The 54,851-nt window shown below is 73.7% G+C and carries 54 protein-coding genes, 2 tRNA genes and 2 rRNA genes (1 of these 58 running past the window's edge); 32 read left to right on the top strand and 26 right to left on the bottom strand.

Annotated elements, in window-relative coordinates:
• Both ACVUH9_RS14705 and rrf read left to right on the top strand, forming a co-directional pair.
• Positions 1-80: ribosomal RNA gene (locus tag ACVUH9_RS14705) — 23S ribosomal RNA — on the top strand; the annotation flags it as partial.
• A 61-nt stretch (positions 81-141) separates the two neighbouring features.
• Positions 142-258: ribosomal RNA gene (rrf, locus tag ACVUH9_RS14710) — 5S ribosomal RNA — on the top strand.
• 1,475 nt (positions 259-1,733) lie between these two features.
• Here the strand turns inward: rrf and ACVUH9_RS14715 are convergent.
• Both ACVUH9_RS14715 and ACVUH9_RS14720 read right to left on the bottom strand, forming a co-directional pair.
• Positions 1,734-2,540, bottom strand: coding sequence for a TVP38/TMEM64 family protein (locus tag ACVUH9_RS14715; RefSeq protein WP_475758176.1), 807 nt, complete (start codon positions 2,538-2,540; stop codon positions 1,734-1,736).
• A gap of 188 nt (positions 2,541-2,728) precedes the next feature.
• Positions 2,729-2,802: transfer RNA gene (locus tag ACVUH9_RS14720), tRNA-Val, on the bottom strand.
• A gap of 50 nt (positions 2,803-2,852) precedes the next feature.
• Between ACVUH9_RS14720 and ACVUH9_RS14725 the strand changes: the two genes are divergently transcribed.
• Positions 2,853-3,191: a hypothetical protein gene (locus ACVUH9_RS14725; RefSeq protein ID WP_475758178.1), complete on the top strand. Its 339-nt coding sequence runs from the start codon at positions 2,853-2,855 to the stop codon at positions 3,189-3,191.
• A gap of 180 nt (positions 3,192-3,371) precedes the next feature.
• Here the strand turns inward: ACVUH9_RS14725 and ACVUH9_RS14730 are convergent, their stop codons facing one another.
• The gene (locus tag ACVUH9_RS14730; RefSeq protein WP_475758180.1) at positions 3,372-4,748 is read right to left on the bottom strand and encodes a hypothetical protein; all 1,377 of its coding nucleotides are present in this window, start codon (positions 4,746-4,748) and stop codon (positions 3,372-3,374) included.
• A 90-nt stretch (positions 4,749-4,838) separates the two neighbouring features.
• Between ACVUH9_RS14730 and ACVUH9_RS14735 the strand changes: the two genes are divergently transcribed.
• From ACVUH9_RS14735 to ACVUH9_RS14755, 5 genes are all read left to right on the top strand, one after another.
• Positions 4,839-5,753 carry a glycosyltransferase family 2 protein gene (locus ACVUH9_RS14735; protein WP_475758182.1) on the top strand — a complete coding sequence of 305 codons (915 nt, stop codon included), beginning with the start codon at positions 4,839-4,841 and terminating at the stop codon, positions 5,751-5,753.
• 252 nt (positions 5,754-6,005) lie between these two features.
• Positions 6,006-6,079 (top strand) — tRNA-Asp (locus ACVUH9_RS14740).
• 110 nt (positions 6,080-6,189) lie between these two features.
• A complete protein-coding gene (locus ACVUH9_RS14745; protein ID WP_475758183.1) occupies positions 6,190-6,330 on the top strand; it encodes a hypothetical protein in 141 nt (46 codons plus the stop codon).
• 59 nt (positions 6,331-6,389) lie between these two features.
• Positions 6,390-7,547 carry a tetratricopeptide repeat-containing glycosyltransferase gene (locus tag ACVUH9_RS14750; RefSeq protein ID WP_475758185.1) on the top strand — a complete coding sequence of 386 codons (1,158 nt, stop codon included), beginning with the start codon at positions 6,390-6,392 and terminating at the stop codon, positions 7,545-7,547.
• A 30-nt stretch (positions 7,548-7,577) separates the two neighbouring features.
• Positions 7,578-8,615: a BclA C-terminal domain-containing protein gene (locus ACVUH9_RS14755; protein ID WP_475758187.1), complete on the top strand. Its 1,038-nt coding sequence runs from the start codon at positions 7,578-7,580 to the stop codon at positions 8,613-8,615.
• Between the two features lie 110 nt (positions 8,616-8,725).
• Here the strand turns inward: ACVUH9_RS14755 and thiM are convergent, their stop codons facing one another.
• On the bottom strand, positions 8,726-9,529 hold the full coding sequence (gene thiM, locus ACVUH9_RS14760; protein ID WP_475758189.1) for a hydroxyethylthiazole kinase: 804 nt from the start codon (positions 9,527-9,529) through the stop codon (positions 8,726-8,728).
• A 190-nt stretch (positions 9,530-9,719) separates the two neighbouring features.
• Between thiM and ACVUH9_RS14765 the strand changes: the two genes are divergently transcribed.
• A complete protein-coding gene (locus ACVUH9_RS14765; RefSeq protein ID WP_475758191.1) occupies positions 9,720-10,688 on the top strand; it encodes a hypothetical protein in 969 nt (322 codons plus the stop codon).
• Between the two features lie 26 nt (positions 10,689-10,714).
• Here ACVUH9_RS14765 and egtD read toward each other — a convergent pair whose 3' ends face one another.
• The 3 genes from egtD to ACVUH9_RS14780 all read right to left on the bottom strand — a co-directional run bounded on the left by egtD (position 10,715) and on the right by ACVUH9_RS14780 (position 14,073).
• Positions 10,715-11,749: an L-histidine N(alpha)-methyltransferase gene (gene egtD, locus ACVUH9_RS14770; protein ID WP_475758193.1), complete on the bottom strand. Its 1,035-nt coding sequence runs from the start codon at positions 11,747-11,749 to the stop codon at positions 10,715-10,717.
• Positions 11,746-13,059 (bottom strand): SUMF1/EgtB/PvdO family nonheme iron enzyme, encoded by a 1,314-nt coding sequence (locus ACVUH9_RS14775; RefSeq protein WP_475758195.1) that lies wholly within the window; start codon positions 13,057-13,059, stop codon positions 11,746-11,748. Before ACVUH9_RS14775 ends, egtD begins: the two co-directional genes overlap by 4 nt.
• 312 nt (positions 13,060-13,371) lie before the next feature.
• Positions 13,372-14,073: a TetR/AcrR family transcriptional regulator gene (locus ACVUH9_RS14780; protein ID WP_475758197.1), complete on the bottom strand. Its 702-nt coding sequence runs from the start codon at positions 14,071-14,073 to the stop codon at positions 13,372-13,374.
• 65 nt (positions 14,074-14,138) lie between these two features.
• Here ACVUH9_RS14780 and ACVUH9_RS14785 point away from each other — a divergent pair, with 65 nt between their 5' ends.
• From ACVUH9_RS14785 to ACVUH9_RS14825, 9 genes are all read left to right on the top strand, one after another.
• Positions 14,139-15,401: an acyl-CoA dehydrogenase family protein gene (locus tag ACVUH9_RS14785; protein WP_475758199.1), complete on the top strand. Its 1,263-nt coding sequence runs from the start codon at positions 14,139-14,141 to the stop codon at positions 15,399-15,401.
• Entirely contained in the window at positions 15,398-16,288 is an 891-nt protein-coding gene (locus ACVUH9_RS14790; RefSeq protein WP_475758200.1) for an SDR family oxidoreductase, read from the top strand. Before ACVUH9_RS14785 ends, ACVUH9_RS14790 begins: the two co-directional genes overlap by 4 nt.
• Positions 16,285-17,376, top strand: coding sequence for a phosphotransferase family protein (locus ACVUH9_RS14795; protein WP_475758202.1), 1,092 nt, complete (start codon positions 16,285-16,287; stop codon positions 17,374-17,376). The genes ACVUH9_RS14790 and ACVUH9_RS14795 overlap by 4 nt, the downstream gene beginning before the upstream one ends.
• Positions 17,376-18,050 (top strand): histidine phosphatase family protein, encoded by a 675-nt coding sequence (locus ACVUH9_RS14800; protein ID WP_475758203.1) that lies wholly within the window; start codon positions 17,376-17,378, stop codon positions 18,048-18,050. Before ACVUH9_RS14795 ends, ACVUH9_RS14800 begins: the two co-directional genes overlap by 1 nt.
• 141 nt (positions 18,051-18,191) lie before the next feature.
• On the top strand, positions 18,192-18,941 hold the full coding sequence (locus tag ACVUH9_RS14805; protein ID WP_475758205.1) for an MBL fold metallo-hydrolase: 750 nt from the start codon (positions 18,192-18,194) through the stop codon (positions 18,939-18,941).
• Positions 18,942-19,160: 219 nt separating this feature from the next.
• The gene (locus ACVUH9_RS14810) at positions 19,161-20,111 is read left to right on the top strand and encodes a cation diffusion facilitator family transporter (protein WP_475758207.1); all 951 of its coding nucleotides are present in this window, start codon (positions 19,161-19,163) and stop codon (positions 20,109-20,111) included.
• A gap of 100 nt (positions 20,112-20,211) precedes the next feature.
• Positions 20,212-20,532 (top strand): hypothetical protein, encoded by a 321-nt coding sequence (locus tag ACVUH9_RS14815; RefSeq protein WP_475758209.1) that lies wholly within the window; start codon positions 20,212-20,214, stop codon positions 20,530-20,532.
• 196 nt (positions 20,533-20,728) lie between these two features.
• The gene (locus ACVUH9_RS14820) at positions 20,729-21,139 is read left to right on the top strand and encodes a YciI family protein (protein ID WP_475758211.1); all 411 of its coding nucleotides are present in this window, start codon (positions 20,729-20,731) and stop codon (positions 21,137-21,139) included.
• 99 nt (positions 21,140-21,238) lie between these two features.
• On the top strand, positions 21,239-22,486 hold the full coding sequence (locus ACVUH9_RS14825; RefSeq protein WP_475758421.1) for an RNA polymerase sigma factor: 1,248 nt from the start codon (positions 21,239-21,241) through the stop codon (positions 22,484-22,486).
• Positions 22,487-22,491: 5 nt separating this feature from the next.
• Here ACVUH9_RS14825 and ACVUH9_RS14830 read toward each other — a convergent pair whose 3' ends face one another.
• Complete coding sequence (locus ACVUH9_RS14830) at positions 22,492-23,232, bottom strand: glycerophosphoryl diester phosphodiesterase membrane domain-containing protein (RefSeq protein WP_475758212.1); 741 nt, start codon at positions 23,230-23,232, stop codon at positions 22,492-22,494.
• An 85-nt stretch (positions 23,233-23,317) separates the two neighbouring features.
• On the opposite strand from ACVUH9_RS14830, the gene ACVUH9_RS14835 reads away from it, so the two are divergent.
• A complete protein-coding gene (locus ACVUH9_RS14835; protein ID WP_475758214.1) occupies positions 23,318-24,469 on the top strand; it encodes a winged helix DNA-binding domain-containing protein in 1,152 nt (383 codons plus the stop codon).
• 9 nt (positions 24,470-24,478) lie between these two features.
• On the opposite strand, the gene ACVUH9_RS14840 is transcribed toward ACVUH9_RS14835, so the two are convergent.
• Complete coding sequence (locus ACVUH9_RS14840; RefSeq protein WP_475758216.1) at positions 24,479-25,156, bottom strand: TetR/AcrR family transcriptional regulator; 678 nt, start codon at positions 25,154-25,156, stop codon at positions 24,479-24,481.
• Between the two features lie 141 nt (positions 25,157-25,297).
• On the opposite strand from ACVUH9_RS14840, the gene ACVUH9_RS14845 reads away from it, so the two are divergent.
• Together ACVUH9_RS14845 and ACVUH9_RS14850 are read left to right on the top strand one after the other, a co-directional pair.
• A complete protein-coding gene (locus ACVUH9_RS14845) occupies positions 25,298-26,785 on the top strand; it encodes an MFS transporter (protein ID WP_475758218.1) in 1,488 nt (495 codons plus the stop codon).
• Between the two features lie 377 nt (positions 26,786-27,162).
• Complete coding sequence (locus tag ACVUH9_RS14850; protein ID WP_475758220.1) at positions 27,163-27,921, top strand: lysophospholipid acyltransferase family protein; 759 nt, start codon at positions 27,163-27,165, stop codon at positions 27,919-27,921.
• A gap of 100 nt (positions 27,922-28,021) precedes the next feature.
• On the opposite strand, the gene ACVUH9_RS14855 is transcribed toward ACVUH9_RS14850, so the two are convergent.
• From ACVUH9_RS14855 to ACVUH9_RS14885, 7 genes are all read right to left on the bottom strand, one after another.
• Entirely contained in the window at positions 28,022-31,051 is a 3,030-nt protein-coding gene (locus ACVUH9_RS14855; protein ID WP_475758222.1) for an amidase family protein, read from the bottom strand.
• A 352-nt stretch (positions 31,052-31,403) separates the two neighbouring features.
• A complete protein-coding gene (locus ACVUH9_RS14860) occupies positions 31,404-32,423 on the bottom strand; it encodes an NADP-dependent oxidoreductase (RefSeq protein WP_475758224.1) in 1,020 nt (339 codons plus the stop codon).
• Positions 32,424-32,526: 103 nt separating this feature from the next.
• Positions 32,527-33,018: a MaoC family dehydratase gene (locus ACVUH9_RS14865; RefSeq protein ID WP_475758226.1), complete on the bottom strand. Its 492-nt coding sequence runs from the start codon at positions 33,016-33,018 to the stop codon at positions 32,527-32,529.
• A 3-nt stretch (positions 33,019-33,021) separates the two neighbouring features.
• Positions 33,022-33,702, bottom strand: coding sequence for a DsbA family oxidoreductase (locus ACVUH9_RS14870; protein ID WP_475758228.1), 681 nt, complete (start codon positions 33,700-33,702; stop codon positions 33,022-33,024).
• A gap of 146 nt (positions 33,703-33,848) precedes the next feature.
• Positions 33,849-34,565, bottom strand: a complete 717-nt coding sequence (locus ACVUH9_RS14875) for an acyl-ACP thioesterase domain-containing protein (protein ID WP_475758230.1) — start codon at positions 34,563-34,565, stop codon at positions 33,849-33,851.
• Positions 34,566-34,610: 45 nt separating this feature from the next.
• A complete protein-coding gene (locus ACVUH9_RS14880) occupies positions 34,611-36,491 on the bottom strand; it encodes a hypothetical protein (RefSeq protein ID WP_475758231.1) in 1,881 nt (626 codons plus the stop codon).
• A 193-nt stretch (positions 36,492-36,684) separates the two neighbouring features.
• Positions 36,685-37,995 carry an HtaA domain-containing protein gene (locus ACVUH9_RS14885; protein WP_475758233.1) on the bottom strand — a complete coding sequence of 437 codons (1,311 nt, stop codon included), beginning with the start codon at positions 37,993-37,995 and terminating at the stop codon, positions 36,685-36,687.
• 228 nt (positions 37,996-38,223) lie between these two features.
• On the opposite strand from ACVUH9_RS14885, the gene ACVUH9_RS14890 reads away from it, so the two are divergent.
• Positions 38,224-39,192, top strand: coding sequence for a helix-turn-helix transcriptional regulator (locus ACVUH9_RS14890; RefSeq protein WP_475758235.1), 969 nt, complete (start codon positions 38,224-38,226; stop codon positions 39,190-39,192).
• A gap of 16 nt (positions 39,193-39,208) precedes the next feature.
• Here ACVUH9_RS14890 and ACVUH9_RS14895 read toward each other — a convergent pair whose 3' ends face one another.
• The 3 genes from ACVUH9_RS14895 to ACVUH9_RS14905 all read right to left on the bottom strand — a co-directional run bounded on the left by ACVUH9_RS14895 (position 39,209) and on the right by ACVUH9_RS14905 (position 40,564).
• A complete protein-coding gene (locus tag ACVUH9_RS14895; RefSeq protein ID WP_475758237.1) occupies positions 39,209-39,760 on the bottom strand; it encodes an MOSC domain-containing protein in 552 nt (183 codons plus the stop codon).
• A gap of 15 nt (positions 39,761-39,775) precedes the next feature.
• A complete protein-coding gene (locus ACVUH9_RS14900) occupies positions 39,776-40,102 on the bottom strand; it encodes a hypothetical protein (RefSeq protein WP_475758239.1) in 327 nt (108 codons plus the stop codon).
• Between the two features lie 108 nt (positions 40,103-40,210).
• Positions 40,211-40,564: a hypothetical protein gene (locus tag ACVUH9_RS14905; RefSeq protein ID WP_475758240.1), complete on the bottom strand. Its 354-nt coding sequence runs from the start codon at positions 40,562-40,564 to the stop codon at positions 40,211-40,213.
• A 147-nt stretch (positions 40,565-40,711) separates the two neighbouring features.
• Here ACVUH9_RS14905 and ACVUH9_RS14910 point away from each other — a divergent pair, with 147 nt between their 5' ends.
• The 4 genes from ACVUH9_RS14910 (at position 40,712) to ACVUH9_RS14925 (ending at position 41,832) form a co-directional block, all read left to right on the top strand.
• On the top strand, positions 40,712-41,002 hold the full coding sequence (locus tag ACVUH9_RS14910; RefSeq protein ID WP_475758242.1) for a hypothetical protein: 291 nt from the start codon (positions 40,712-40,714) through the stop codon (positions 41,000-41,002).
• Positions 41,003-41,111: 109 nt separating this feature from the next.
• Positions 41,112-41,345 (top strand): hypothetical protein, encoded by a 234-nt coding sequence (locus tag ACVUH9_RS14915; RefSeq protein WP_475758244.1) that lies wholly within the window; start codon positions 41,112-41,114, stop codon positions 41,343-41,345.
• A 143-nt stretch (positions 41,346-41,488) separates the two neighbouring features.
• Entirely contained in the window at positions 41,489-41,710 is a 222-nt protein-coding gene (locus ACVUH9_RS14920) for a hypothetical protein (RefSeq protein ID WP_475758246.1), read from the top strand.
• The gene (locus ACVUH9_RS14925; RefSeq protein ID WP_475758248.1) at positions 41,707-41,832 is read left to right on the top strand and encodes a hypothetical protein; all 126 of its coding nucleotides are present in this window, start codon (positions 41,707-41,709) and stop codon (positions 41,830-41,832) included. The genes ACVUH9_RS14920 and ACVUH9_RS14925 overlap by 4 nt, the downstream gene beginning before the upstream one ends.
• Positions 41,833-42,009: 177 nt before the next feature.
• Here the strand turns inward: ACVUH9_RS14925 and ACVUH9_RS14930 are convergent, their stop codons facing one another.
• Positions 42,010-42,246 (bottom strand): hypothetical protein, encoded by a 237-nt coding sequence (locus ACVUH9_RS14930; protein ID WP_475758250.1) that lies wholly within the window; start codon positions 42,244-42,246, stop codon positions 42,010-42,012.
• A gap of 179 nt (positions 42,247-42,425) precedes the next feature.
• Between ACVUH9_RS14930 and ACVUH9_RS14935 the strand changes: the two genes are divergently transcribed.
• The 3 genes from ACVUH9_RS14935 to ACVUH9_RS14945 are packed head-to-tail and all read left to right on the top strand — an operon-like array spanning position 42,426 to position 44,591.
• Complete coding sequence (locus tag ACVUH9_RS14935; RefSeq protein ID WP_475758252.1) at positions 42,426-43,340, top strand: SDR family NAD(P)-dependent oxidoreductase; 915 nt, start codon at positions 42,426-42,428, stop codon at positions 43,338-43,340.
• Entirely contained in the window at positions 43,337-43,942 is a 606-nt protein-coding gene (locus tag ACVUH9_RS14940; protein WP_475758254.1) for a carboxymuconolactone decarboxylase family protein, read from the top strand. Before ACVUH9_RS14935 ends, ACVUH9_RS14940 begins: the two co-directional genes overlap by 4 nt.
• Positions 43,935-44,591, top strand: a complete 657-nt coding sequence (locus ACVUH9_RS14945; RefSeq protein ID WP_475758255.1) for a TetR/AcrR family transcriptional regulator — start codon at positions 43,935-43,937, stop codon at positions 44,589-44,591. Before ACVUH9_RS14940 ends, ACVUH9_RS14945 begins: the two co-directional genes overlap by 8 nt.
• A gap of 43 nt (positions 44,592-44,634) precedes the next feature.
• Here the strand turns inward: ACVUH9_RS14945 and ACVUH9_RS14950 are convergent, their stop codons facing one another.
• Positions 44,635-45,039, bottom strand: a complete 405-nt coding sequence (locus ACVUH9_RS14950; protein ID WP_475758422.1) for a YccF domain-containing protein — start codon at positions 45,037-45,039, stop codon at positions 44,635-44,637.
• 61 nt (positions 45,040-45,100) lie between these two features.
• Positions 45,101-45,970, bottom strand: a complete 870-nt coding sequence (locus tag ACVUH9_RS14955; RefSeq protein ID WP_475758257.1) for a DUF5718 family protein — start codon at positions 45,968-45,970, stop codon at positions 45,101-45,103.
• A gap of 147 nt (positions 45,971-46,117) precedes the next feature.
• Between ACVUH9_RS14955 and ACVUH9_RS14960 the strand changes: the two genes are divergently transcribed.
• Positions 46,118-49,360 (top strand): DEAD/DEAH box helicase, encoded by a 3,243-nt coding sequence (locus tag ACVUH9_RS14960; protein WP_475758259.1) that lies wholly within the window; start codon positions 46,118-46,120, stop codon positions 49,358-49,360.
• A gap of 76 nt (positions 49,361-49,436) precedes the next feature.
• Here ACVUH9_RS14960 and ACVUH9_RS14965 read toward each other — a convergent pair whose 3' ends face one another.
• Positions 49,437-49,979, bottom strand: coding sequence for a methylated-DNA--[protein]-cysteine S-methyltransferase (locus tag ACVUH9_RS14965; protein WP_475758261.1), 543 nt, complete (start codon positions 49,977-49,979; stop codon positions 49,437-49,439).
• Between the two features lie 425 nt (positions 49,980-50,404).
• A complete protein-coding gene (locus ACVUH9_RS14970; protein WP_475758263.1) occupies positions 50,405-51,367 on the bottom strand; it encodes a DUF389 domain-containing protein in 963 nt (320 codons plus the stop codon).
• A gap of 157 nt (positions 51,368-51,524) precedes the next feature.
• On the opposite strand from ACVUH9_RS14970, the gene ACVUH9_RS14975 reads away from it, so the two are divergent.
• Together ACVUH9_RS14975 and ACVUH9_RS14980 are read left to right on the top strand one after the other, a co-directional pair.
• Entirely contained in the window at positions 51,525-52,085 is a 561-nt protein-coding gene (locus ACVUH9_RS14975) for an RNA polymerase sigma factor (protein ID WP_475758265.1), read from the top strand.
• Entirely contained in the window at positions 52,082-53,110 is a 1,029-nt protein-coding gene (locus ACVUH9_RS14980; RefSeq protein ID WP_475758267.1) for a hypothetical protein, read from the top strand. Before ACVUH9_RS14975 ends, ACVUH9_RS14980 begins: the two co-directional genes overlap by 4 nt.
• 42 nt (positions 53,111-53,152) lie before the next feature.
• Here the strand turns inward: ACVUH9_RS14980 and ACVUH9_RS14985 are convergent, their stop codons facing one another.
• Together ACVUH9_RS14985 and ACVUH9_RS14990 are read right to left on the bottom strand one after the other, a co-directional pair.
• The gene (locus tag ACVUH9_RS14985) at positions 53,153-53,518 is read right to left on the bottom strand and encodes an MmcQ/YjbR family DNA-binding protein (RefSeq protein WP_475758269.1); all 366 of its coding nucleotides are present in this window, start codon (positions 53,516-53,518) and stop codon (positions 53,153-53,155) included.
• 294 nt (positions 53,519-53,812) lie between these two features.
• Positions 53,813-54,851, bottom strand: the end of a protein-coding gene (locus tag ACVUH9_RS14990) for a vitamin B12-dependent ribonucleotide reductase (RefSeq protein WP_475758271.1). Its footprint extends 1,823 nt past the window's final position; 1,039 of the gene's 2,862 nt are visible here — the last part of the coding sequence; the start codon falls outside the window, past its right edge; it ends in the stop codon at positions 53,813-53,815.

Genomic DNA, 54,851 nt, shown 5'->3' on the forward strand with positions numbered 1-54,851 from the left:
CCACCAGGTTGATAGGCCGGATCTGGAAGGACAGTGATGTCTGTAGGAGACCGGTACTAATGGTCCGAGGGCTTGACGGTAATTGTGATACCCGCTGTGTAGTTTTCAGAGACCCCCGGGTGGGCTGGTTTCTCGTGATTTTCCGGTGGTTATGGCGAGGGGGATACACCTCTTCCCTTTCCGAACAGAGCAGTTAAGCCCCTCAGCGCCGATGGTACTTGGCCCGCAAGGGCCTGGGAGAGTAGGTCGCCGCCGGATTTAGTTTGCGCCCCGCCAGTTTGGCGGGGCGCTTTTTTGTGGTTTGATGGTTGGCTGGTGCGTGCAAGTGGCTGGGGTGTCGCTTGGGCCGGTCGGGTTCCGGGGCGGGTTGGGGTCGGGTCGGGTCGGGGCTGGGTCGGGCGCGTTTGGGACGTTCTGCGCGAAACTGGTGCTCTGGCTCCTGGTGGTCCTGGGCGACTTTTGTGGCGTTGCGCGCGCCGCGGGGCCCGCGGCCGCTCGGCGGCTTGGTGGCTGGGGCCGGCCTGGCTCGGGACCGGTCGGGTCGACTTGGTGGCCGGCCGGCCGGCACGGCCCGGTGATGGCTCCCGGCCGGTGGCGGAGGACTGCCGGCGTCTGGTCGCCGGTCAGTGGCGGAGGACTGCCGGCAGCCGGCCGCCGCCGAGGCTCTTGGTGCGTGTGCCTGGGCGTCGGTGCTGGCCGGCGGTGGTCTGGTCGCCGTGGGCGGGTCGTGGGTTCGTGGCTGGTGAGGGAGGGGCTGCCCTGGGGTCGGCGGCGCCTGGTCGGATGCCGGGCCGCTGGCCGAAGGGCTGGCCCGGTCGGCAGAGCGCGCGATGGGGATGAGACGCGTGGGTGCAGGGCGTCGTCGTGGTCGACTCCTGCCGCCGGCGTAAGGGTGCTGAGAACGGGGTCGCGTGTCGGCGGGCCGCTCTTGCCGACCGGCTTCGTAGCGGACGGCGGTAGGGGGGCTAGCGGCGGCGGCCGGCGTGGCCGGGCGTGGGGGCGCTCGCGGGGCGGCGCGCGGGCGCGGGGGCTCAGGAGTGCGGAAGTACGGCTGGCGGGCCGGGCTTGGAAGCGGCTCGCCGCGACAAGGCCTCTCTGGCCCCCGTCGATCGATCGCATGACCTGACGATCGGGGCCATCGACGAGGCCTGATGGGCGATCCCGCCGTGAACTGATGCGGATTGTCGGTCACCAAGACGGTAGATCCGCATCAGTCCGCTGGCGGAGACCCGGGCGGCCACCTCGCCGCGCGTCACGGCGTCGCCGGGGGCGGCGGGCTACCGCGGGCCGCTGCGGGCGGCGGGGCTCCCGCGACGGTGAGGCGGCTCCCGGGACCGGGTCGCTTGGGGCAGGCCTGGCGGACCAGTGCCCGCGAGGGCGTGGGCTCTGTGGGCGGTGCCGATGTGGGGCCGGCGGGATGCTTGTGCCGGCCTGGACGCTGCGCGCGGAGGCCATCGTGATCGTTCAGACGTCTGCTTCTGGGTGTCCAGCGGCTGCCGAATCGTTCATCAAACGTCCAGATCTGGGGGCGCGGACGGCAAAAATGAGCGGCAACGCGCCAACTTTGGCTGATTTTGAGATTTCGCGTCGGTTTCGTGTCTGCCGAGCGTCTACGTTGGGGAGCGTCCGCTTCGGCGGGCGCGAGCCAGTGCTTTGCGCTGGACGGGACGAGGCTTCGAGGGTGTAGTCGGCGATGGGGGATCTCGACTACACCCTCGATCCTTGCTTTGCGGCTAGGGGGCCGCTGCCTCGGCCGTAGATCGTTCGTGTAGCTGATCGGACGGCGCCCTGGAGTTCGGCTGAGCGTCTGCGATCGCACGTGGATCGGAGCCTGTGGCGATCTGGCTGCTCGGCTCCGGGCACGAGACTGCGTCGCGCAGGGCTTGCGCCCGCGTCCGCTCCTTGCGGAAGACGACCCACGCGAGAGCGAGTCCGAGCGCGCCGGTCCCGATGTTGAGCAGCAGGCCGGCGATCGCGTTCGGGCCGGTGAGGTTGCCGGCGCTCGAGCCGAGCAGGGCGTAGGCAAGCGCCCGAGGGCCGGAGGCGATCAAGGTGCCCAGGGCGATCTCGCGGGTCCGTACCCCGGCCAGCCCGAAGGCGTGGGAGAGCGGGCCGTCGGGGACCGCCGGCAGCAGCCGTTGGATGATCACGGCGCGGACGCCGTGGCGGCAGGCGAACGAGGAGAGGGCCACGAGGCGCGGCCCGGAGAGCTGGTTGAACGCCGTCCCGCCGGCTCGCCGCGAGAAGCGCTGTGCGAGGACCGCCGAGATGACGGCCGCCGGGAGCGAGATGAGGGCGCCCGCGATCGGGCCGAACAGCAGGCCCGCGGCAGCGGCGAGGGCGGCGCCGGGGACGAGCAGGGCGCCGAGGACGCCCGAGATGAGCAGGTAGAGCAGCGGGGCGGCGACCCCAGCCGGTTCGATCCAGTCTCGGATGGTGCCGGCGCCGACCGCGCCTCCGACGGCGAAGACCGCCAGAAACGCAGCGAGCGTGATGCCGAGTCCCGCGAGTCTCACGATCGCGCCGTGGCGGGTCGACATCGATCAAGTCTAGGACGCAGAGAGCCTGTGGAGCCCAGCGGGCGTCGATCGTGATCGGCCAGTCGGTGGCGGGCCCGGTATCGCGCGTCGGGCAGGGCGCAGATGGGCGGCCGTACCGGGCTCCAGCGGCGATGCGGTCGCCGTCGGATCCGCGAGTGGGGCGGCGGATCCGGCGGCGTCAGGCGTAGTGGGCGCGGCCCGATTCGAACGGGCGACCTTCCGGGTGTAAACCGGATGCTCTAACCAACTGAGCTACGCGCCCCGGGGAGAAGTCGAGGGTACCGCGTCGGCGCGCTAGCCTATAGGCAAGTCATGTCGGACCATTCGAAGATCGCAAAGAACCTCCAGGCGTTCCAGATGGCCGTCAACGCGCACGACCGCGAGAACCCGACCCACAACGCCTACGGGATCGGTCTGTCGGCGTTCGACATGGACCGCCTCGGTCTCGACGAGGGCGAGACGATCCTCCCCGGCATCACGATCCACTGCGACGCAGGGACCTCGGGCAACTTCCGGGTCCTCTGCGACGGGGATCACGACGAGGAGCTCGAGGAGGCCGAGGAAGAGGTCGTCGAGGCCGTCGGGGTGCGCTCCGGTGCCGGCGATCTCGACGAGGGGCTGCGGAACGTTCCGCCCCCCTCCGAGTGGTGAGCCCCGCGGCCTGACCGGCGGGGCCCGCCGGGCCCCGGCTGACCGGCCTCAACGGTCCCGGCGGCCTCCGTGGCCGCCAAGGGCCGGAGCTGCCGCCCGGGGATCCCGGGTGCGGAGAGCGGCGGTCGTTGCCCGCTCGGGCGGCCGGCGCTCGGAGCGCCGGCCGGTGGTCCCGCCCGATCAGTCGGTGGCGGGGGTGTCCGGCGTGTCGGACTCGGGTGCTGCGGATTCCGGCGCGTCGGACTCGGGCGCGGCAGGCGGCTCGTCCGGCGTGGAGCCCTCGGCGGCAGCCAGTGCGGCACGCAGCTTGGCGCCGAGCTCTCCGCCGATTCCGGACTCGCCGACCGAGAAGACGCCGCCCGGAATGCCGGGATCGCGACGCTGACGGCCACGACGGTCGTCGTCGCCGGGGCGGCCACTCGGGGCGCTGCGCGGCCGCGGCGGAGCCGCAGCCGTCCGGACGTCCTGCGGGCGAGCGAGCGAGAGCAGCGCCCAGGCAGCCTTCTGCTCCTCGCCGCCCTCGCCGGTCAGATCGACGCGCTGGGCCCGCTCGGCGAAGACCTGCTGCGCCGGACGCTCGCCCTGGAGCGCCGGGTTGATCCGGGCGATGCCCAGCCGCTCGATCGCCGTCTTGACCTGCTCGCGCTGATCGCTGGTGCCGCTGACGGCCTCGCGGGCGAGCGGGATGATGTCGCGGGCGCGGACCGCCGAGAGGATGATCCAGGCCGCCTGATCGTCGGTCTCGGGCGTCGCCGCGTAGGCGCGGCGGCCGAACTCGCGACCGGACGAGCCCTCGCCGGCGAGGATGTCGGCGACGTCGAAGCGTCCGCCGTTCTCGACCGCCCAGGCGATCGCGACCGGATCGGGATCCATCGCGCGCAGCAGCTCGAGCCGCTGACGCAGGAAGACCTCATCCCACTGGAAGCGCCGGGGGCCGCCGCGCTGGCCTCCGCCACGACCGTGGCGACGGCCACGCGGGCGCCGCTTGCGCTTCGGGCCGTCGCCGCCCTCGCTCTCGCCTTCAGACTTGCCTTCGCCCTCGGACTTGCTCTCGCCCTCGGACTTGCCCTCGGCGGAGGCGTCGTCGGAGTGCTGCTCGGCGGGAGCAGCCTCGCCCTCGGTCGTCGCCGCGGCGTCCTCGGAGCCCTGCTCCGAGGAGCTGCTCTCGGCGGCGTCCGGCGTCCCCTGCTCGGCAGAGGTCTGCTCCTGGGCGACGTCGCCCTGCGGGGCGCTGGGCTGGTCGCCCGCGGCCTCAGCGGGGGGCTGCTCGTCGGCGGGCGGCTGCGGTGCGCTGCCGGACGGCGCGCCGGAGGGGCTCTCGGGCTGGGCCTCGGGGGTCACGTCGGTGCCCTCGGGGGGCTGCGGCGCGCTGCCGGTCGATGCCTCCGGAGTGCTGTCGGCCGGGGCCGTAGCGGCCCCCTCGGAGGGCGTCGGCGGCGGGCTCGGATCGCCCGCGTCCGGCGGTGCGGCGGCCTCCGTGGTCAACGGCGTCTCCGGGGAGTCGCCGACCGGCGACTCCGCGTTGACCTGCGGCTCAAATTCATCGGCAGAACCCACGGGGATCGAACGCTACCCGATCCGCCGGGTGGAGCGGGTTGGTGCTGGCCGGGTTCGGCTGCTCGGCGGGCTCGGCTAGGCTGGCCCGCGGTGCGCCTCGGCGTCGTCATCCCCGTCCACGGTTTCAGCCCGTACCTCGTGCAGACGCTCGATGCGGTGCTCTCGCAGAGCGAGCCGGCGGTCGACGTGGTGGTGGTGGACGACGGATCCCCGCGTCCGCTGCAGCTCGCACCCGAGCACGCCGGCCGCGCGCGAATCGTTCGCCTCGAGCACTCGGGTGGCCCGGGCGGGGCCCGCAACGCCGGCGTCGCCGCGCTGGCCCAGGAGGTCGATCACGTCGCCTTCTGCGATCACGACGACGTCTGGGCGCCGGAGCACCTCGCCGCGCACCGGCGCGCGATCGGTCGCAACCCCTCGGCCTCGATCTTCACCGGCGACACCCGCTTCGTCGGTCCCGACGACCTGCCGGTCGACGAGGGCTGGGCCGGACTCCACCACGGGGCCCACCGCTGGTTCCTGGTCCTGCCGACCGTCTACGAGCGGCACCCGCTGTGCACGTCGGCAACGGTGGTGCGGCGGGCGGCCTTCGACGCGGTCGGGGGCTTCAACGCCGATCTGCGGTACGCCGAGGACCTCGACCTGTGGCTGCGGCTGCTGGAGCGCGAGGGCGAGCTCGTCGCGGTGCTCGGGGCCGAGATCCGCTGTCGGCGCCACCCGGGTGGGCTGACGCACGATCTCGTCCAGCAGGCCGTCGGGCTGCTGCGCGTGCACCGCGCGCACGCCCCGCACGTGCGGGGCCCGGTCTCCCGGCGGGCGGAGGCGGCCGACCTGCGGGCACTTGGGGCCGGCCTCGCGCGGCGCGGGGCCTACGAGGCGGCCAGGGTCGCCTACGCGCAGGCCGACGCGTTGATCCGGCCGCGGCCGGTCGAGCGCCTGCGGCAGGCGGCGGTCCGCGTGCCGGGCCTGCGTGCGTGCGTCGGTCGGCGCACCGCCTTCGGGCACTGACGGGCGGTCGATCGCGCTCGCGGTCGCTCGGGTCAACGGGGCGGCGCGGGCGACGCCGATGGCGACCGGCTTCGAACGGTGGATTGGTGGGCCGGGCGCCCGGTCTCGTCGCAACGGGATCGACGCCGTTCGGCGAGATCCGCGTACGGTGGTTCGGTGGGGCCGCGGTCGCGGGGTCTTCCGGGGTCCCCCGAATCGGGTCGCGAACGTCGCCGCATCATCGAGGACAATCGTGCATACTTGCCTGCCTCAGGGGGCGTAGCTCAGTTGGTTAGAGCGCCGGCCTGTCACGCCGGAGGTCGCGGGTTCGAGTCCCGTCGCTCCCGTTCCTTGAGGACACCGAAACCCCCGCTTTGCGGGGGTTTCGTCGTTCTGGGGTGGAGTGACGCCCGAAGCCGCTGGTGGCACGCGGCGGCGGGGCTACGCTGCTCGCACGATGTACGACACGAGCGCCGAAGAGTTGCTCCGCCGGTTCGCCCGGTGGTTCTTCGTGGTCTGTGGTGGCACGCTCTTGCTGATCCTGGGGGTGGTGGTGCTCGTCTTCGTCGAGATGAGCATCGTCGAATCGGCTGCGTGACCCTCGCAGGGTGAGCGCGGGACACCAGCCGTGCCGGTTGCCGTTGCTACGGTTCCCGCGTGAACGAGCGCAAGCCCCGTCCGACGGTCGGCCTCGGACTGATCGCGCGCGACGAGGAGCAGACGCTGCCCCGGCTGCTGGCTTCCTGCGACGGGGCGTTCGACGAGGTCGTGCTCGTCGACACGGGCTCGCAGGACGCGACGATCGCCCGCTTCGAGGAGTGGGCCGCCACCCAGCCCGGGACCACCTGCCGGGTCGAGCACTTCACCTGGATCGACGACTTCGCGGCTGCCCGCCAGGTCGCGTTCGACGCGCTGGACAGCGACTGGTGCGTGTGGGCGGACTGCGACGACGAGCTCCACGGCGCGCAGGAACTGCGTGGGGCGGTGGCCGCGGCCGCGCCCGAGACCGCGGCGCTGACCGCGCGCTACGACTACGCCCTGACCGAGCACGCCCACCACGTCCGGCTCGTCCGTCGCGGTTGCGGTCGCTGGCGCGGGGTCGTTCACGAGGTGCTGGGCGTCGACGGCCGGATCGCTCCGCTGCCGGGGGACACGGTCCGGTGGGTCCACCTGCCGGTCACGCGCGAGGGGGCCAAGCCGCGCTGGGAGCGCGACCTGAAGCTGCTCGAGCGACAGGTCGAGGCGGACCCGGAGGACGCGCGAGCGACCTTCTACCTCGCCCAGACCCACCGCGACCTCGGCCATCGCCTGCAGGCGATCGAGTGGTACGAGCGTCGGGCGGCGATGGGCGGCTGGGAGGAGGAGGTCTTCTTCTCCCGCTACCAGGCCGGATCGCTGCTGGTCGAGATCGACTGGCCGCGGGCGATGGCGACGCTGATCTCCGCCTGGGAGATGCGGCCCCAGCGACTCGAGCCACTGCAGGTGCTCTCGGCGCAGCTCCGGACCCGGGGGCACTACGAGTCCGCCCACCTGTTCGCGCTCCGGGGCGTCGATCGTCCCCAGCCGTCCGACATGCTCTTCGTCGCCACCTGGGTCGGGGCGTGGGGGATGCTCTTCGAGCTGTCGATCACCGCGTACTGGGTCGGGGCACTGGAGACGTCGCTGGCGGCCTGCCAGCGGCTGCTCGAACGTGACGACCTGCCGGAGCTGCACCGCTCCCAGACGATCAACAACCAGCGTGAGTGCCTCGACGCGATCGCGCGGCGGGCGGTGGACGGCCTCGGGAGCCGGACCGAGGGGTCGAGCGCCACCTGATTGACTCCGCGGATGCGCAACCAGCAACCAGTGGTTCATCACAGGTCGTCCCGTCGGAAGCTCGGCCTGACGGTGGTCCTCGCGGTCTCGCTGGCTTCGGCGCTCGCGGGCGAAGCGCAGGCGGTGGAGGGGAACGGCATCAAGTGCCCGTTCCCGAAGCCCGAGGCGAAGCGACTCGGCGCGGAGCGGGCCAAGGCCCGCCCGATCCGCTGCGGGCCGCGCGGCCCGCAGGGCGTGCGTGGCGCGCGCGGTGAGCAGGGCGCCCGGGGAGCGAAGGGGGCTACCGGTACGACCGGCCTCCAGGGGCTGGCCGGCACGGCCGGCAGTGCCGGCGCCCAGGGGCTCCAGGGCGTCGCCGGCGTCACGGGGGCGGCCGGGGCCGACGGCCTGAACGGGGTCACCGGCGTGACCGGCGCCGCCGGGACGATCGGTGCCACCGGTGCGGATGGTGCGGCTGGTACCACCGGGATCGCTGGTCTGCCCGGCGTCGACGGTGCCACCGGTGCCGCCGGGGCGACCGGTGCCGCCGGCGTGGCCGGGGCGACGGGCGACACCGGTCCCCAGGGGATCCAGGGCTCCCCGGGCTGGAACGGCGCCGACGGTGCGACCGGGCCGGCCGGTCCTCAAGGGGCGCCGGGGGCCGACAGCGAGCGGGGGCTCGTGGCCTACGGCTACCTCTTCAACACCACCAATCAGGTCGTGGCGATCGAGGCCGACGTGCAGTTCTCGGACAACGGCACGCTGACGTCGGGCCTGCACCACGCGCCGGGGACGTCCACGCTGGTCGTGGACGCCAGCGGCGACTACAAGATCGAGTTCGCCGTCAGTGGCGTCGAGCCGAACCAGTTCGCCGTCTTCGTCAACGGGGCACCCGTCCCGGGCGGCGTCTACGGGTCGGGTGCGGGCACGCAGCAGAACAAGGGGCAGATGATCGTGAGCCTCTTCGCCGGCGACGTCATCACCCTCCGCAACCACCAGTCGGCCGCGGCCGTGACCCTCCAGACGCTGGCCGGGGGCACCCAGACGAGCGTGAACGCATCGCTTCTGGTCGAGCGACTCGACGGCTAGCGGGCCGCCGTCCTCTGCGTCTCGGCCGAGAGTCGCGACGGCGTCGGCGCCTTCGCTGACGCGGCGTTGGCCGCGGGCGGGTCCCCGGCCAACGACCCGGTGGGCCCGCCCTAGACGGTGTGGGCGTCGATCCGGGACAGCTCGTCGAGGAGGCCGACCGCGAACGAGCCGGGACCGCGGGCGGCGCTCGACGCGCGCTCCGCGGCAACCGCGATCAGGGCCGAGGCGGAGACCGCCGCCCGCCGCGGGTCCGGGGTCACGGCGAGCATCGCCGCCATCAGCGCGCCGAGCGCGCAGCCGGCGCCGGTGACCTTGGTCAGGAGCACGTCGCCCCCGGGAACGGTGATCAGCTGGTCGCCGCTGACGATGTGATCGGTCGGGCCGCTGACCGCGACGACCGCCCCGGTCTGGCGGGCCAGCGCACGGGCCGCATCGAGCGCCGCCTCGGGGCCCTGGGTGGCGTCGACGCCGCGGGCGGCGGGCACGCCGCGCACCCCCGCGAGGGCCAGGGTCTCCGACGGGTTGGCGCGGATCACGGCCGGTCCGTGGTCGAGCAGCTCGCGCGCGAGCGCCGTCCGCATGCTGAGCGGGCCGACGGCGACGGGGTCGAGGACCCACGGCGTCCCGTGCTCCTGTGCGACGCGGACGGCGATCCGGGCGGCGTCGCCCTGGTCGGCGGTCACCGTCCCGAGATTGACGAGCAGGCCGCCGGCGACCGGGACCAGGTCGGCGACCTCCTCCGGGGCGTGGACCATCGCCGGCGACGCGCCGACGGCCAGCAGCAGGTTGGCGGTGAACCCGGCGACCACGACGTTGGTGATGCAGTGGGTCAGCGGGGTGGCCTCGCGGAGGGCGGCGAGGTCGGCGACCAGCTCGGCGTGGGGCCAGCTGCGGGTGGTCTCGATATCGGTCATGCGGAACGCTCCACGCTAACGGGTCGTGGTCCGGCGGCCCTCGTTCGAGAGCGCTCGCCGGTCGCCGAAACGGCTGCTTCCGCCTCCGTGAGGTGGGGCACTCGTCGCCTTCGGGTGTCGCGCGGGGGCGGCCGGGTGCGCTACAACCGAAGGGTGGGCGTTCGGCTTCCGGACGCTCCGTTCCTCTTCTATGGCCGCTCCCGACGAACGAACCGCGCACGTCCCCACGACCGCATCCCCCGCGCCGCGCTCCGGTGGCGACGGGCTCGACCTCCGCACGCTGATCATCACCGCGATCGCCTCGGCGGCGTCGGCGTTCATCTGCTCGAAGGTCTGGGCGCCGGGCACCCTCGCCTCGGCGGCGTTCACCCCGGTCGCGGTCGCGCTCTTCCGCGAGGGCCTGCGGCGGCCGACGGCGGTCGTCTCGCAGGCGTTGCCGTCGGTCGCGCAGGCCCTGCCGGTCGGGCGCCGGAGCGCCAGCACGGCGGCGGGCGCACCCGCCGACGGGACCCTGCGCTCGGTGGGGGCGGGCGGGCCCGCTGTGCCGACCGCGGTACGGCCGCGCCGATCCGGTCCGCGGAGCGGCCCCGGTGCGGGGTACGACCCGGGGGAGCCGCCGTACGATCCCGGCGTTCCGCCGTACGAGCTCGACGGCCCGAGCGGTGCGTCGGTCGACCCCGCGCCGATGACGATCTACTCGGCGAAGCGGCCGTTCCGTCATCGCTGGCGGCTGGCCCTGATCACCGGGTTGCTCGGGTTTGCGATTGCCGCGACCGCCGTCACCGTCCCCGAGCTGATCGCGGGCGGCTCGGCGTCCGGGGGTGGGAACACGACCTTCTTCTCGGGGAGCAAGGCCGCCCGGACGTCGTCGGACAAGGACAAGGACAAGTCGAAGGACAAGGACAAGCCGAAGACGACCACGACGACCAAGACCGAGACGAAGACGAAGACCGCGCCGACGACGACGACCGCGCCGAGCACCACCGAGACCACGCCGTCGACGACGCCCGATCCGGCCACCGCGACCCCCGGGGCCGCCGGTCAGCAGCAGACCCCGACGACCACCGAGCCGACCGCTCCGCCGGCCTCGGAGACCGCGCCGAGCGGTGGGGCGGCGAGCGGCGGCGCGACGCCGCCGGCCGGGGCCGTCACGCCCTAGCTGTCGTTCCTCGTGCGGGGCGGGCCTCAGGCTGCGTCCGCCCGCCGGCAGAGCGCCAGTCCGAAGCGCCCGTCGTCGTCGCTCAGCAGCTGGTCGAGGGCGAGTCCCGACGCGTCGAGGTCAGCGGCGATCCGCTCGGCGGTGAACTTGCTCGAGATCTCCGTCCGCAGGTCCTCGCCGGCCGCGAACGGGACGTCGAGCCCGAGCGCCCCGATCCGGACCGTGTGGTCGCGGGCCGCCCGCAGGCGGATGTCGATCCACTCGTGGTCGGGGTCGAAGAAGGCGACGTGCTCGTACTCGTCGACGGGGAAGTCGGCGTCGAGCTCGCGGTTGAGGACCGTCAGCACGTTGCGGTTGAAGGCGCTGGTGACGCCCGCCGCGTCGTTGTAGGCGAGCTCGATGATCGCCGGGTCCTTGACCAGGTCGATCCCGAGCAGCAGCCAGCCGTCGTCGTCGAGCAGACCGCTGAGCCGGGTGAGGAAGTGCCGGCGGCTGCCCGGCGGCAGGTTGCCGAGCGTGCCGCCGAGGATCGCCACGATCCGCGGGCCGATCGTGCCCGGGACCAGGTCGAGGTCGCGCTCGAAGTCGCCGACGATCCCGTGGACCGGGATCCCGTAGGTGGCGGCGACCTCGGTGCTGCAGTGGTGGACGGTCGGGGCGCTGACGTCGAGCGGGACGAACCGGCGCAGGCGGCCGGCGGCGTCGAGCGCGTCGAGCAGGACCCGGGTCTTGGTCGCGAACCCCGAGCCGAGCTCGACCAGCTCGACGGCTCCGGTCCGCTCGGCGATCTCGGACGCCCGCTCGACCAGGATCGCCCGCTCGGTGCGGGTCGGGTAGTACTCGGGCAGCTCGCAGATCGCGGCGAAGAGATCGGAGCCGTGATCGTCGTAGAGGTGCTTGGGCGGCAGCTGCTTGAACGGCTGGGTGAGGCCGTCGTGGACGTCGTGGGCGAGCGTGCGCGGAGCCGGGTCGGCGTCGGCGATCGTCACCTGGACGAGTGCGCTGGCGGGCAGGATCGCCTCGCCGGCGGGCGCCCCGAGGGCGTCGTCGAGCGGGCTCATGCGGCGTCCCCCGCGAGCCGGACACCGGCGAAGATCTGGTGGCGGTCGGGCAGGTCCCAGTTGCGGAAGGTGGTGGTCGCGACCCGCGGATGGGCGGCGAACGACCCGCCGCGGAGGACCCGGTAGCCGCGATCGAAGAAGACCTCCGAGTACTCGCGGTACGGGTGCGGACGGAAGCCCGGATAGCCGCGGAACTCGCTGGCGGTCCACTCCCAGACGGTCCCGATGCCTCCCAGCAGCCCGTGGCCGGCGGCGTGCTCCCACTCGGCCTCGGTCGGGAGTCGCAGGCCGCACCAGGTAGCGACGGCCTCGGCCTCGAACCAGTTGAGGTGGCAGGCGGTGGCGTGCTCGCGGCCCGCGGTGACCCCGGACCGGCTGGTCGGGCCGCCCTTGGTCGCGTCGCCGAGGTCGGTGTTGGCGCCGCCGGCCCGCCAGGCCCAGCCGGCGTCGCTCCACCAGCGCGCGTCGCGGACGCCTCCGTCGGCGACGAACGCATCCCAGGTCGCGACGCTCAACGGGTGGCGGGCGATCCGGTACGGCGCCAGCGTGACGGGATGTCGGGGCCGCTCGTTGTCGTAGGCGAAGACGTCGTCGCCGGCCCCGATCGTGGTCGTGCCACCCGCGACCTCGACGAGCTCGGGGGCGGTTGGGGCGCGTCCGGCCCCGGGCGACGTCGTGGCTGGCGTCCGGCCGTTGCCGGCCTGGGCCGCGACGTCGGCGGGCTCTCGCGGCGCGACCGGCGTGGGCAGCGGCCGCAACCACGGGGCCAGGTCACCGAGCCGGATCGTCTGGAGCATCGTCTCGGTGTGCTGCATCTCGTGCTGCAGCACCATCTCGTGCAGCTCGGGGTCGACGCCGCGCTCGGCGACGACCTCGTCGACCCGCGCGCGGACCACCGCGAGGTAGTCCCAGGCGGCGGGCAGATCGAGCAGCTCGACGTCCCCGCGGACGGTCCGCGGGGTCTCGAAGGCGTCGTAGAGATCGGCGAGGTCGGGGCGCAACAACGGCCGGTCGCCGTGTCGGTGGACGAGCCAGAGGTCCTCGTAGGCGGCGATGTGGGCGAGATCCCAGACCAGCGGGCTCATCAGCGGATCGATCTGGCGCTCGAGCTGCCCGCGGGTCAGGCCGGACACGAGGATCCGGGTCCGTTCGCGAACCGCCGTCAGCGCGGCGTGCGGATCGGCCGGCAGCGGGCGGCGGAGCGCGGCGACCGGGGGAGCGGCGGGCGTCCCGCCGACGGCCCACGGCGCAGGCCGATCACCCCCGGCGGGTTCGGCGTGGTTCTCGGGCAGGGCCTGAGCAGGGCGCACGGGGTGGGCTCCGGAGTCGCTGGTGACCGCTTGGGCCGACGCCCGCTGGGGCGCTTGACCGGTCGCAGTCGGGGCGCCCAGAGTCTTACGTGTCATCCGGTCGAGTGCAACCACTTTCCGGTTCGCGAAAGCGATGGCGTGCACAATGTACGCCGATGGTGGCGTGGAATCGGCCTCGTCGGGGAGTGCGTCGTAGCCCCCGCATGGTCGTGGCGTGGGGCCGCGGAGGCGCTCGCGGGCTGGTGTCGCCCGGGCCTCCGTGCTGGCCGGCGATCTCCCGTCGTTGCCGGGTGTCGCTCGGTCCGCGGTCGCCTATCCGGCTGCCGTGGGCGCCCCGCCTGCGGGGGCCTGGCGGATCGTGTGGCCGAACCCGTCGACGAGGTAGGCCAACAGCTGCTCGCGGGAGCTGGTGGGGTTGGCGATCCAGTCGAGGATCAGGCTCTCGGCGAAGCTCAGCCAGGCGCGGGCGGCCTGGCGGGCGAAGCCGGCGTCGGCGGGCGCCTCGAGCGTCCGCAGGAGGCGGTCGGCGATCGTCGCGTGGGCGTCGTCCATCAGTGCCGCGAGCTGGGGGTCGCCGGTCGCCGACCCGCGGACCAGCTCGGCGACCCGCCCGTGGCGGCGCTCGACGAAGGCGACGTAGCGGTCGAGCGCGTCCGGGAGCTGGAGCGCGGGCGGCAGTGACGGATCGGGGGCGACGGCCCGCATCAGGCGGCGCACGCCGGCGCCCGCGACGGCGGCGTGGAAGGCCCGCTTGGACGGGAAGTAATGGAAGAGCAGCCCGCGGGAGATCCCGGCCCGGCGGGCGACCTCGTCGACGGTGATCGTGTCGAGCGGCTGCTCGGTCAGCAGCTGCAGTCCGATGCCGACCAGCTGGCGGCGGCGGTCGTCGGGCGAGAGGCGGGTCCGCGGGGGGGCCGGGCGCTCGTCGGCGGGCGCGGGCATGGGCGCGTCGGGAGCCGGCTCCGGGGGCTCGGCGGTCGGTGGATCGTCCGGGGTCGGGGACGGACTGCTCACGCTATTGAGCATACGCTCAATAGCGTGTAGGCTGCGCCCGGTCCACCGCCAGGAAGGCGTCCGTCATGGATTTCGCCCCGTCTGACCGCGCCCAGCAGCTGCTGGAGCAGGTCGATACGTTCATCCGCCAGGAGATCGAGCCCCGCGAGGAAGCGCACCTGCGCACCACGCTCGCCCAGCGCGAGGGGGAGTTCGCCGTCCCGCCGCTGATCGACGAGCTCAAGGCCAAGGCCCAGGCGCAGGGGCTCTGGAACCTGTTCCTGCCCGAGCCGGCCGCCGCCCCCGGGCTCGCACCCTCGCTGGCCGGGCCGGGCCTGCGCAACGCCGAGTACGCGGTCCTCGCCGAGCGGATGGGGCGGTCGCAGATCGCCTCCGAGGTCTTCAACTGCAACGCGCCGGACACCGGCAACATGGAGGTCCTGCTGCACTTCGGCAGCGAGGCCCAGCAGGAGCGCTGGCTGACGCCGCTGCTGGAGGGGAGGATCCGCTCCGCCTTCTGCATGACCGAGCCGGACGTCGCCTCCTCCGACGCGACCAACATGCAGGCGACGGCGATCGTCGACGGCGACGAGATCGTCCTCAACGGCCGCAAGTGGTGGAGCACCGGGATCGGGCATCCGGACTGCGAGGTCCTGATCTTCATGGGCCTGACCGACCCGACCGCGCACCGCTACGCGCAGCACTCGATGGTGCTCGTCCCGCGCGACGCGCCCGGCGTCACCGTCGAGCGGATGCTGCCGGTCATGGGCTTCCTCGACGCGCCGGCCGGGCACGGCGAGGTCTCCTTCCGCGACGTCCGGCTGCCGCTCGACGCGGTGATGGGCACCCCCGGCGGGGCCTTCGGGATCGCCCAGGCGCGGCTCGGCCCGGGCCGTGTCCACCACTGCATGCGCCTGATCGGGCTGGCCGAGCTGGCGCTCGAGCACGCCTGCCGCCGGGCGATGACGCGGACCGCGTTCCGCAAGCCGCTCGCCAACCTCGGCGGCAACCGCGAGCGGATCGCCAACGCCAGGATGGCGATCGACCAGGCTCGGCTGCTCGTCCTGCACGCCGCCTGGCTGCTCGACACCCAGGGGTTGCAGGGCGCGCTCGGCGCGGTCTCGCAGATCAAGGTCGTGGTCCCGAACATGGCCCAGGAGGTCATCGACATGGCGATCCAGCTGCACGGCGGCGGTGGCCTCAGCGACGACTTCCCGCTCGCGGGGGCGTGGGCGATCGCCCGCGCCCTGCGGCTGGCCGACGGCCCCGACGAGGTCCACCGCGGGGTGATCGCCCGGCTCGAGCTGGCGGGCTACAAGGAGCTCGCCGCGGACACGGGTGCGGCATGAGCCCGGCCACCGGTGCGGGCCGGCGGATCCTGATCACCGGCGCGGCGTCCGGCCTCGGGCTGGCGCTCGCTCGCCGCTACGCCGCCGACGGCTGGCGGGTGCTGCTGACCGACATCAGCGGCGACGCGCTCCAGGCCGCGGTCACCGAGCTGGCGGGCGGCGGCGGGGGTGCGGGTGATGCGAGCCCGCGGATCCACGGGCTCGTCCACGACGTCCGCTCCGACGAGGACTGGGCGACCGTCCGGGCCTGGTGCGAGGAGCACTGGGACGGCCTCGACGTGCTCGTCAACAACGCCGGCGTCGCGACCGGCGGCCGCTTCGCGCGGTTGCCGATGGAGGACTGGGACTGGATCCTCGACATCAACCTGAAGGGCGTGATCCGCGGCTGCCGGACCTTCGTGCCGCTGTTCGAGGCCCAGGGCAGCGGCCACCTGGTCAACGTCGCCTCGCTCGCCGGGCTCCTGAACCCGCCGGCGATGGCCTCCTACAACGTGGTCAAGGCCTCGGTCGTGTCGCTCTCCGAGACGCTCCGCTTCGAGCTCGAGCCGGCCGGGATCCGGACCTCCGTGGTCTGCCCGAGCTTCTTCCGGACCGGGCTCGCCGCGAGCTTCCGCACGCCCGACCCGGCGGTCCAGGAGATCATGGACAGCCTCGTCACGAAGTCGAAGACGCCGGCCGAGGCGATCGCCGCCGTCGTCCAGAAGGGCGTCGCGGAGGGCCGCTTCCTGATCCTGACCGACCGCGACGGACGGGTCGCGTACTTCGTCAAGCGGTTCGTCCCGCCGCTCTTCCGCAACCAGGTCCGCAAGGGCGCGGGCAAGCTGCTGGGCCGGATCGCCGCGGCCGAGCAGGCCGAGCAGCGAGCGAAGGCGGCGAGCGGCGCATGAGCCCGTCCGAGCGGGGCGCGATCGACGAGCCACGGGCGGTTCGCGACGAGGACGCGTTCGATCCCGCGCCGCTGCACGCCTGGCTGGTCGCGCAGGCGGCGGCGAGCGGCGACGCCCCGCCCGAGGTCCGCCAGTTCTCCGGCGGCGCCTCCAACCGCACCTACCTGCTGCGCTACCCGGAGCGCGACCTGATCCTGCGGCGCCCGCCGGCCGGACGGCACACCGGCACCGCCCACGACGTGCTCCGCGAGGCGCGGATCCAGCAGCGCCTGCGGCCGGTCTTCCCGTACGTGCCGGAGGTCGTCGCCGCGGGTGAGGACGACGAGGCCCGCGCGCTGCTCGACGGCCCGTTCTACGTGATGGAGCGGATCGTCGGCACGATCCTGCGCGGCGACCTGCCACCGGGGATGACGCTCGATCCCGCCCAGGCCCGCCGGCTCGGCGAGGAGTCGATCGACCGGCTCGTCGGGCTGCACGCGGTCGACGTGGAGGCGGCCGGACTCGCCGACCTCGGCCGCGGGGCCGGCTACGTCGAGCGTCAGGTCGGCGGCTGGTCGAAGCGCTACCGCGCCGCCCGCACGCCACGCGCGCCCTCGTTCGAGCGGACGATCAAGTGGCTCGAGGCGCACCGCCCCGACGACGTCGCGACCTGCGTGATCCACAACGACTGGCGGCTCGACAACCTCGTCCTCGACCCGGACGACCAGGGGCGCGTGATCGGCGTGCTCGACTGGGAGATGGCGACCCTCGGCGATCCGCTGATGGACCTCGGCAGCGCGCTGGCCTACTGGGTCCAGGCCGACGACGGCCGCGGGATGCACCTCCTCCGGCGCCAGCCGACCCACCTGCCGGGGATGCCGACCCGCGACGAGGTCGTCGACCGCTACTGCGCCCAGGCCGGGATCAATCGGCCGGACTGGACGTTCTACGAGGTCTTCGGGCTCTTCCGGCTGGCGGTGATCGTCCAGCAGATCTACCGTCGCTATCACCTCAAGCAGACCCGCAACCCGGCCTTCAAGAACATGTGGATCGCGGTCCTCTACCTCGACTTCCGCTGCCGGCGGATCATCCGGCGGAGCGGCGGCTGATGGGCACGATCCTGCTCGTCCGGCACGGCCAGGCGTCGTTCGGGCTCGGCGACTACGACCGGCTGACCGACGCCGGCCGCGACCAGGCGCGGGCCCTCGGCGCGAGCCTGCGGGAGCGGGGCGTGGTGCCGTCGCTGGTCGTCCACGGCGAGCTGCGGCGCCAGCGCGAGACGGTCGATGCGCTGCTGGAGGGAGCGCAGCAGGAGCCCGAGCGCCGGGTCGACCCGCGCTGGGACGAGTTCGACCACCGCGAGCTGCTGACCCGGCTGCGGCGGCGCTACCGCAGCCAGACCGTGCTGGCGACCGAGATGGCCGCGACCGGCCGGCCGCTGGCGGCGTTCCGGGAGACGCTCGAGCAGGCACTCGAACGCTGGTCGTCCGGCGCCCACGACGGCGAGTACGAGGAGACGTTCGCCGGATTCGCCATGCGCGCACGGGGCGCGCTCGACCGGGTCGTCGCCAGCGCCCCGCCCGGGACCACCGTCGTCGTCTCGTCGGCCGGCACGATCGCCGCGGTCTGTGCCGGGCTGCTGGGCGCGCCGCCGAGCGGCTGGCTCGACCTCAACCGGGTCTACGCCAACACCGGCGTCACCCGGCTCGTGAGCGGCCGCCGCGGGCTCTCGCTGGTCAGCTTCAACGAGCAGGCGCACCTGCCCGAGCGGGCGGCGCGGTGAGCGGCCTCCGGACGACGATGGCCGCCGTCGTCCGGGACGCGCGATCGCGGTCCGGGCCGGCTCATCCGGCCACGAATCGCCCCGACGGCCCCGCCGATCGGGTAGACCCACGACCGTCAACCGACCAGGAACGACCGAACGATGCGTAGCCGACTCGCCTCCCTCACCCGCCGGATCGGGGCGGCCCCGCCGGAACCGATCGCCGACGGGGTCTGGATCCTCCGCGGGGGCCTCACCCGGGCGATGAACGTCTTCCTGATCGAGGGCCCCGACGGCGTCGTGGTCTTCGACGCGGGGGAGCAGGGGATGGCCTCCGCGATCCTCGCCGCTGCCGCGCCGCTCGGCGGGATCGACCGGGTCGTGCTCGGCCACGGCGACACCGATCACCGCGGGGCGGCGCCGGCCCTGAGCGCCGTCGCCCCGATCGTCTGCCACCCCGACGCCGTCGCCCACGCCGAGGGCAGCGGAGGCCGTGACTACTGGCGGCCGGAGCTGCTGCCGCCGGCGGTCCGCCGCTTCCACGCGCTGATGCACCACGTCTGGGACGGCGGTCCGGTCACGATCAGCGACACCGTCGAGGACGGCGACGAGATCGCGGGCTTCCGGGTGGTCGCGCTCCCCGGCCACGCCCCGGGCCTGATCGCGCTCTGGCGCGAGCGCGACCGGCTGGCGCTCTGCAGCGACGCGCTCTACATGACCGACATGTGGGGCCGCCCGCAGGCACCGGCGCTGCCGCTGCCGGCCTACAACCACGACAGCGAGCAGGCGGCGACCAGCCTCCGCCGGCTGGCGGCGCTCGAGCCGGCGAGCGTCTGGCCCGGTCACCGCGGGCCGGTCACCGGGGTCGACGTGCGGGCACAGCTGGAGGCGGCCGCCGACGCCGGCGTCTGAGCGCGGCGCGTCGGCGTCGGCGTCGGCATCGCTCCGGTCTGGCCTCTCCACGACCCGGTCCGACGCTGCGCCTGAGCCCCGAACGTCGTCCGGGAACGGTTCAGGTTGAGCCGTGCCAACGCCGTACGCGGGGGTGCGCCGGAGACCGCACGGCCCGCGGCGCCGAGCCTAGACTCGCCCCACGGGAGCGCCCCTGCGTGCCGCCCGGACCCGCCGAGCATGTCGCCCGAAGCCCTCGTCCAGCGCCGCCTCGTGCGGCTGATGCTCCTGGCCGTCGTCGCGTCGCTGGCGACGATCGCGCTGAAGACGGTGGCCTGGCTGCTGACCGGCTCGATCGGTCTGCTGTCGGACGCCGCCGAGTCGGTGGTCAACCTCGTCGCCGCGCTGTTCGGGCTGGTCGCCGTGCAGTGGGCGGCGCGCCCACCCGACGACGAGCACGAGTACGGGCACGAGAAGGCCAACTACCTGGCGGCCGGGGTCGAGGGCACCCTGATCCTGGTGGCCGCGGTCACGATCATGGTCTCGGCCGTCGACCGGCTGCTGAACCCGTCCCCGATCAGCACGGTCGGGCTCGGCCTGGTCGTCTCGGCGGTCGCGTCGGCGATCAACCTCGCCGTCGGGCTGCTGCTGGTCCGGGTCGGCCGCCGCGACCGCTCGCTGGTGCTCGAGGCCGACGGCAAGCACCTGCTGACCGACGTCTGGACCTCGGTCGGGGTGATCGTCGGGGTCGCGGCGGTCGCGATCAGCGGCTGGGAGCCGCTCGACGCGCTGGTCGCGATCGCCGTCGCGGTCAACATCGTGGTCGCCGGGGTCGGGCTGGTCCGGCGCTCCGCCGCGGGGCTGATGGATCGGGCGTTGAGCTCGGACGAGCGCGCCGGCGTGCAGGAGATCCTCGACGACTTCAGCGACGAGCAGGTCGGGTTCCACGCCCTCCGCACCCGCCGCTCGGGGCGGCGGGCGTTCATCACCTTCCACCTGCTGGTTCCCGGCGCCTGGTCGGTCCAGGACGGCCACGACTTCGCCGAGCGGGTCGAGCACCGGCTGCGGGTGGCGTTCGAGCCGGCGACCGTCACGACCCACCTCGAGCCGGTCGAGGACCCGGTCTCGTTCGCCGACATGACGATCGACCGCCCCGTCGACCGGACTTCCGGCGAGTCGTCGGCCGGATAGCCGGGGCGGGCCGCCGCGCTTCCGGTGCAGGCCCGCGTCGCCGCGGACGCGGCCCGCGCGCACGGGGAGCCGGAGCGGCCGAGCGAGCTACCCTCACGGGGTGACTCGCTCGATCCCCACGTGGCTGGTGGCCGCGTTCTCGCTCGTCCTCGGCTTCGCGGTCGCGGACGTGACCGGCGTCCGTCCGCTCGGCGGGATCGTGCTCTTCCTGGCCGCGCTCTGGTGCGGCCTGGAGTGGCGCCGGGCCCGTGGCCTCGGGGTCGCGCTCGGGCTGGTCGCGGTCTACCTGCTCGCGTTCGGGCTCTCGCATCCGCTCGGGAAGCAGCTCGGCTCGTGGCCGGCGGTCTTCCTGGTCGCGGCGGTCGTCGGCGCCGTCGTCTGGGTGACGATCGACCGTCCCCGCCTGCGTCCGGCGCGCTGAGCCGGCGTTCGGCGTCGGCACGAGCACCGCTCCGGCGCCGCGTCGCCCGACCGGCCGAGCCCGCCACGAACATAAAGATTCGCGGAGCGGTCGATTTGCTCGATCCTCGGTCGTCGTACGGATGGAGGCACGGCACGGAGGACGGCTCGGCCGCCCCGGAGCCCGCCCCGATCCACCCACGAGAAGGAGCACGACGATGCGCTTCATGATGTTCATGCACCCCGGGATCAAGGACGAGGACTGGGAGCCGAGCGCCGAGGACGTCGGCGCGATGACGAAGTACAACGAGGAGCTGACGAAGGCCGGCGTGCTGCTGGCGGCCGACGGGCTCCACCCGCCGAGCGAGGGCGCCCGCGTGCGCTACCCGGGCGGGAAGGCCACCGCCACCGACGGCCCCTTCGCCGAGGCCAAGGAGGTCGTCGGCGGCTACTGGACGATCGACGTCGCGTCGAAGGAGGAGGCCGTCGCCTGGGCCCTGCGGATCCCCGCCGGCGAGGGCGACATGGTCGAGGTCCGCCGGGTCTACGAGATGAGCGACTTCTCGGACGAGATCCAGGCCGCCGCCGAGCTGTCGGTCGAGCCGCCCGAGCAGACGAGGGCGCGCTAGCCGGTGACGTCGCCCGGTCCCGACCGCCCCGTGCCCGGCACCGACGCGACCCGCGTCGGTGCCGGGGGCGCGGGGGCGGGAACCGCGACCCAGCGCGCGATCGACGCCGTCTGGCGGATCGAGTCGCCGCGGCTGATCGCGGGACTCGCGCGGATGGTCCGCGACGTCGGGCTCGCCGAGGACCTGGCTCAGGACGCGCTGGTGGTCGCGCTCGAGAAGTGGCCCGCGTCGGGCGTCCCGGACAATCCCGGCGCCTGGCTGATGGCGACCGCCAAGCACCGCGCGATCGATCTGATGCGGCGCAACCGCCGGATCGACCAGAAGCACGAGCAGCTGGCCCGCGAGATCGGGATCCGGATGGCGATCGATGCGGCGGAGCTGCCCGCGGGGCTCGACGACGAGATCGGCGACGACCTGCTCCGCCTGGTCTTCAGCTGCTGCCACCCCGTCCTCAACCAGGACGCCCAGGTCGCGCTCACCCTCCGGCTGCTCGGCGGGCTGACGACGCCGGAGATCGCGCGGGCGTTCCTCGTCCCCGAGTCGACGGTCGCCCAGCGGATCGTGCGGGCCAAGCGGACGCTGACGAAGGCCCAGGTGCCGTTCGAGGTGCCGAGCCGGGACGAGTTGCCCGAGCGGCTGGCGTCGGTGCTCGACGTCATCTACCTGGTCTTCAACGAGGGCTACGCGGCGACCGCCGGCGAGCACTGGATGCGGCCGGAGCTCTGCGCGGACGCGCTGCGGCTCGGGCGGACCCTGGCCGAGCTGCTGCCGCGGGAGCTGGAGGTCCACGGCCTCGTCGCGCTGATGGAGATCCAGGCGTCACGCTCGCGGGCGCGGATCGGCCCCGGTGGCGAGCCGGTGCTGCTGCCCGACCAGGACCGGACGCGTTGGGACCAGCTGCTGATCCGACGTGGGTTGGCGGCGCTCGAGCGGGCCGAGGCGCTCGGCGGCCGACCCGGCCCGTTCGTGCTCCAGGCGTCGATCGCCGCCGTTCACGCCCGCGCCCGGACCGCCGAGCAGACCGACTGGATCCGGATCGCGGCGCTCTACGCGGCGCTGGTCCAGGCCACGGAGTCGCCGGTGGTCGAGCTGAACCGGGCGGTCGCCGTGGCGATGGCGTTCGGGCCGGCGGCCGGGCTGGAGATCGTCGACGCGCTGGTCGACGAGCCGGCCCTCGCCGGCTACCACCTGCTGCCGAGCGTGCGCGGCGACCTGCTCTTCCGGCTCGACCGCCGAGAGGAGGCCCGCGCCGCGTTCGAGCGCGCGGCGAGCCTGACCGGCAACGAGCGCGAGCGCGCGTTCCTCCTGCGCCGGGCCGCCGGCTGCTCGGGGCCGGCGAGCGCCTGACGCGGTCAGCTCTTCGTCGGCTCGTCGGGCTCGTCCTGCGTGATGCTGGGGGCGGGGGCCACGAACGTCTGCTCGGCGTGCAGCTCGACGAGCCGGAAGTAGAGCACGGCGGTCACGAGCGGTGCCACGGGGATGACAGCGGAGGTCCCCAGCAGCCGGACGAACTGTCCGGGCGTGCTGTCGATGCCGCCGGCCAGGGCGGCGAGGATTGCGGAGACGATCGCGACGATGAAGACGATCGCGAAGACCATCAGGAGTAGGCCGAAGACCGGCCAGCCGCGGCCCCGTACGAGCTCGACGCTGCGGCGGAAGGCGTCGAGCCCGCGCGGCCGCTCGATCACGGTGATGGGGATGACGACCGCCCAGATCGTCAGCAGCACTAGGCCGGGCACGATCAGCAGCAGGTAGCCGACCGCGAAACCGGTCCCGCTCAGGAGCGTCATGAGCAGGACCCGGGGCGCGATCGGGGCCACCTGGCGCAGGAGCTCGTCGGTGCTGCGCTCGGCCCGGCCGTCCTGGACGTCGCGGGCGACCTCGACCGCGATCGTCTGGAAGAACGTCCAGGCGATCAGCGTCGGCACCAAGACGGCCACCGCCACCCCGGGAGCGTCCTCGAACGTGAAGAAGAAGATCGCCTGGAGCAGGCCGACGATCAGCGCTGCCGGGAACAGCACGGCAGCGTGCTCGCGGTAGATCGCCAGCGCCCGGTTGAAGATGCCGGCGGGGTCGACCAGCGGAGTGCTCATGTCCGAGATCTTGGCGGGTCGACCGGCCGACCGGCGTGACGATCGCGGACAACCGCTGTCCTCGAGGCGGCCTAGGCTTCCGCCGATGGCCGAACGAACCGTGCCCAGGGGCCGAGCTGGCCGCGACGATGCGGCGCTGCCGACGTTGACGGTCGGTCAGCTCAACCGGGCGACGCTGGCCCGCCAGCTGCTGCTGGAACGGGCGACGATCGGGCCGGTCGCTGCGGTCGAGCAGCTCGCCGGGATGCAGGCGCAGGAGCCTGCGCCGTCGTTCGTCGGGCTCTGGTCGCGGGTCGCGGGCTTCCGCCGCGAGCAGCTGCTGGCGGCGATCCACGCGCACGAGCTGGTCCGCGGAACGATGATGCGCGGCACGATCCACCTCGTCAGTGCCGACGACCACGTCGCCTTCCGGCCGGTGCTCCAGCCGTTCCTCGACCGGGTGGTGCGGCTGCCCGAGGCCCGGGTCGCGGGGCCGTTCGCGGAGCGTCTGGGGCAGCTCACGCACGAGCTGCTGGCCGCCGAGCCGCGCCCGATCGGGGCGCTGCGGGAGCCGCTGGCCGCGGCGTTCCCGGGCCTCGACGGTGCCGATCTCGCCCAGGTCGGGCGGCTGCTGGTGCCGCTGCTGATGGTGCCCGAGGAGCATCCGGCGGGGTTCCCGGGCAACGCCCGCTTCGCCCCCAGCGAGCAGCTGCTCGGGCGCCCGCTCGCCGACGGTGGAGAAGGTCCCGGCGCGCTCTTCCGGCGCTGCCTGGCGGCGTTCGGGCCGGCGACGGTGGCCGATGTGGGGAAGTGGTCCGGGCTCGGGGCGGTCCGGAAGACGCTCGACGCGATGCCCGATCTGGTCCGCTTCCGGGACGAGCAGGGGCGGGTGCTCTACGACCTGCCCGAGGCGCCGCGGCCCGAGGCCGACGTGCCCGCTCCGGCCCGGTTCCTGCCGCGGTTCGACAACCTGCTGCTGGCGCACGCCGATCCGATCCGCTGCATCGATCCCGCCGACCGCCGGCGGGTCTTCACCGTCAACGGGATCGTCCACGCGACCTTCCTCTGGGACGGGAGGATCGCCGGGCGCTGGGACGTCGCGCGCGAGGGGGAGACGGCGGTCCTGCGGCTGGCGCCGTTCGCGCCGCTGCCGCCGGCGGCGGTCGCGGCGCTCTCCGAGGAGGGGGCCGGGTTGGCCCGGTTCGTCGACGAGGGCGCCGGCGACGTCGACGTGCGGGTCGAGGCGCCGGCCGCGTAGCGCGCGGGGTCAGTGCGGGGGGCGCCAGGCCTGCATCGCGTCGACCGCCTGCTCGTGGCTGAGGGCGGGGGTCGGCATCGGCGTCCGGACCGAGCCGTCCGCGCGCAGCCCGTCGAGCACGACGGTCAGCAGTCGCCGCCAGACGTTGGGGTCGACGTCGCGCGTGTAGTCGACGACCGTGCCGACCATCAGCTGGATCAGCGGCATGTCGGAGACCTCGACGTCGGCGCGGAGCGCACCGCCGGCCTGCGCCCGTTCGACGAGCTTGGTGACCAGCGGGGCGATCCGGTTGCGGCCCTGGGCGGCGCAGTCGACGCCGTTGCGGTCGCCGAACAGCAGCTCGCGCAGGCCGCGGTTGCTCGCCTGCATCTCGAGGCTGGTGCGGACGAACTGCTCGAGCCCGTCCCACGGGTCGGGCTGGAGGAGGGCGTCCTCGGCGAGCGCGACGACGGCGCCGATCTCCTCGTCGAAGAGCGCGTTGATCAGGGTGTTCTTGTCGGGGAACCGTCGGTAGACGGTGCCGACGCCGACCTCGGCGTGGTCCGCGATGTCGTCGAGGGTGACGTGCAGGCCTTGGCTGGCGAAGAGCGTCCGGGCGGCGTCGAGGATCCGGCGGCGATTGCGCTCGGCGTCTCGCCGAAGCGGTCGCTCCGGTTGCTCGGCAGGCAGCGGGATCGCGCTGGGCATGCTCCGACAGTAGCGAAGCGGAGAGGTGGACTCCAATCGGAGGAGATAGCTCCGCTTCGTGCTATCGTTCTCCGGCGGCGCGACCTCCCGGGGTCGCGGCCGCCGCATCTCGCACGTCCGTCCCGTCCGCAGAAGGACCTCATGAACTCCCCCGCCTCCCCGCCGGCTACCGGCGGCCAGCACCACGACCCGCATCACGCGCGTCGCTGGCTGGTCCTCGTCGTCCTCTCGATCGCCCAGCTGATGGTCGTGCTCGACGCGACGATCGTGAACATCGCCCTGCCCTCGGCGCAGGAGTCGCTCGGCTTCTCCGACGACAACCGCCAGTGGGTGATCACCGCCTACGCGCTCGCCTTCGGCAGCTTCCTGCTGCTCGGCGGGCGGATCGGCGACCTGGTCGGTCGCAAGCAGGTCTTCATCGTCGGCCTGCTCGGCTTCGCCGTCGCGTCCGCCGTCGGCGGCGCCGCGGGCAGCTTCGGCGTGCTCGTGATCGCTCGCGCCGCTCAGGGCCTGTTCGGCGCCCTGCTCGCACCGGCCGCGCTGTCGCTGCTGACCACGACCTTCACCGACCCGGGCGAGCGCGGCAAGGCGTTCGGCGTCTTCGGGGCGATCGCCGGTGCCGGCGCGGGCGTCGGCCTGCTGCTCGGCGGCGCGCTGACCGAGTACCTCTCCTGGCGCTGGTGCCTCTACGTCAACCTGTTCTTCGCGATCCCGGCGGCCATCGGCGCGCTGTCGCTGCTGCACGGCCGGGCCGCGGGGGCGAAGCCGAAGCTCGACATCCCCGGCACGATCACCGTCTCGCTCGGGCTGTTCGCGCTCGTCTACGGCTTCTCCAACGCCGAGACGAACGGCTGGGGTGCGCCGCTGACCGTCGCGATGCTCGCGGCCTCGGTCGTGCTGCTGGCGCTGTTCGTCGCGATCCAGCGCCGGGTCGAGCACCCGCTGCTGCCGCTGCGGGTCGTGCTCGACCGCAACCGCGGCGGTTCGTTCGTGGCCTTCGGCGTCGTCGGCGCGGGCATGTTCGGCGTCTTCCTGTTCCTGACCTACTACCTCCAGCAGACGCTCGGGTTCTCGCCGATCAAGACCGGCCTGGCGTTCCTGCCGATGAACTTCGCGATCATGACCAGCGCGACGATGGCGACCTCGGTCCTGCTGCCGAAGGTCGGCCCGCGGCTGCTGGTGACCGTTGGCATGGTCCTGTCGACGCTGGGGATGGTCGCCTTCACCCAGCTGCAGGTGGACTCCGGCTACGCGACCGGCGTGCTGCCGGGGCTGCTGGTGCTCGGGCTCGGCCTCGGGCTCGTGTTCGCGACCGGCATGAGCACCGCGACGCTGGGGATCGACCCGAAGGACGCGGGCGTCGGCTCGGCGATGGTCAACACCACCCAGCAGGTCGGCGGGTCGATCGGGACCGCGCTCCTGAGCACGCTCTTCGCGAGCGCGGTGTCGGGCTACGCCAGCAGCCACTCGGGTCCGGGGGTCCAGATCGAGGCGGCGATGCACGGCTACACGACCGCGTTCTGGTGGGCCGCGGGGCTGCTCGCGATCGGCTCGGTGATCTCCTGGCTGCTGCTGCGGCCCGGCGTCCACGAGCTCGATCCCGAGGCGGAGCCGGTGCTCGCCCACTAGGGCGTGTCTCGAGCCGGCGTCGCGTGAGCGTGGCGCCGGCCATTCCGAAACAAGGCCGCACATACGCTGCATACCTCCCTGGGTCTGGCCCTCGTCGACTCGCCGGCGCGTCGCTCCTGCCGCGAAATGTGCCGCAAACGCGACGATGGCCCGCGTTGCGGGCCATCGTCTGGGGAGAGGCAGGGAGCCTCGAGAGGGTATGTATGTGAGTCGAGGCCCCCTGTGTGCAGAGTATAGAGTCAAGGATGGATGCCGTCCACAGACTTTGCGGTCAGGCACGATCGGCTCAGGCGGCCGGGGGCGAGAGCGGCCCGCAGTGCGCCCGGATCGTCCGCGGTCGGCGACACGGTGTCCCGACCGCCGGTAGCCTCGCGGGCGTGACTGATCCTGCGCCGGTGACCGTGGATGCCCCCGGGCCGGAGGCGGCGATGGCCGCCACCGCTCCGCGTCCGATGATGCCGGTCTACCGCCTGGCGATGCGGGTCTGCTCGCCGCTGATCCGGCGCTGGGGCCGGCTCGAGGTCGTCGGCCTCGAGCACCTGCCCGAGAGCGGGCCGATCCTGCTGATCGGCAATCACGACAGCAACTGGGATCCGGTCGCGATCGGCGTCGCCGCGCTCGACCGTCGGCAGATCCGCGCGCTGGCCAAGTCGACGCTGTGGAAGACCCGCCCGCTGGCCGCCGTGATGAACGGGATGGGGCAGATCCCGATCGAGCGGGGCAAGGGCGATGCGCATGCGCTCGACACCGCGATCGCGGAGCTGGCCGGCGGGGCCTGCATCGGCGTCTTCCCCGAGGGCACGATCTCGCGCGGGTCGTACCTGCGTCCGCGCAGCGGGGCCGGGCGGTTGGCGCTGGCCGTCCCGGAGGTGGCCGTGGTCTGCGTGACCGTGACCGGGACCGTCGACATCGTGCGGGTGCCGAAGCGCCCGCGGATCCGGGTCGAGTTCTTCCTGCCGAGCGGCGGCCCGCCCGCCCCGGGCGAGAGCGCCGCGGAGCTGATCGAGCGGGTGATGCGGGAGATCCGCGAGCGGGCGCCGATCGCGATTCCCGGGCGCCGGCGGACGGCGGCCAAGTACCGGGCGGCGCAGGACGAGGCGCGGGCCGCACGGGACTCGACCGCGGCGAACGGCTAGCTCGGCCGGTCGACGGCGACGGCCAGCACCGGGCGCCGCCCGGCCGGCGCCCGCCGAGCCGCGGGCCCGACCGGGCGGGTGAGCGCCTCGCCCGTTGCGGCTACTTCAGGCGGACCGTGATCGTCTTCCGCGAGACGTTGCCGGCCGCGTCACGGGCGACGAAGGCGAAGCGGACCCGCTGGCCCTTCCGCGCCTTGCCGATCCGAGCCAGCGCCTTGGCGCCGAGCCGGACGGTCAGCTTCGTGCTGCCGGCGCGGGTGACCTTCGTCGACGTGGACCCGAGCCGGGAGCCCGCGAGCGACGCGGTCAGCCGGACGCGGCCCGGCTCGCCGATCAGCAGCACGAGCGAGAACCGCCGCGTCTTCCCGATCGTCGTCCGCGCCGTGCTCGAGCGGAGGGCGGGGGACATCAGCGGTCCGCGGCGGTCGCCCGGGGTCGGGCGCGTGACCGTCGTGCCCGGCAGCGTGATCGTGCCCAGGGCGCCCGGGGTCGCGGGGGCCGGGGTGGTGATGCCCGGTCCCGGGACGGTCGGGATCACCGGGGCCGGCGCGGGCGCGCCGTCGGTCACGGCCAGCTCGGGCACGGTTGCCGGGGCGACGCGCGGATGGTCGGCCTGCTCGTAGGCGTACGCGTAGCCGACGAGCTTGGCGTCGTCCCACATGTGCCCGAGGAACTGGAGCCCGACCGGCGTGCCGTTGGCGTCGATCCCGGCCGGAGCGACGACCGTCGGCAGGCCGGACTGCGACGACTTGTCGCAGATCCCCCCGCCCGTCGACGTGCCGGCGTCGTTGAGCGCCCACGAGTCGTTGTTGGTCGGGGCGACGAAGGCCGAGACGCCGGCTGCGTCCATCCGGGCCTGGAGGAAGGCCGCGAACCGGGCCCGGTTCCGCACCACCTCGGCGCGCGCGGCGTCGGTCTCCGGCTCGGCGGTCGCCTCGGACTCGAACAGGTCGCGGCTGAGGTTGCCGAGCTTGCCGGTCTCGAGCAGGTCGGTCAGCGTCTGCGGCTGGCCGGCGGGGCGCGACTCGCGCAGGTAGGCCTCGACGGCCCGCCGGAAGGCGCCCGAGTCCTGCCCCGAGCCCTCCTTGGCCGCGTCGACGTCCTCCTGGCTGATGTCGACGGTGACGATCTTCGCGCCGGCCGCACGCAACGCGTCGAGCTTGCGGTTGAACTGGTCGAGCGCCGCCGTCTCGTCGTGCACGTGGTCGGCGGTCAGGAACAGCGGGACGACGCCGAGCTCGACCCCGCGCAGCGCGCCGGGCTGGAGCGCGCCGAGGAAGTCCTGGCGGTGGGCGTCGGCCTCGGCGGTGTCGGGGTCGCGCCGGTCGGACCCGACGGTCGCCTGCAGCAGCGTGGCGAGGTCACGGGCCGTCCGCGTCATCGGGCCGCCGGTGTCGGCCATCGACACCAGCGGCAGGATCCCGCCGCGGCTGACCAGCCCGTGGCTGCTGCGGGTGGTGAACAGCCCGCCGGCCCCGGCGGTGCCGATCAGCGAGCGGCAGGTGTCGGTGCCGAAGGTCGCCGCGGCGAGGCTCGCCGCGCCGGCCGCGCCGGGGCCGCCGCTCGATCCGGACGCGGTGTGGGAGAGGTCCTCGTAGGGGCTGAAGGTCGCGCCGCCGACGCTGGAGGCGGTGTAGTTGCCGTCGGTCGCCCAGTCGGGCATGTTGAGCTTGCCGAGGATCACCGCGCCCTGGTCGCGGACGCTCTTGACCGTCGTTGCGTCCAGCGACGGGACCAGGCCCTCCAGCGCCCGCGAGCCGGCGGTCGTCGGCATGTCCTTGGTGTCGAAGTTGTCCTTGAACGAGATCGGCACCCCGAGCAGCGGCGTGTCGCGGCCGGCCGTGCGCTCGGCGTCGGCCTTGCGGGCCTGGGCCAGCGCGTCCTTCGCCACGTGCACGTACGAGTGGAGCCCGAAGCTGCCGGTGTCGTACGCGCGGATCCGGTCGAGGTAGGCCTGGATGACCGCGACCGAGGTCGTCTTCCCGGCCTTGAGGTCGTCGGCGATCTGGGTCAGTGACTTCTCGACCACTGGGTACCGGGAAGTCGTCTCGGGGCTCTCGCGCTTCTCCGGCCGGGGCAGGACCGTGATCGTCCGGGCGCAGTCGTCCGGGTCGAAGCCGGCCGGCGGGGTCGTCATGACGGCGAAGTTCCGCAGCGTGCAGAGCTCGGCGGTCGAGAGGTCGGCGAGCGGCGGGTCGTGGGCGAGGTCGGCGGCGACCGCGTTGACCGCGGCGATCTGGGCGCCGGGCGCGGGCTGACCGGTGCCCACCGCGTCGTAGCCCTCGGCTAGGCCCTTGATCCCGAAGTGGACGAGGGTCGCGGCCTGGCCCGGCTGGAGGGTGATGGTGCGGGTGATCCCGATCCGGGCCGAGCCCGATCCGCTGGTCTTGGGTGGGGTCGAGGTCGGGTCGAGGTCGAAGCGGCCGAAGCTCGGGGCGAGCAGCGGGCTGGCCGGCGACGGCGATCCGATCACCACCGCCAGCGGGCCGAAGAACGACGGACCGGCGACCGTCGGGGCGCCGTCGGCGGCGTCGCCACCCGCGAAGCCGGCCCAGCTGTCGGCCGGGTCGAAGCGGGCGTTGCCGTCGCTCGAGGCGACCGCGCCGTAGCGGAGGACCGGCCCGAACCCGCCGTCGTAGCCGTCGTTGCCGTTGGCGCCCCAGGCGATCTCGACCGTCCGCGGCGCGTCCGCGGTGTTGACCATCGTGTCGGTCCAGCGCATCCACTGCGACGAGCGCTTCAACCGCAGCGAGCGCGCGAACTCGACCCCGCCGTAGGTGACCGCATGGGTGGTCGACCAACGGTCGGAGCCGTCGAACCGCAGGCCGTAGCCGCGCATCGTGCGCAGCGGCGCGGTGACGCCGTCGCCCTTCACGCTGACCCGCAGCGAGCCGAGCCCGTTGGCGGCCATCGAGGCGCCACCGGCGAAGACGGTGCCGGTGTCGGTCCCGGCGGCGGCGCCGTCGCCGACCTCCCAGACGTCGCCGGTCGCGTCGGGGACGATCGTCTCGGGGCCGAGCGCGGACGCGCTGCTGACGACCCCGGGGCCGGCGAGCGAGAGGACGGCGACCGCGCCGAAGGCGATCCGGCGCGCGTGGGCGCGGCGCGAGCGGGCCTCGGTCGCGGCCACCGCCGGTGCGGCTTCGAGGGCGCTCGGGAACGGCCGGTCTCGGGCGGCGCTGTGAGGGCCGTGTCTCTTGGTCTGGTTGCGAGCGTCGTTCATGTCGAACGAGCGTGGCGAGCGGGGCCGCTGCGCACATCGGCCGGCGGTCGCTCGCCGCCCCCGTCGGCCGTCGCTCCGATGAAGACCTTCGGCTCAGGACCGCCGGCGCCGACCGCGCGGACTCGCGACCTTCGTCGGGGCGAGAGCGACGTCGGTCGGGGGTGACGGGCGCCGCCACCGACCTGGTCGAGCCGCCCGGTCTGGGCGATCGCTCGCGACCGCGCCGTCGCCGGGCCGCGGAGCGGTCGCGAGCTCGACGTCAGGCCGGTTCGCCGCCGATCTCGAGCACGAGCTTGCCGGTGTTGGCGCCCGTGAACAGCATCAGCAGCGCCTCCGGGAAGTGGGCGACGCCGCCCGGCTCGACCTGCTCGCGGGCGACGAGCGAGCCGTCGCGGACCCACTCGGCGAGCTCGGCCGTCGCCTCGCCGTAGCGGTCGGCGAAGTCGAAGACGACCATCCCCGTCATCGACGCGCGGTTGACCAGCAGCGACATGTAGCGCGCCGGCCCGCGGACGGCCTCGGTCGCGTTGTACTGCGAGATCGCCCCGCAGATCACCACCCGCGCCCCGCGGCGCAGGCGGGCGAGCGCGTCGTCGAGGATCTCGCCGCCGACGTTGTCGAAGTAGACGTCGATCCCCTTCGGTGCGTGCTCGCGCAGGCCCTTGCCGACCGACTCGTGCTTGTAGTCGATCGCGGCGTCGAAGTCGAGCTCGTCGACCAGCCAGGCGCACTTCGCCGGGCCGCCCGCGATCCCGATCACCCGGCAGCCCTTGCGCTTGGCGATCTGGCCGACGATCGAGCCGACCGCCCCGGCCGCACCGGAGACGACGACCGTGTCGCCCTCGCGGGCGCGGCCGACGTCGAGCAGGCCGAAGTAGGCGGTCATGCCCGGCATCCCGAGCGCGCCCAGCCAGGTCGTCAGCCGGCCGACCTCGGGGTCGACGCGGACGATCCCGCGGCCGTCGGAGATCGCGTGCTCCTGGATCCCGAAGAGGCCGGTGACCAGCTCGCCGACGGCGAAGTCGGGGTGCCGCGAGGCGGTGATCCGGCCGGCCGCGTGGGCCCGCATCACGTCACCGATCGCGACCGGCGGGATGTACGAGCGGGCGTCGTCGAGCCAGCCGCGCATCGCCGGATCGACCGAGGCGTAGGCGACCTCGACCCGGAACTCGCCGTCGGCCGGCTCGGGGATCGGCTCGCTGGTGTGGGCCCAGGTCGTCGCGCCCGGCAGCCCGACGGGACGGGTGGCCAGCCGCAGCTGGTGGTTGATCTCGGTCATGCGGTTCTCCTCGGAAGCTCGCCACAGCATCGCGGGCGGCGTGGCGCCCGGGCAAGCGAGGCGGTGGGAACGGCTCGGGGGCCGCCGGGGGCCGCCGCCGACGTCAGCGGCCGGAGGCGTCCGTCGGAGGGCCGACCAGGCGGCCGACCGCGACCGCGACGCAGACCGGCTTGTCGCCGCCCTCGCGCTCGATCGTCTGCTTGGTGGTGATCTGGCAGCCACCCGGCACGTCGTCGACCGCGACGATCGTGGCGCGCAGCCGCAGCCGCGAGTCGACCGGGACCGGGGCCGGGAAGCGGACCTTGTCGTAGCCGTAGTTGAGGCGACGGTCGAACGCGTCGAGCGTCAGCAGCTGGCTCATCAGCACCGGACCGAGCGAGAGCGTCAGGAGGCCGTGGGCGATCGTGCTGCCGAGCGGCCCGGCGGCCGCACGCTCGGGATCGACGTGGATCCACTGGAAGTCCTCGGTCGCGCGGGCGAAGGCGTCGATCCGGTCCTGGGTGACGGCGAACCAGGCGCCGGGGCCGAGCTCGGTGCCGACCAGTGCCCGCAGCTCGTCGAGCGAGGCGGGCCGGACGGGGCTGGTCTCCGTCACCGTTCAGCGCTCGCCGTCGGAGCCCTGATCGGACGCGGTCGCGCCCTCGGCCTGCCGCTCCCACGCCTGTTGGAGCGCCTGCTCGAGGGCCTCGGCCGGCTGCGCGCCGGAGACGAGGAACGTGCGGTCGAAGACGAACGCCGGGACCCCGCCGAGGCCGAGCTGCTGGGCCTCGGTGGCCTCGGCCCGGACCGCGTCGGCGTAGTCGTCGCCGGCGAGCACGGTGCGGATCTCGTCGGGGTCGAGGCCGACCTCCTCGCCGAGCCGGACCAGCGTCTGGTGGTCGCTGAGGCGGGCGCCCTCGGTGAAGTACGCCGCCAGCAGCCGCTCGTTGACCGCGTCCTGCTTGCCGTGGGCCTTGCCGAGGTGGACCAGGCGGTGGGCGTCGAAGGTGTTGCTCGGCTGCGCATGGTCGAAGTCGTAGGCGAGCCCGACGCTCTCGGCCATCCCGATCACGCGGGCGTTCATCTCGCGCGCCTGCTCCGGAGTGCGGCCGAGCTTCTCGGCGAGGAACGCGTCCATGTTGCCCTCGATCTGCTGCGGCATCGACGGGTCGAGCTGGAAGCTGCGCCACTCGACGTCGACGTCGTCGCGGTGCTCGAACCGCTCCAGCGCGGTCTCGAGCTGTCGCTTGCCGATGTAGCAGAAGGGGCAGGCCACGTCGGACCAGATCTCGACCTTCATGCGTGGTCTCCTCGGGCGGATCGGAACGAGAACGTCACCGCTCCATCCTGCCCGATCGTGGTCTCCGGCCCGTCTCCCAGCCGGATTCGGGTGCGGCGCGGACGCCGACGAGGCCTCGTGGGGAGGGGCCCAGCGGGCCGCGGCGGTCAGGCGTCGCCGAGCAGCGCCGACGCGAAGACCTGCCCGTCGGGGTCGGTCAGCCAGCGGCGGTGGCCGTCGCGGACGAGCCGGGCCGCGCCGACGAAGGCGGGGGTGTGGTGCTCCAGCTCGACGGTCAGTGGGGTCGTCGCGGTCAGCGATCCCAGCTCGTCCTCGATCGCTCGCCAGTAGGCGGCGTTGTTGACGTGCGCCGCGACGTCGAGGTCGGCCGCGACGAACCGCCAGGGGGACGACGGGGCGTCGGCCGGCGGCTGGGGATGGCGGAGCCCGGCGCGGACCTTGTGGTCGCCGGCCGACGGGCCGTAGACGGCGAGGAAGCGCGGGGTCTTGCGCGGGCGCAGCGTCTCCGGGTCGAGCGGGACCCACAGCGCCGTCGCCTCGATCGCCGCGCCGAGGTCGCCGGCGAAGCTGGTCCGCCGCTCGGCGACCAGCGCGCCGATCCCGCTGCACGCCGTCCGGACGGTCAGCCGCTCGCCGAAGGCGGGGAAGCGGGCGATCTCGAGTCGGGTGCGCCGCGCGAGCCAGAGCGACTCCGCTTCGAGGCCGGCGTCGAGCACGTCCTCGTAGGCGACCTGCTGGAGCCAGTCGACGAGCGCGTCGAGCCGGGCCCGCCCGAGCGGGGTGGTCGCGCCGGGGCCGACGCGAAGCGTCGTCTCGTGCACCCGGCCCGTGGTCGGGAAGGGCACCAGCTCCTGGTCGGGCATGCCCTGGACGCTACGCGGCCGGGCCGCCAGCCGCCACCGAGCGGCTCAGCGCGCGCGACGCAGGGTCAGCGTGCGCGTGGTCGTCACGCTGCGGCCGCGGTCGGACTGGGCGAGCGAGACCCGCAGACGCACGGTCGCTCCGCGGGCGAGCGACGGGCGGACGCTGGCGGGGGCGGTGAACGCGACCGAGCGGGTCCTCCCGGCCGTGACGGTCACGGTCCGGCGGACGAGCAGCCGGCCACTGCGGCGGACGCTGACCCGCACCCGGCACGAGTCGCCGGCCGGGCAGCCGACGCTCACGGTCGTGCGGCCGCGGCGGTCGGCGGTCAGCGCGGTCCGGGCGAGACGCACCCGCGCGGCGGCGCCACCGCTCGGGGCCTTCGGCGTGGCCCCCGGGACGGCGACCAGCGGAGCCGGAGCGATCGGTGGGGCGACCGGACCGGGGGCCGGCGCGGCCGGGTCGGGAACGACGGGGGTGGGGCGGTCGACCGGCTGTTCGCTGGCCTGCACGACCTTCGCCGCGGTCGGATCGTCGATGTCCCAGATCGCCGTCGCGTCACCGCTCGGGGCGACCGCGACCTGCGGCGTCCAGGTCAGGCCGGAGCCGAGCGGGCCGCCGGGGCGCGAGAGCGTCAGCGCCGGTGCCCAGCCGGAGCCCGTGCGGGAGGCGGCCCGGACGATCTTCTTGGCCTTGGTGGCGTCGACGTAGCCCGGCCAGAGAACCGTCGCGTGGCCGCCGTCACCGACGCCGAGCGCGACCGCCCGCTGCACGTTGGTCGGCTCCTCGGCGAGGTCGGCGATCGGGCCGAAGCCGCCGCCCGCGGGGCGGGTCGCGGCCTGGATCGTGTCGATCCGCTCGTCGCCGCCGCCGGTCAGCGGGCGCCGCTCGCCGCGGATCCAGGCGACCGTGGTGGCCCCGCTGGCGTCGGTGTCGATCACCGGGCTGTTGGAGTTGCCGAAGAGGTTCGGCCGGCCGCCGGGAGCCGAGATCACCGAGAACGCGCCGAACGCGGCGTCGGCGGCGGGACGATCGGCGAGCTGGACCTCGTAGAGCGCGTACTGGGGATCGGGGATCCGGGTCGCCCAGACGACGCTGGCGCGACCGCCGGGTCCGGTCGCGACCTTCGGGAACAGCGAGTAGCCGTCGACGGTCGACAGCAGCTCGTCGGTTCCCCAACTGGTGGTGCCGGCAGGGCGCGAGGCGGCATGGACCGCGTACTCGGCGTCCCGCTGGATCCAGGCGATCGTCGCGTTGCCGGTGGCGTCGACGGCGAGGTCGGGGTAGCCGAGGTTGGACCGGCCGGCGTCGACGACGGCGGTTCGCCGCCAGGATCCGGTCGCCGTGCGGCTGGCGGTCAGGAGCGTGGCGCCGCTGCCGCCGGTCGCGGTCTCGGCCGGGATCGTCCAGGCGACGGTCGCGCGGCCGCTGCCGTCGACCGCGACTCGCGCGTCGTCGGCGACCGTGCCGGCGGTCGAGACCGTGGCCGGCGCCGACCAGCTGCCGTCCTCGTGGTCGCGGGTGGCGACCCGGGCGCTGTTGGTCTTGGTCGTGCCGTCGCGGGACTCGAGCCAGGTGACGGCGGCGTCACCGGCGTCGTTGACGGCGATCTGCGGCTCGGCGACCCGCTGGCCGTCGTCGGCGGAGACGGCGCGCGGCGCGCTCCAGCGGCCCCCGCGCGGGCGGGTCGCGGTCTCCACCACGGCGGCGCCGATCGCGTCGTCGGTGCTGCGGACCCAGACGGCGAGGGCGGTGCCGTCGGCGGCGACGGCGACCTGGGCGGCGAGCCCGTCACGGTCGGTGGTGGTCAGGTCCTGCGGGGTCTGCCAGCCGGCGGCGTGGGCGTTCGGGGCCAGCGCCAGCGCGGCGGTCGTGGCGAGCGGGATCAGGACCGCCGCGGGGCGGCGGAGGGCACGGGGGCGGGCCACGCGGGTGCGTGTCGGGGAAGCGGTCATGGGTCCTCGGGGAAGGGGTCTCGGGGGAAGTGGTGCTCGTCCGTCCGCCCCGGCCACGGTGGCGGGCGGGGCGACGGGCGGGTCGGGTGCCCGCCGGTTCGGGCGGCGGGCGGCGGCGGACGCGTTCGGCGGCGGCCGGCCGGCCGCCGCCGCGTTCGGGGAGCCGTCAGCGGGCGGAGAGCGTCGACGCCCGGACGCTGATCGAGCCGAACGCCTCGCCGGCCTTGTAGGCGAGGAACGGCTCGGCACCGGTGGCCGTCAGCAGCACGGGCACGCGCTCCCAGCTCACGGTCGTGCCGGAGACGGTCGGGGTGGCCGCACTCAGGTCGAGCGTGCCGAAGTCGACCCGCCGCGGCTGGCCGTCGCCGGTGCTGGCCCCGCCGTCGCCGATCGGGACGCCCGAGGCGTTGCTGCGGTTGGTGAGGACGACGCTCAGCCGCGGCGTCGGCCCGAGGATCACCTGCGGGTCGGCGAGCGAGATCTCGATCCCGTGGCCCGGGTAGAGGAACGTCACGCTGCCGCCGTGGGTGAGGTCCCAGCCGCTGGTCGGGGCGTAGCTGCCGCCGCGTGCGGGGAAGCCGTAGGTGCCCCCGTCGACCTGCTCGACGCCGCTGGTGACGACCGAGCCCTTGCCGGCGTTGAGGTAGCGCAGCCACGAGCCGCGGATCGCCCATTCGGTGACGCCGTTGGCGGTCAGGTCGCGGGCGTCGAGCCCCGCGATCCTCCAGGCGCTGTCGGGGGTCGGCGGCAGCGGCGGCAACGGGTCGGTCGGCGGGACCGGCGTCGGGACCGTCGGGGCCGGAGTGGTGGGGGCGACGGGGGCCGGGATCGGGGTGGCGACCGGGGCAGGAGCGACGCTGTCGCGCGCCGGGGCCGGCGTCAGGCGGGTCTCGACCGTTCCGATCGGCTGGGTGCCGATCCGGCGGCCGCCGAGCGCCTTGCGGAGGGCACGGGCGCCGCTGGCGGTGGGGGAGAGCGCGGACGCGCGCAGCCGCCAGCCGGCGCCGGTGCGGGTCGCGGTCGCCTTGCCGAGGCCGAAGAGGGCGCGGGGCGGTCCGCCGTCGATGCGGCCGCTGAGCTGGCCGCGCTTGCCGGCGGTCAGGCGCAGGTCGGTGATCTTGAGCGAGCGGCGAGCGCTGGTGAGCCGCAGGCCGGCCGTACGGGCGTGCTGGGCGCGGAGCGCGGCGCCGCCCGTGCCACCGGTCACCGCGAGCCGGAAGCTTCGGCCGCGGCCGGACGCGTCGCCGACGGCGGCGACGCGGAGGCGGCCGACGCCGAGGCGACGGGCGGCGTCGGCCCGGAGGCTGACGGTCGTCGTCCCCGTCCAGGCGCCGGCGGGAGCGGCGGCGCGTGGTGTGGCGGGGGAGGACGGGGCGGCGGCGCTGGCGGTGGTGGCGGGCAGGCCGGCGACGAGCGCGGCGGTGCCGAGCAGCACGGGAAGCGGCGGCCGGCGCGCGGGGGATCGAGCGATGAGCACGAGCAGACCGTATCGAATTAGGGAGGCCGAATAAGGGACGCCTAAGACACATGCCGAAGCGATTTGGAAGACGCCGGTGTCTCGGTCGGCCATCCGGCCTGTCCGCCGACGGCCAGTTGGGCGTGCCGGGTCGGGCCGGCTGATCGCGGACAGAAGTGGTCCGCAATCGCTGTCATCCTCGGGATCCGACGCGGGCCTCCGGACCGCCGCACGACGATCGCACCGCCCATGCTCGAGACCTCCGCCCGCCTCCTCCGCCTCCTGTCGCTGCTGCAACTGCACCGCGACTGGACCGGCGCGCAGCTGGCCGAGCGGCTGGAGATCACCCCGCGCACGATCCGTCGCGACATCGAGAAGCTGCGCTCGCTCGGGTACCCGGTCAACGCCGCCCCGGGCGTGGCCGGCGGCTACCGGCTCGGGGCGGGCACCGAGCTGCCGCCGCTGCTGCTCGACGACGAGGAGGCGGTCGCCGTCGCCGTGGGCCTGCGGACCGCCGCCGGGGGCACGGTCCGCGGGATCGAGGAGGCCTCGGTGCGGGCGCTGACCAAGCTCGAGCAGATGCTGCCCCCGGCACTGCGGCGGCGGGTCTCGGCCGTCCACTCGTACACCGTCCCGATCCCCGGGATGCAGCCGTCGGTCGACTCGGACGTGCTGTCCGCGATCGCCGGCGCCTGTCGCGACCGCGAGCAGCTCCGGTTCGGCTACGGGGCCTACGACGGCACCCCCAGCCGGCGGCTGGTCGAGCCGCACCGGCTGGTGCACCACTGGGGACGCTGGTACCTGGTCGCGTGGGACACGACCCGTGAGGACTGGCGGACCTTCCGGGTCGACCGGATCACCTCCAAGCTCACCACCGGCAAGCGGTTCGCCCACCGTCCCCCACCGGATCAGGACCTGGTCGCCTACGTCACCCGCAGCATGGCCGCGACCCGCGAGCGGTTCCGCGCGCGGGTGATCCTGCACGCGCCGCTGGCCGAGATGCAGGAGAAGGTCCCGGCCCAGTACGGCGTGCTCGAGCCGCGCGACGACGAGTCCTGCGTGCTGCTGGCCGGGGCGGGCTGGCTCGGTGGTCTCGCGATCTACATCGCCACCATCGGCGTCGAGTTCACCGCGCTCGAGCCGCCCGAGTTCGTGGCGGAGGTCCGCAGTCTCGCGGGCCGCTTCGGGCGCGCCACCGAGGGCACCCCGGACGCCTAGGGTCGCGCGCGGTCGCTCAGACGGGCAGCAGCGGTTGGTGTGGGGCGTCGGGCAGCTCGGCCCGGATCGGGTCACCGGCGCGGACCACCCCGCCGGTCAGGACGACCGCCATCACGCCGCTCTTGCGGACGAGCTCGCCGTCCTCGTCGCGGTCGAGGTTCGCCTCCATCAGTCCGGGGTGCAGGGCTTCGAGCTGGCTGCAGGGGTTGCGCAGCCCGGCCAGCTCGATCACGGCGGTGTCGCCCAGGCGTAGGACGGTCCCCAGCGGGAGCGTCAACAGCTCGATCCCTCGGGTCGTGACGTTCTCGCCCATCTCGCCCGGGGCGACGGGCATGCCCCGCTCCCGCAGCTCGTCGTGCAGCTCCGCGTGGATCAGGTGCACCTGGCGCAGGTTCAGCATGTCGGGGTACTTGCGCGCCCGCGAGCGGTGCTGGACCGTCCGTCCGAAGTGGGCGTCGCCGTCGACCCCGAGGCCCTCGACCAGGGTGATGCTGGGGATCACGGCCTTGCTGATGTCGTGGACCGGGTTGCGGCTGACGGCCTCGACGGTGGCGAGCGGATCGGTCACGGACGGCTCCTCGGGTCAGGGCTCGGTCGGCGAGGAATGGACCCCGCACGCCTCCCAGACGGCGACCGAGACCGCTCGCAGATCGTGGCGCGGGACTCCGGCGAAGTAGTAGTCGAAGACCTCGTCGACGATCCGTGCGGCATCGGCGGCCGTGGTGGCGTCGCGCAGCACGAGCCGCACGATCTGACCGGCCTCGAGATCGTACTCGTCGCGAGCCCGCGGATTGCCGTTGACGATCCCGATCGGATCGTGATGCGCCAGTAGTCGGGTGACGGACTTGACGAGGAACACGTAGCGCTCCGTAGCGAGCCACTGCTGCCCACCATGATCCCCCGTCGTCACTGCCCGACCGTACTCGCGCGAGGGCGAGTCGTCTAGGCCGATGGACGGCCGGGCGGCCCGTTCGCGGGCCGGATGGACGTTCGGAGGAGGCCGGCGGGGCCGGGCGTCCTACGGGGCGCGGAAGGCCCGCGCCGGGAGCTCGTAGACCGCGAGGTCGTCGAGCTGCTTGGCCGCCTTCGCGCGGGCCTTCGCGGTCGGCTTGCCCGCCCGTCCGCCGGAGCGACCGCGGCCGGCCGTCGGGGTCCCTCCGCGGCTGGCGGGGTCGACCAGCAGCAGCCGCTGGCCGTCGAGCGCGGCCACCAGTCGTTCGATCTCGGCGTCGTCGACCTGGTGGCCGGCGTCGGAGGCGATCCGGGTGAGGTCCCCGACGCGCACGCAGAGGGTTCCCGGGCGGCCGTGCCAGGGGGTGATCGCCACGGCGGGGTGGGCCGCGAGCAGGGTGCGCAGGTCGGCGGTGTCCATGCCCGACCAAGGATGCCGGGCGGGCCGGCGGCCGGCGGAGCGCCTCGCGTCCCGCACGGGCTTCGCGCGCCGCGGGTTCCGGCCTCGCGGGCCGGCGCTGACCGACCGCGGGGGCGGGGCGAGCGCCATGATCGTCAGACTGGGGGCATGAAGCAGATTGCCTCCCTCACCATCGGGTCCGCCGAGTTCGACGACCGGTTCCGCACGATCCTCGAGGCGAGCGGCCTCGAGCCGGAGGAGTTCGAGGGGCTCGCGTACTTCTCGTACGTGCCGTTCTACGTGATCGCCGGCGCGACCGTGACGCCGCAGATCCGGATCCACGGCGACCACTCCCACTTCGAGGGCGTGAAGATCTCGGTCCCCGAGGACCAGGTCGACGTCTTCTACGACATGCTGCCCCACCTGCTGGAGCAGATCCAGGAGGACGGCGACCACTGAGTCGCGGTGGTCGGGGCGGACGCGGCCTGACCGTGGGCGGTCTCCGGCCGCTCCGGCCCGACGGTTCCGCCTCGTCGACGCGGAGCGACCGGCCTGCGAGGATCGGTCGATGAGCCAGCGCGACCTCGTCCACGTCACCATCGCGCTCGGCCGGCTGACCGGCGGTGCCGCCGGCGTCGGGGTCGCGACCGCCGACGTCGACGAGGCGATCGGCCGGGGTCGCGGTGACATGCGGACCCCGCTGAACCTCGAGAGCCTCGTCGAGCAGGGCTACGTCGCGCGGCTCGACGACGGCCGCTGGGCGTTGACCGCCGCCGGCGTGGAGCGGGTCGCCGGGCTCTGAGGACCAGCCGCGCGGGTGCGGCTCGCGTGGCGTGGTGCGCGCGCCGGCACTTCCGGGTGGAGGCCCTTCTAGGGGAACCCTGGGGGTGGATCAGGGGGGATTCCCCATGGTGGAACGGGCGTCTGACGATCAGAGTTCCACCCATGACGCAGATCCCCGGCCTGTTCACCCGTTCGAGCTCGTCCGACTCCCGTCACGCGGGCTCGCTGCTCGGGATCCTGGGCGCGCTCGGTCCCGCTCCGACCGCCGGGGCGTCCGGTGCGGAGGCACGTTCCCGGCGCGTCCCGGCGACGGCCTCGTCGCGGACGGGACGGATCCCCGACGGCCGGCTGGACGCCTCGCGCTGCGGAGAGGCACGTCGGTGACGGTGCCCCAGTCGCCCGCGATCGGGCCGGCCGAGCTGGTGCTGGCGACCACGTTGGCGGCGGCGCTGGCGGTCGGCCTGGCTGGCTACCGGGCGGGGCGGCGGACGGCGCGCGCGGCCTGAGCCGAGCGGCGGGTGGTCACGCGGGGCCGGCGACGGACCGGGGTGTGGTCGTCGGCCGGGCGGAGGGCGCGTCAGGGAGCTGACGGCGCCAGGGGGACGTGGGCAGTGCGGCCCACGTCGGACGGCGGGCTTCGACGGCCCGCCGGACTCACGCGGGCAGTGCGGCCCGCGTCGGTGCTAGCTGGCGGAGATCAGCCGCGCGAGGCGCGAGCGAACGGGGCGGGTGGCCTTGGCGGCGTGGCGCTCGGTGCGGCGGGCCTCGATGTGGCGGCGCTCGACTTCGGCCAGCTCGATCTCGAGGTTGGTGGGGCCCTGCGGGCGGCCGGCGCGTGCGCCGGTGGCGTCCGAGAAGGCGAGGCCGAACGGGCGAAGGCCGGTGGTGGAGTAGAGGTACCCGTGAGACGACTTGTACATAGGGACAACCTAGGTCGTCCCGTTGTCCAACTGGGTGAGCGCCCACACAGGACCCCTCCGCCCGGCCCAACGGGTGTTCGATCTCACAGTCCGCGGGGCCGGACGAAGGCGGAACGGGGTCCCCGGAGTCGTCGTGGTGATTTGCGAACAGGACTGTTCGTGGATGCTACCGTCCTGGCATGCGTCGCACCAGCTCCCCGTCCCTGACCGGCCGCCGGGTCCTGATCACGGGGGCAGCCCGCGGGATCGGCGCGGCGCTCGCCCGTCGGCTCCACGAGCGGGGCGCCCGGGTGGCCCTGGCCGGGCTCGAGCCCGAACGGCTGGCGGAGGTCGCGGCGGACTGCGGCAACGCCCCGTGGCGGGTCTGCGACGTCGGCGACCGCGCCCAGGTCGAATCCGCCGTGGCCGAGCTGACCGAGGCCCTGGGCGGCCTCGACGTCGTCGTCGCCAACGCGGGGATCGGGCGTCAGCTGGCGCTGGTCGGCGGCGATCCGGTGGTCCTCGAGCAGACGCTGCGCGTCAACGTCCTGGGGACGTACTACGTGCTCCGCGCCGCCGGTCCGCACATCAGCCACGCGGGCGGCTACGCGCTGGTGACCTCGTCGCTGGCGGCGGCGATCCACCTCCCGCTGATGGGCGCCTACAGCGCGTCGAAGGCGGCGGTCGAAGCGCTCGGCAACACCCTCCGGCAGGAGCTCCACCACACCGGGGCGCGGGTCGGGATCGCCTACTACGCCGAGCTCGACACCGAGATGACCAGCCGCGGCTTCGACACCGAGGCCGCCCGCACCGCGCTCGGGCAGCTGTCGCTCTCCGGCGTCTCGCCGCTGGGCCCCGCGATCGACGCGATCGAGCACGGGATCGCCCGCCGCGACCGGCGGATCGTGGCCCCCCGCTGGGTCACGCCGGTGCTCGCGGTGCGCGCGATCGCCAACCGCGTGATCGAGCTGCGCCTGCGCCGCGGCGTGGCGGAAGCGGTCCGGATCGCGCGCGACGAGTCGGTCGAGTTCACGACCCCGCAGCCCGAGGCGACGCCGGCCGAGCCGCGGCCCGAGCCGGTGGCCACCGGGAGCACGACCGGGAACGGGGCATGAGCAACGGCCCGGCGACGACCGAGGCGACGACCCCGGAGGCGGCGGCCGTCCGGCCCCGCGTGTCCCCCGGCGGGCGGCGCGAGATCGGGCTCCCGGTCTGGGCGCTCGCCCAGGTCTCCGGGCTGGTCACGGGAACGAACCCGCCGAACCTGTTCCTCACGCTCGGGCGCCACCGGCGGCTGTTCCGCGGCTGGCTGCGGTTCGCTGGGAGGTTGATGCCGGGCGGGCTGCTCCCGCGGCGCGAGACGGAGCTGGTGATCCTGCGGGTCGCGCACCTGCGGGGCTCGGAGTACGAGTTCGAGCACCACGTGCGGCTCGGGCGTCGGTCCGGGGTCACGGCCGACGACGTCGCGCGGGTCGTGGCCGGCCCCGACGCCGTCGGGTGGGCGCCCCGCGAGGGTGCCTTGATCGCCGCCACCGACCGGCTGGTGGCCGCCCGCGACCTCGACGACGACGAGTGGGCGGCCCTGCGCCTGCAGCTCGACGAGCGCGAGGCGATCGAGCTCTGCCTGCTGGTCGGCCACTACGAGATGCTGGCGACCGTGATCACGACCCTGCGGATCGAGACCGATCGCCCCCGGCGCCGCACCCGCCGTGCTTGACGGAGGCCGTCCGGAGGACCCCGAACGGCTGCCGTCCGGCCCCGAGCGGCTGCCGCGGGGCCGGCACCGGCTGACCCGCGAGCAGGTCGCCGGCGACCAGCGCGCCCGGATCCTGCGGGCGATGGCCGACGCGATGGTCGAGAGCGGCTACGCGGGCACGCCGGTCGCCGAGATCCTGCGGCGGGCGGGCGTCTCGCGCGAGACCTTCTACCAGCAGTTCGGTTCGAAGGAGCGGTGCTTCGCTCACGCCTACGAGGCCGCGGTCGAGATCCTGCTCGACCGGGTCGCGGGCGTCCGGGCGGCGACGGGGAGCCGGGGCGAGCGGGTCGATCGGGTGCTGCGGGCCTACCTCGACGCGCTCGCCGACGAGCCGGCGTTCGCCCGGGTCTTCCTGGTCGAGGTCTACGCGGCCGGCCCCGAGGCGCTGGCCCAACGGGCCGCGTTGCAGGCCGGGTTCGTCGATCTGCTGGGTGACCTGCTCGGGGTCGAGACCGAGCGGCAGCGGTTCGCCTGCGAGGCGCTGGTGGCGGCGATCAGCTCGATGGTCACCGCGCGGGTGGCGGCCGGAGACATCGACGGTCTGCGGGCGCTGCACGCGCCGCTGGTCGACCTGGTGCGGACGGGCGTCCGGGCCTTCGCCGAAGAGTGAGCCGCGGCCCGCGCCGGTCCGCGGGGCTCGGCGAGACGGCCGGTCAACCCAGTCGCGGAATGGTGCCGTTGGCAACGTCGACGTCGACGATCTCGCGCCCCAGCGGCGTCAGCGAGACCGGGATCAGCTTGAAGTTGGCCAGGCCGAGCGGGATCCCGATGATCGTCAGGCACTGGGCGATGCCGGTGATCAGGTGCATCAGCGCGAGCCACCAGCCGCAGAGGATGAACCAGAGCACGTTGCCGAGGGTCGAGAGCGGACGGACGCCGGGCCGGCGCTCGAGCGTGCGACCGAACGGCCAGAGCGCGAATCCGGCGATCCGCAGCGAGGCGAACCCGAACGGGATCGTGATGATCAGGATGAAGCAGATCAGCGCCGCGAGCAGGTAGCCGAGGGCGAGCCAGAACCCACCGAAGACGAGCCAGATGACGTTGCCCAGGAGGCGCAGCACCGCCTGATTCTACGGGTGCCGGGGGCTGCGTCCGGGAACCGTCGCCGCCGCTGCTCGCTCAGACGCCCGTGTCGTAGACGGTCTGTCGCAGGACCGAGGCGCCCAGCTGGCCCTCGTGGCCGTCGCGAACGGCGTCCGCGACCTGCGCCGGACTGCTGGTCCGCTCGTCGTAGACGACGACCAGCGACTCGTCGCCGGCGTCGAGGTAGGTCGAGGCGCCGAACGGCGTGTAGCGGGTGGCGCCGATCCCGACCAGGACCGTGTCCGGCCGGCCCGCCGCGGTCAGGTACTCCCCGACCGGCTCCAACGGGGTCGCGGGCGAGCCGGACTGGTGACGGAGCCGGTCGACCATCCACGTCAGCAGCTGCTCGCCGTAGTAGGAGTAGCCGGGCAGCGGGCTGTCGATCCCGTAGGCGTGGGTCTCGCCGGCGCGGCGGAGGAAGCTCGCCAGCCGGAAGCTCGCCGTCGGCCCGTCGGGACCGAGGTCGTCGATCCCGAACAGCGACCGGGCGACGCCCTTGGAGTCCGGTCCCCAGTTCTTCTTCTCGCTGATCTTGGCGGCCCCCGGCCGGCGGATCGAGCAGTCGTTGAACGCCCCGAGCGCGACCGGCGCGAGGCGCTCGACCGTGCCGTCGGCGGCGTAGGCGACGCGGCAGACGAGCCCGACCTCCGGCTCGATCTGGAGGTTGACCGGGCCGTCGGCGGAGTGGGGCTTGGCGATCCGGTCGTGGGTCAGCGGAAAGCGCCCGAGGAAGCTGGTCCCGCCGGGCACGTAGAAGGGGAAGATCCCCTTCGGCGCCTCGGCGGTCGCGGCGGTCACGTTGACGAAGTCGTTCGCCTCGCCCGCCTGCTCGAGGTGACCGGCGAAGTTGCCGGCGACCCCGAACCCGAACCAGGAACGGAGGTCGTCGAGCTGGAGGTCGAGCATCCCAGCGAGGGTATCGCGGGGCGACGGGAGGGCCGCCACACGCAATGACCCGGCCTCCGGGCAGTTCGCCGCTTCTGGTGCTGATCCGATCTCGGTAGGTTTGGGCGCGCGTATGTCCCGGTCCCGTCTCTCTACCGACTAGTTCGAGTGCCTCAGACGGAGGACGCTCGGCGTTCATCGATTCTGCGTTCGTGGCAGGCAGTCGAACGATTCGAGGTCACGGAGATCCCGCGTCGCGACGGGGCGCGACACGTCATCGACGTCAAGGCCGAGGATCGATTGCCGTGGGATCCGCTGCATCCGCTCGCCCGTGAGCGTCGGCGTCCGACGGAGGAGTGGCGGCACGTGTTCTATGTCGGAGTCTTCTCGTTGCGGCAGGCATTCGGGATCCTCGACGAGGTCTTCCCTCCCGATCGGGAAGCGCCCGGGACAGTGCGCGGAAGAGACGCAGCGATCCTGTCCTTTGCAGTGACCGCGGACGGCCGCCCGATCTTCGGCAGCGAGACGTTGTCGAGCTGCGCCTGGGCAATATCGCGCTCACTCGTGCCCGGTCCTGATGCGGCGGGATGGCTGGAGGGGTTCGACGAAGTCGAATCGGCCTTCGGGGAGGCGTTCCGCCAGGTGGCGGCGCCGGAACCGGGGGACGAGCGTGTCGCCGAGCTGTTCAAGAAGGAAGAGCTCGAGGTCGGCCGCCCGCTCGACGTGGCGACTCTGCGCCGCTGTCGCAACGAGGCATTCGCCGCCCTCACCGTCAGTCCCCGAATCGGTCTCGGCGTGGACCGCGTGAGCAGTACGAGGGTCACGACATCGGCCCGGCACGGTGCGGACGAGCTGACGATGCTGAACAGCTTCATCGCCGACGATCTAGGCGCTGTGGCGGACGCGGTTGCGCTCGGAGACTGCGGAGCGGCGCTCGCTCAGTACCTGTCGGAAGACGACGATCTGCTCCAGCGCGAACGGGTCGATGTCGATCGGGACGCGGCCACGGTCGGCGCTGCGGCGTCGCCGAGCAGGGTCCCCGCTGGTCGCTGGCCGAGTAGCGACGCACACGATCTCGCCCTGGGCCAGCAGGTTGCGGTCAACTCGATCATCGGGGAGTTGAGCGAGGGCGCGGGTGTGGTCGGTGTCAACGGGCCGCCGGGAACCGGCAAGACGACACTGCTGCGGGACCTCGTGGCGGGACTCGTCGTGCGACGGGCCGAGCGAATGGCAGAGCTGCCGGACCCGACGGCGGCGTTCGTCGAGCAGTATCGGTGGAAACCCGAGCGCGGACGGCCTGTCGAGGTCTTTCAACTCGACGACCGGTTCGTGGGGTTCGAGCTTGTGCTCGCTTGCGCCACGAACACGGCGGCAGAGAACGTCACGGCCGAGATCCCGTCGATTGCGGCGATCGACGAAGGCTGGCACGGCGAGGCTGACTACTACGCAGCTCTGGCCACGGAAGTGCTTCGGGCGAGTACGGAGCCCCGGGAGACTGCGTCGGCCGGCGCGCAGGGCGGCGCGTCGGTCCAGGCATGGGGCTTGCTGGCGGCTCGTCTGGGGAACATGGGCAATCGCCGCCGGTTCGCCAAGGCCTTCTGGTGGGCGGGGTACGAAGCGACCGACCGAAACCCGACGGCCGGGAGCCCCGGAGGCGAATCTGGTCCGCTTGCCTCGGAGCCGTCGGATGGTCTGTTCATGCTCCTGCAGCGGGCGATGAGGTCATCGAACCGGCGGGGATGGGCGGAGGCGGTGGACGCGTTCAACGCGGCGTCCACTGCCGAGCGGCATCTGCGGGAGGAGCGCGAAGCCAGCTATCAAGGGCTGTGCGCGTTGCCGGCGTACGAGCGTGCCCTGGCGGCCTCGGACCGCGCAGTGCACGACGCTGAGGTGGACATCGCGGAGGGTCAAGCTGAGCTGCAGGGTGCACGGACCACGCTCCGGCGGGCGGCCCGAGACCTTGAGCGCGCCGTCGAGCGCCGAGCTACGCACCGGGAGAACCGCCCGAGCTGCTGCGAGATCGTGATGTCGTTGGGCGGCGCGTTCCGTGACTGGCAACGGACGGGTCGGGAGTACGCCGAGGCCATTCGCGGTGCGGAAGCGGCGTTCGACGCCGCACAGGCCGCGCTCGACGACCACGAGGGCGCCCTCGCCGAGCTACGCAAGACGCATCAGAATGCATCGGACCGTCGCGAGCAGGCGGCCTCGGCGGTTGCGGCCGTGAAGGGGAACCTGGAGGCGTTGAAGGGTCGCGGCATCGTCGTACCCGACGCCGATTGGTGGAGCGACCGAGAGCAGCGCGAGCGTCGATCGCCGTGGACGGACCCGGTCTGGAACGCCGCTCGCACCAGGGTCTTCCTCGCCGCGCTGGAGCTGCACCGGGCCTTCGTGCTCGGCGCTCCGAAGCAGATGCTCGGCGGCTTGCGGACGGCGATGGACCTGCTCCAGGGGCGGGCGCGCAACCTGGAACCCGCAACCGTCCGGGCGGCCTGGCAGTGCCTGTTCCTGGTCGTGCCGGTCATCAGCACGACCTTCGCTTCGCTACCGCGGCTCTTTCGTGAACTCGATCGCGAGGCACTGGGTTGGCTGTTGGTAGACGAGGCGGGGCAGGCGACCCCTCAGCAAGCGGTCGGAGCGCTGTGGCGGACCCGCCGCGCCGTTGTCGTCGGAGATCCGCTCCAGCTGGAACCGATCCTGACCGTGCCTGTGGGCGTTCAGCATGCACTGCGGCAGCACCATGACCTCCACGATCGCTGGGTAGCGCAGACGTCGTCGGCGCAACGTCTGGCCGATCGGGTGACCAGGCTCGGCACCGAGCGTGGCGATCTAGACGATCCGCTCTGGGTCGGCTTTCCACTCAACGTGCACCGCCGTTGCGATGAACCGATGTTCGGCATCGTCAACGCGGTCGCCTACCGCGGGCAGATGGTTAACGCCACGCCGGTACGTGAAGCCATCGAGTTCCCGGAGAGTTGCTGGCTCGACGTCCCGGCGTCTCCAGCGACGGCTGATGGCCACTGGATTGGGGCCGAGGGCGCACGCCTTCGCGAGCTTCTCCGATATCTCGTCGTCCAGCGGCAGAGCCTCGGCGAGGTCTTCGCTATCAGCCCGTTCAAGGATGTCGCGCAGCAACTGCGCCGGATCGCACGCGAAGGACCGCACCAGGGTCTGAGGAGCGGCACGATCCACACGACGCAGGGCAAGGAGGCCGAGATCGTGGTGCTCGTGCTTGGCGGTGATCCGACGCGAAGCGGAGCGAAGGATTGGGCGGCGGAACGACCGAATCTCGTGAACGTCGCGGTAAGCCGTGCGAAGCGTCGTCTCTACGTGATCGGCGACTATGCGGCGTGGGCAGACCTGCCGCATTTCGAGGTGCTGGCGGCTGACCTGCGTCGAGTTCCGCCTCGCTGAGGCGAAGGCGCTCGGCACGTCGAGCGCCTTCGCCGTCGAGGGGTCGGATCTCCAGAAGCGGTAGACGTCCCGGGCGTCAGTCGAACAGCGACGCCTGGTCGTACTGCCAGGCGCCCTCGATCACCAGCAGCCGCCGCTTGGTCTCGGTCCCACCGGGGGCGGAGAAGCCCGTCATCCGCCCATCGGCGCCGACGATCCGGTGGCAGGGGACGACGATCGGGTACGGATTGCGACCGAGCGAGCGGCCGACGGCCTGGGCGGCGCCGGGTTCCTCCAGTCGCCGGGCGAGCTCGCCGTAGGTGATCGTGCGCCCGGGCGGGATCGCCCGGCTGATCGCGTAGACCCGGCGGTCGAAGTCGGCCAGGTCCTGGTCGTCGAGGATCGCGCTCCGCAGGTCGAGCGGCTCACCGCGCAGGAGCCCGCCGATCTCGTCGATCGTCTGCTGGACGGCGGGCGGCGGCGCGGCCTCCACGGCATCGGGCCAGATCCGGGCGGCGCGGCGGCGCAGCGCCTGCTCGCCCGGCTCGGGCAGCTGGACGCCGGTGATCCCGCGCGCGTTCCAGGCGATCGCGCAGGGGCCGAGCGGGGTCTCGAAGAGGCTGAAGGCGGTGGTCGGCATCGGGGGAGGGCGGGCGGTTCGCGGTTCGCGGTTCGTTCAAGCGTCCCACTCGCGGCGGTCGGAGGCGCAGGCCGGGAGGACTCCGGTGGCGGCCCGGCGTCCTCGGCGCAGACGAGGGGGCGGGGGCGGCGACCGGCAGGCGGACGCAGGGGCGATCGGGGTGGGGCGGGACGAGCGGCGACTCGGGTGCACCAGGGGGCGGAGGACGCTCCGCTCCGAGAACGGAGCTCTTCCTGAGCGTGATGGGCCGGGCGCATCGTTGATGGGCCTCGCCCATAGTCGCCGGGACGCGACGCGACATCGAGATGCGACCCGACATCGAGACGCGACCCGACATCGAGACGCGACCCGACATCGAGACGCGATCGTCGCCGGCCGCTGCCTCGCGCTCCCGCGGAGCGGGGGAACCGCCGGCGCCCCCGCCGCTAGCGGACGATCCGCGGTTCCGACCCGTTGGCCCGGTGGTGCTCGGCCGCGCGGCGGGCGTAGCCGGCACGCTGGAGCGCGAGCGTCAGGGTCCCGGCGATCACCAGCGTCACGATGTTGGCCAGGAGCTGGAGCGCGGCCCCGCCCGCCAGGTCCCACGAGCCGATCGCGGCCGAGGTGCCGACCTCGGCCGCAGCCGGGATCGTGGTGACCGAGATCAGGACGCCGATCAGCGCGCCGGACTTCGCCGTCGACAGCGAGAGCACCCCGGCGACGCCGGCGCAGGCCGCGACGATGAAGGTGAACACGTCCGGGCTGGCGATCAGCTTCGAGATGCCCTTGGCGGGATCGAACGCGTCCGGGACCGCGCCGCTCCACTCGAGCACCCACGCGAGCCCGGTCGCTACGACGATCGCGAGCCCGAAGCCGGCGAGCAGCGCCGAGAGGGAGCGCAGCGCGAGGCCGCGGCGGCGCTCGACGATCGCCACGCAGGTCCCGGCGAGCGGCCCGAAGTCGGGGGACACGACCATCGCGCCGACGATCAGGAACGGGTTGTTGGTGAAGATGCCGCTGACCGCGATCCCGGCGGCCAGGGCCATGAACGCGAGGTACGACCACGAGAGCGACGCCTCCTCCGAGGTGCGCTGCTCGACGGTCTCCCAGACGACCGCGTCGGCCTCGTCCCCAGAGGCGCGCTTGACCGCCTCGCGGGCGACCCGCGAGCGGGTCGCGTCGACGACCTCGATCGCGATCGACCCCTGGTCGTCGAGTCCGAGCTCGCGGAGATCGGCGAGCACGATGCTGGCGTCCTCGCGGGCGACGTCGCAGAGGAGCACGTCCCCGCGTGGGGCACGGGCGGCGTCGGTCAGCAGGATCAGGTTGACCACCGACGGGCTGTCCTCCAGCACCTGCAGCGTCGGGTCCGTCAGCACGGGTGGCGAGACGATACGCAGGTGGATCACGCGAGCAGCGTACGCGGCGGGTCGGCCGGCGGGCGACCGGCTCCGTCCGCGGGGCCGGTGCCGGTGGTCGGGCGGTGCCGACGGCGGCGACGGGTGTGATCGCGTCCCCGGCGGCGGTGCGCGATCCTGAGCCACCCCTGTCACAGAATCCGGGCCGGTGGAACTGGAGGAGCAGATGGCCCGCGAACTCGATCTCGACGCGCTCTACGTCCGCCATCGCGACGAGCTGCTGCGGTACTTCGCGCGCCGGACCGCGGATCCCGAGACGGCGCTCGGCCTCTGGGCGGAGACCTTCGCCCAGGCGGTCGCCGGTCGGCGGCGCTTCCGCGGGCACGGGGAGGAGGAGCAGGCGGCGTGGCTGTACGCGATCGCCCGCCGCCAGTTCGCCCGCTATCTCCGGCGGGGGTACGCGGAGCAGCGCGCCGTCCGCCGGGTCGGCCTGGAGCGACCACCGGTCGATCCGCCGCTGCTGGCGGAGATCGAGCGCCAGGCCGGCCTCGACGACCTCCGCCGCGAGGTCGCCGGAGCACTGCTGACCCTGCGGGAGGAGACCCGTCGCGCCGTCGAGCTGCGGGTCGTCGACGACCTCGACTACGCCGAGGTCGCCCGGCGCCTCTCGATCACCGAGCAGACGGCCCGCGCCCGCGTCTCGCGCGGGCTGCAGGCGCTCGGTCGCGTGCTGGATCCGATCGTCCTCGAGGAGGCCCTGTCGTCATGAGCGAGCAGCACGAACACCAGTCCCCGTCCACGCAAGACGCCGCCGGGACCGACGCCTATGCGGCGCACCTCGACGCGTTCGGCGCCGAGCTGCGCCGGGCGGCCAGCCGGCGGGCACCGCGGCGACGAGGTCCGCTGGTCCTCGTCGGGGCGGGCGGCCTGGCCGCGGCTGCGGCGGTGATCGTGCTCGCGTCGTCGCCGAGCGCCGGTCCGGTCGACGTCGTCGCGCGGGCCGAGGCGGCGTTGGCGCCGCGGGGGGAGCTGCTCCACTACGTGGTGCGGTCGTCGGTCGGCACGGCCGCGGAGGGCGTGGTCGAGGTGACGCCTGACGCGTACGGATGCTCGAGAAGCGGGCCGACCGAGGTCTGGCAGGCGATCGAGCCGCGACGGTGGCGGGTGGTCCTCTGGCCCGCCGCCCCTGAGGCGAAGTGCGGTCGGCTCTTCGGTCGCGACGGCCGCGCGATCGTTGGGCGGCAGGAACTGTCCTACGCCGACGGAACGACGACGACGTACATCCGCGAGCACGGTGCTCTCGAGACGATCCGGGGCTATGCGCCGACGGGCTCGGCGTCGATCGTCCCGATTGGGAACCGCGAGCTCGGGGGCGGTGATCCGGTCACCACGATCCGGCGGATGCTGGCCAGCGGGCAGCTGCACGACCGCGGCGAACGCACCGTCGTTGGTCGCCAGGTACGGGTCCTGTTCGGCCGCCAGACGGAGGGGTCCCGGAAGTACAGGGGGGTTCGTGAGACGACCTACCTCGTGGACGCGAAGAACTTCGAGCCGGTGCGGTCGATCCAGAAGTTCTTGCCGTCTGCCCGTGCTCGGGGGAACGGGCTGTTGGCTGCGACACAGCCGATGGCCGTCCAAGTCGACTTCGAGCGCTTCGACCGCCGGCCGCTCGACGCCGACGGAGAACGGCAGCTGGTGATCCAGCCGGGCCGGGTCGTCAGAAGGACCGACATGACGCAGGAGGAGTTGCGCCAGCAGATTCGACGCACGTCCCCGAAGCCGAAGCGAGGCTGAGAGAACGAGCGCGACCGTTCGGTCGGGGGCTGGGGCCGAGCCTCAAGCGTCGCCGGCGAGCCGTCCGCGTCGGGGCGGGGCGGCGGTGACGTACGCGTCGGCCAGCAGCTCGGCCAGCAGGTCGCGATCGATCCCGTGGTCGAGGTGCACGCCGAGCCACCCGCGGTGGCCGACGTACGGCGGACGGAAGAACTGGTCGGGGTCGGACGCGATCATCGCCTCCTGCGCGCCCTCGGGGGCGGCGATCCAGAGCGCCAGTCGGCCGTCGCCATGGTGGTCGTCGGCGTAGGTCGCGAACATCCGCCCGTTGCCGACGAAGAACGACGGCGACCCGTGGCTGGCCCGCTCGGTGGCGTCCGGCAGGGCGCGGCAGAGCGCGCGGACGTCGTTGAGGGAGATGATCGCCACGACAGCGAGCGTAGCGGCACCGGCGGCGAGCCTCTCGACGGGAGCTGATGCGGATTTGCGTTCGTGGGCAACGCAAATCCGCATCAGCAGGTGTCGCCGCCGCCCGCCGCCGCCCGCCCGCCCGCCGTCTCCCGCCGCCGTCTCCCGCTCGCGTCGTGCCGGCACGCGGCCGGCAGGCCCGCCGCGAGCCCGAGAACGGCGAAGGGCCGCTCGCGCGGCCCTTCGTTGCGTCCCCGAGGGGGAGGACGTTCGGCGGTGCGGTCCCGCCGGGACCGCACCGGCGTCAGCCGCGGATCAACCGCAGCCGGTGTTGTTGCCGCAGCTGGAGCAGGTGTAGCACGCGCCCGTGCGCTGCATCATGCCGCCGCAGTCGCCGCAGACCGGGCCGAGCTCGATGCTCGGACCGCTGGTCGTGATCCGCGCGGGAACGACCGGCGGGGTGTCGGTCGCCGCCGTCAACGCGGGCTTGCCGGGGCCACTGGCGGCAGCGCCGTTGCTCGGACCAGCGGTGTCGCCCGTCGTGACGACCTCGGACGCCTGCTGGCGGTTGCGGACCGCGGCGGTCCGGATGCCCAGCTCCTCCTGGATCTCCGGATCGAGGAAGCGGCTGGCGAGCCAGCGCATGAAGTAGTCCGGCATCGACTTCGCGAACGGGATCTCCGGGTTGGTGGTGATCCCCTCCGGCTCGAACCGCATGTAGGCGAACTTGCGGACCAGCGTCTCGAGCGGCACGCCGTACTGGAGCGCGATCGAGACCGAGGTCGCGAACGAGTTCATCATCCCGCGGACCGCCGAGCCCTCCTTGCCGATGTCGGTCAGGAAGATCTCGCCGACCGTGCCGTCCTCGTACATGCCCGCGGTCAGGTAGCCCTCCTGGCCGCCGATCGAGAACTTGTGCGTCAGCGACTGGCGCTCACGAGGCATCCGGCGCCGCTTCGGCCCCAGCTCCAGGCGCAGACGGGTCTCCGCCTCGGCCACGGCCTTGTTGACGGCCTCCTCGACCAGGTGGTCGACCTCGACCGCGGCGACGACCTCGTCGTCGTCCTGGGCGTCGGTGCGCAGCGCCTGCGCCGTCTTCGAGCCGTCGCGGTAGATGGCCAGCGCCTTGACGCCGAGCCGCCAGGCCTCGGTGTAGGCCTCGGCGATGTCCTCGACGGTCGCCGTCTTCGGCATGTTGACCGTCTTCGAGATCGCGCCCGAGAGGAACGGCTGCGTGGCGCCCATCATCTTGATGTGGCCCATGTGGCTGATCGCCCGCTCGCCGACGGCGACGTCGAAGACCGGGAGGTGCTCGTCCTGCAGCCCCGGGGCGCCGACGATCGTGCCGTGCTCG

The sequence above is a fragment of the Patulibacter ginsengiterrae genome (assembly GCF_056269115.1).

What these genes read in the sequence shown, in the direction of transcription:
- ACVUH9_RS14785 (WP_475758199.1), top strand. Translation starts at nt 14,139, where the DNA reads ATGGATTTCGCCCCGTCTGACCGCGCCCAGCAGCTGCTGGAGCAGGTC.
- ACVUH9_RS14835 (WP_475758214.1), top strand. Translation starts at nt 23,318, where the DNA reads ATGGCCGAACGAACCGTGCCCAGGGGCCGAGCTGGCCGCGACGATGCG.
- egtD (WP_475758193.1), bottom strand. Translation starts at nt 11,749, where the DNA reads ATGAGCCCGCTCGACGACGCCCTCGGGGCGCCCGCCGGCGAGGCGATC.
- ACVUH9_RS14955 (WP_475758257.1), bottom strand. Translation starts at nt 45,970, where the DNA reads ATGCTCGACCTCCAGCTCGACGACCTCCGTTCCTGGTTCGGGTTCGGG.
- ACVUH9_RS14905 (WP_475758240.1), bottom strand. Translation starts at nt 40,564, where the DNA reads ATGGACACCGCCGACCTGCGCACCCTGCTCGCGGCCCACCCCGCCGTG.
- ACVUH9_RS14805 (WP_475758205.1), top strand. Translation starts at nt 18,192, where the DNA reads ATGCGTAGCCGACTCGCCTCCCTCACCCGCCGGATCGGGGCGGCCCCG.
- ACVUH9_RS14935 (WP_475758252.1), top strand. Translation starts at nt 42,426, where the DNA reads ATGCGTCGCACCAGCTCCCCGTCCCTGACCGGCCGCCGGGTCCTGATC.
- ACVUH9_RS14890 (WP_475758235.1), top strand. Translation starts at nt 38,224, where the DNA reads ATGCTCGAGACCTCCGCCCGCCTCCTCCGCCTCCTGTCGCTGCTGCAA.
- ACVUH9_RS14860 (WP_475758224.1), bottom strand. Translation starts at nt 32,423, where the DNA reads ATGACCGAGATCAACCACCAGCTGCGGCTGGCCACCCGTCCCGTCGGG.
- ACVUH9_RS14910 (WP_475758242.1), top strand. Translation starts at nt 40,712, where the DNA reads ATGAAGCAGATTGCCTCCCTCACCATCGGGTCCGCCGAGTTCGACGAC.
- ACVUH9_RS14765 (WP_475758191.1), top strand. Translation starts at nt 9,720, where the DNA reads ATGGCCGCTCCCGACGAACGAACCGCGCACGTCCCCACGACCGCATCC.
- ACVUH9_RS14875 (WP_475758230.1), bottom strand. Translation starts at nt 34,565, where the DNA reads ATGCCCGACCAGGAGCTGGTGCCCTTCCCGACCACGGGCCGGGTGCAC.
- ACVUH9_RS14940 (WP_475758254.1), top strand. Translation starts at nt 43,337, where the DNA reads ATGAGCAACGGCCCGGCGACGACCGAGGCGACGACCCCGGAGGCGGCG.
- ACVUH9_RS14810 (WP_475758207.1), top strand. Translation starts at nt 19,161, where the DNA reads ATGTCGCCCGAAGCCCTCGTCCAGCGCCGCCTCGTGCGGCTGATGCTC.
- ACVUH9_RS14930 (WP_475758250.1), bottom strand. Translation starts at nt 42,246, where the DNA reads ATGTACAAGTCGTCTCACGGGTACCTCTACTCCACCACCGGCCTTCGC.
- ACVUH9_RS14725 (WP_475758178.1), top strand. Translation starts at nt 2,853, where the DNA reads ATGTCGGACCATTCGAAGATCGCAAAGAACCTCCAGGCGTTCCAGATG.
- ACVUH9_RS14795 (WP_475758202.1), top strand. Translation starts at nt 16,285, where the DNA reads ATGAGCCCGTCCGAGCGGGGCGCGATCGACGAGCCACGGGCGGTTCGC.
- ACVUH9_RS14920 (WP_475758246.1), top strand. Translation starts at nt 41,489, where the DNA reads ATGACGCAGATCCCCGGCCTGTTCACCCGTTCGAGCTCGTCCGACTCC.
- ACVUH9_RS14870 (WP_475758228.1), bottom strand. Translation starts at nt 33,702, where the DNA reads ATGAAGGTCGAGATCTGGTCCGACGTGGCCTGCCCCTTCTGCTACATC.
- ACVUH9_RS14715 (WP_475758176.1), bottom strand. Translation starts at nt 2,540, where the DNA reads ATGTCGACCCGCCACGGCGCGATCGTGAGACTCGCGGGACTCGGCATC.
- ACVUH9_RS14790 (WP_475758200.1), top strand. Translation starts at nt 15,398, where the DNA reads ATGAGCCCGGCCACCGGTGCGGGCCGGCGGATCCTGATCACCGGCGCG.
- ACVUH9_RS14745 (WP_475758183.1), top strand. Translation starts at nt 6,190, where the DNA reads ATGTACGACACGAGCGCCGAAGAGTTGCTCCGCCGGTTCGCCCGGTGG.
- ACVUH9_RS14845 (WP_475758218.1), top strand. Translation starts at nt 25,298, where the DNA reads ATGAACTCCCCCGCCTCCCCGCCGGCTACCGGCGGCCAGCACCACGAC.
- ACVUH9_RS14830 (WP_475758212.1), bottom strand. Translation starts at nt 23,232, where the DNA reads ATGAGCACTCCGCTGGTCGACCCCGCCGGCATCTTCAACCGGGCGCTG.
- ACVUH9_RS14820 (WP_475758211.1), top strand. Translation starts at nt 20,729, where the DNA reads ATGCGCTTCATGATGTTCATGCACCCCGGGATCAAGGACGAGGACTGG.
- ACVUH9_RS14840 (WP_475758216.1), bottom strand. Translation starts at nt 25,156, where the DNA reads ATGCCCAGCGCGATCCCGCTGCCTGCCGAGCAACCGGAGCGACCGCTT.
- ACVUH9_RS14915 (WP_475758244.1), top strand. Translation starts at nt 41,112, where the DNA reads ATGAGCCAGCGCGACCTCGTCCACGTCACCATCGCGCTCGGCCGGCTG.
- ACVUH9_RS14800 (WP_475758203.1), top strand. Translation starts at nt 17,376, where the DNA reads ATGGGCACGATCCTGCTCGTCCGGCACGGCCAGGCGTCGTTCGGGCTC.
- thiM (WP_475758189.1), bottom strand. Translation starts at nt 9,529, where the DNA reads ATGACCGATATCGAGACCACCCGCAGCTGGCCCCACGCCGAGCTGGTC.
- ACVUH9_RS14980 (WP_475758267.1), top strand. Translation starts at nt 52,082, where the DNA reads ATGAGCGAGCAGCACGAACACCAGTCCCCGTCCACGCAAGACGCCGCC.
- ACVUH9_RS14965 (WP_475758261.1), bottom strand. Translation starts at nt 49,979, where the DNA reads ATGCCGACCACCGCCTTCAGCCTCTTCGAGACCCCGCTCGGCCCCTGC.